The sequence below is a fragment of the Butyrivibrio sp. TB genome (genome assembly GCF_900110805.1).
Classification (GTDB): Bacteria; Bacillota; Clostridia; order Lachnospirales; family Lachnospiraceae; genus Butyrivibrio; species Butyrivibrio fibrisolvens_C.
Genome location: NZ_FOER01000033.1, coordinates 1 through 46,218, shown reverse-complemented (window position 1 = coordinate 46,218; position 46,218 = coordinate 1). Strand labels below are relative to the sequence as shown.

General features: G+C 40.6%; 31 protein-coding genes, 1 pseudogene and 1 riboswitch. Of the genes and pseudogenes, 8 read left to right on the top strand and 24 right to left on the bottom strand.

The features are described from left to right. Positions 1-255: 255 nt before the first annotated feature. The 6 genes from BMX21_RS17285 to BMX21_RS17260 form a co-directional block, all read right to left on the bottom strand. Complete coding sequence (locus BMX21_RS17285) at positions 256-1,185, bottom strand: DUF3137 domain-containing protein (protein ID WP_092046283.1); 930 nt, start codon at positions 1,183-1,185, stop codon at positions 256-258. 174 nt (positions 1,186-1,359) lie between these two features. Further along, on the bottom strand, positions 1,360-3,447 hold the full coding sequence (locus BMX21_RS17280; RefSeq protein ID WP_022757993.1) for a glutamine synthetase III family protein: 2,088 nt from the start codon (positions 3,445-3,447) through the stop codon (positions 1,360-1,362). A gap of 76 nt (positions 3,448-3,523) precedes the next feature. After that, positions 3,524-5,371, bottom strand: a complete 1,848-nt coding sequence (locus BMX21_RS17275; RefSeq protein WP_092046281.1) for an ABC transporter ATP-binding protein — start codon at positions 5,369-5,371, stop codon at positions 3,524-3,526. Between the two features lie 30 nt (positions 5,372-5,401). Further along, positions 5,402-7,372: an ABC transporter ATP-binding protein gene (locus BMX21_RS19785; RefSeq protein ID WP_242952955.1), complete on the bottom strand. Its 1,971-nt coding sequence runs from the start codon at positions 7,370-7,372 to the stop codon at positions 5,402-5,404. A gap of 182 nt (positions 7,373-7,554) precedes the next feature. Next, on the bottom strand, positions 7,555-8,535 hold the full coding sequence (locus BMX21_RS17265; protein ID WP_022757990.1) for a diaminopimelate dehydrogenase: 981 nt from the start codon (positions 8,533-8,535) through the stop codon (positions 7,555-7,557). Between the two features lie 139 nt (positions 8,536-8,674). Next, complete coding sequence (locus BMX21_RS17260; RefSeq protein WP_177174099.1) at positions 8,675-9,304, bottom strand: HAD family hydrolase; 630 nt, start codon at positions 9,302-9,304, stop codon at positions 8,675-8,677. A 260-nt stretch (positions 9,305-9,564) separates the two neighbouring features. On the opposite strand from BMX21_RS17260, the gene BMX21_RS17255 reads away from it, so the two are divergent. Continuing rightward, complete coding sequence (locus BMX21_RS17255) at positions 9,565-9,819, top strand: hypothetical protein (RefSeq protein WP_022753429.1); 255 nt, start codon at positions 9,565-9,567, stop codon at positions 9,817-9,819. Positions 9,820-10,104: 285 nt separating this feature from the next. Here BMX21_RS17255 and BMX21_RS17250 read toward each other — a convergent pair whose 3' ends face one another. Both BMX21_RS17250 and BMX21_RS17245 read right to left on the bottom strand, forming a co-directional pair. After that, on the bottom strand, positions 10,105-10,665 hold the full coding sequence (locus BMX21_RS17250) for a hypothetical protein (RefSeq protein WP_022756054.1): 561 nt from the start codon (positions 10,663-10,665) through the stop codon (positions 10,105-10,107). Between the two features lie 26 nt (positions 10,666-10,691). Further along, positions 10,692-10,976, bottom strand: coding sequence for a hypothetical protein (locus tag BMX21_RS17245; RefSeq protein ID WP_092046273.1), 285 nt, complete (start codon positions 10,974-10,976; stop codon positions 10,692-10,694). 473 nt (positions 10,977-11,449) lie between these two features. Here BMX21_RS17245 and BMX21_RS17240 point away from each other — a divergent pair, with 473 nt between their 5' ends. Further along, positions 11,450-12,325, top strand: coding sequence for a phosphoribosylaminoimidazolesuccinocarboxamide synthase (locus BMX21_RS17240; RefSeq protein WP_022756057.1), 876 nt, complete (start codon positions 11,450-11,452; stop codon positions 12,323-12,325). A 44-nt stretch (positions 12,326-12,369) separates the two neighbouring features. Here BMX21_RS17240 and BMX21_RS17235 read toward each other — a convergent pair whose 3' ends face one another. Together BMX21_RS17235 and BMX21_RS17230 are read right to left on the bottom strand one after the other, a co-directional pair. Next, positions 12,370-15,456: an FtsX-like permease family protein gene (locus BMX21_RS17235; RefSeq protein ID WP_092046270.1), complete on the bottom strand. Its 3,087-nt coding sequence runs from the start codon at positions 15,454-15,456 to the stop codon at positions 12,370-12,372. Beyond that, entirely contained in the window at positions 15,450-16,157 is a 708-nt protein-coding gene (locus BMX21_RS17230; protein ID WP_022756059.1) for an ABC transporter ATP-binding protein, read from the bottom strand. The genes BMX21_RS17235 and BMX21_RS17230 overlap by 7 nt, the downstream gene beginning before the upstream one ends. 368 nt (positions 16,158-16,525) lie before the next feature. Between BMX21_RS17230 and BMX21_RS17225 the strand changes: the two genes are divergently transcribed. Next, a complete protein-coding gene (locus BMX21_RS17225; RefSeq protein ID WP_092046267.1) occupies positions 16,526-17,950 on the top strand; it encodes an amidophosphoribosyltransferase in 1,425 nt (474 codons plus the stop codon). 225 nt (positions 17,951-18,175) lie between these two features. Here BMX21_RS17225 and BMX21_RS17220 read toward each other — a convergent pair whose 3' ends face one another. Then, a complete protein-coding gene (locus tag BMX21_RS17220; RefSeq protein WP_022757742.1) occupies positions 18,176-19,837 on the bottom strand; it encodes an EAL domain-containing protein in 1,662 nt (553 codons plus the stop codon). 465 nt (positions 19,838-20,302) lie between these two features. Here BMX21_RS17220 and BMX21_RS17215 point away from each other — a divergent pair, with 465 nt between their 5' ends. After that, positions 20,303-20,791, top strand: coding sequence for a PH domain-containing protein (locus tag BMX21_RS17215; RefSeq protein ID WP_080656181.1), 489 nt, complete (start codon positions 20,303-20,305; stop codon positions 20,789-20,791). A 228-nt stretch (positions 20,792-21,019) separates the two neighbouring features. On the opposite strand, the gene BMX21_RS17210 is transcribed toward BMX21_RS17215, so the two are convergent. The 9 genes from BMX21_RS17210 to BMX21_RS17175 form a co-directional block, all read right to left on the bottom strand. After that, positions 21,020-22,099 (bottom strand): tetratricopeptide repeat protein, encoded by a 1,080-nt coding sequence (locus tag BMX21_RS17210; protein ID WP_177174098.1) that lies wholly within the window; start codon positions 22,097-22,099, stop codon positions 21,020-21,022. 45 nt (positions 22,100-22,144) lie between these two features. Further along, a complete protein-coding gene (locus BMX21_RS17205; RefSeq protein WP_092046261.1) occupies positions 22,145-22,519 on the bottom strand; it encodes a RidA family protein in 375 nt (124 codons plus the stop codon). 88 nt (positions 22,520-22,607) lie between these two features. Further along, positions 22,608-22,862, bottom strand: coding sequence for a hypothetical protein (locus BMX21_RS17200; RefSeq protein ID WP_022754589.1), 255 nt, complete (start codon positions 22,860-22,862; stop codon positions 22,608-22,610). A gap of 9 nt (positions 22,863-22,871) precedes the next feature. Further along, a complete protein-coding gene (locus tag BMX21_RS17195; protein WP_022754590.1) occupies positions 22,872-24,287 on the bottom strand; it encodes a tetratricopeptide repeat protein in 1,416 nt (471 codons plus the stop codon). Next, the gene (locus BMX21_RS19465) at positions 24,284-24,457 is read right to left on the bottom strand and encodes a hypothetical protein (protein WP_022754591.1); all 174 of its coding nucleotides are present in this window, start codon (positions 24,455-24,457) and stop codon (positions 24,284-24,286) included. Before BMX21_RS19465 ends, BMX21_RS17195 begins: the two co-directional genes overlap by 4 nt. Next, complete coding sequence (locus tag BMX21_RS17190; RefSeq protein ID WP_177174097.1) at positions 24,450-25,871, bottom strand: bifunctional folylpolyglutamate synthase/dihydrofolate synthase; 1,422 nt, start codon at positions 25,869-25,871, stop codon at positions 24,450-24,452. The genes BMX21_RS19465 and BMX21_RS17190 overlap by 8 nt, the downstream gene beginning before the upstream one ends. A 181-nt stretch (positions 25,872-26,052) precedes the next feature. Further along, positions 26,053-28,725, bottom strand: coding sequence for a valine--tRNA ligase (locus tag BMX21_RS17185; protein WP_092046255.1), 2,673 nt, complete (start codon positions 28,723-28,725; stop codon positions 26,053-26,055). Between the two features lie 883 nt (positions 28,726-29,608). Beyond that, a complete protein-coding gene (locus BMX21_RS17180) occupies positions 29,609-32,014 on the bottom strand; it encodes an ATP-dependent DNA helicase (protein WP_092046252.1) in 2,406 nt (801 codons plus the stop codon). A 123-nt stretch (positions 32,015-32,137) separates the two neighbouring features. Beyond that, on the bottom strand, positions 32,138-32,371 hold the full coding sequence (locus BMX21_RS17175; protein ID WP_022754595.1) for an HPr family phosphocarrier protein: 234 nt from the start codon (positions 32,369-32,371) through the stop codon (positions 32,138-32,140). A 502-nt stretch (positions 32,372-32,873) separates the two neighbouring features. On the opposite strand from BMX21_RS17175, the gene asnA reads away from it, so the two are divergent. Both asnA and hflX read left to right on the top strand, forming a co-directional pair. After that, a complete protein-coding gene (gene asnA / locus BMX21_RS17170) occupies positions 32,874-33,884 on the top strand; it encodes an aspartate--ammonia ligase (RefSeq protein ID WP_092046246.1) in 1,011 nt (336 codons plus the stop codon). Next, on the top strand, positions 33,884-35,197 hold the full coding sequence (gene hflX, locus BMX21_RS17165) for a GTPase HflX (protein WP_022754597.1): 1,314 nt from the start codon (positions 33,884-33,886) through the stop codon (positions 35,195-35,197). The genes asnA and hflX overlap by 1 nt, the downstream gene beginning before the upstream one ends. Here hflX and BMX21_RS17160 read toward each other — a convergent pair. Further along, positions 35,181-35,852: an HAD hydrolase-like protein gene (locus BMX21_RS17160; protein ID WP_092046244.1), complete on the bottom strand. Its 672-nt coding sequence runs from the start codon at positions 35,850-35,852 to the stop codon at positions 35,181-35,183. The genes hflX and BMX21_RS17160 overlap by 17 nt on opposite strands. A gap of 230 nt (positions 35,853-36,082) precedes the next feature. Further along, positions 36,083-36,197: riboswitch (TPP riboswitch) on the top strand. A gap of 110 nt (positions 36,198-36,307) precedes the next feature. On the opposite strand from BMX21_RS17160, the gene thiT reads away from it, so the two are divergent. After that, positions 36,308-37,015 carry an energy-coupled thiamine transporter ThiT gene (thiT, locus tag BMX21_RS17155; RefSeq protein WP_092046241.1) on the top strand — a complete coding sequence of 236 codons (708 nt, stop codon included), beginning with the start codon at positions 36,308-36,310 and terminating at the stop codon, positions 37,013-37,015. A gap of 199 nt (positions 37,016-37,214) precedes the next feature. Here thiT and addA read toward each other — a convergent pair whose 3' ends face one another. Then, positions 37,215-41,186, bottom strand: a complete 3,972-nt coding sequence (addA, locus tag BMX21_RS17150) for a helicase-exonuclease AddAB subunit AddA (protein WP_177174096.1) — start codon at positions 41,184-41,186, stop codon at positions 37,215-37,217. Further along, positions 41,173-44,724, bottom strand: a complete 3,552-nt coding sequence (locus BMX21_RS17145) for a PD-(D/E)XK nuclease family protein (RefSeq protein ID WP_092046235.1) — start codon at positions 44,722-44,724, stop codon at positions 41,173-41,175. Before BMX21_RS17145 ends, addA begins: the two co-directional genes overlap by 14 nt. A gap of 144 nt (positions 44,725-44,868) precedes the next feature. Between BMX21_RS17145 and BMX21_RS17140 the strand changes: the two genes are divergently transcribed. Continuing rightward, positions 44,869-45,873: a DUF3048 domain-containing protein gene (locus BMX21_RS17140; protein ID WP_022754602.1), complete on the top strand. Its 1,005-nt coding sequence runs from the start codon at positions 44,869-44,871 to the stop codon at positions 45,871-45,873. A gap of 95 nt (positions 45,874-45,968) precedes the next feature. Here BMX21_RS17140 and BMX21_RS19575 read toward each other — a convergent pair. Further along, positions 45,969-46,218: pseudogene (locus BMX21_RS19575) on the bottom strand (group II intron reverse transcriptase/maturase); the annotation flags it as partial.

Sequence of the window (46,218 nt, the reverse complement as noted above, 5' to 3'; positions counted from 1 at the left end):
GCCGCACTCAAAATGAGAAGACTCTGCATGCTGATCTGATACTTGCAGGAATCACTCAGCTTATATCTGTAGTACTTGCTGACAAAATTCATCACCATGAATACATCAGAAGCCTCAAGCCCCTCATAGCATAGGGCTTACCAACTTAATAAGGCATCAGCCTTATTCAAGTGCGCCTAAGATAAGATTTATCAGCCCAGTTCACGTCTTTGCCCTCAACAAAAGCGTTCCAGAATGCTTTTGTTAAGGTTACATCTAAACTTTTAATGAGTTTCGCAAATACCTAATAATCTTTTCTCTTTGAGTACTCTTAGATATAGCAAAAGAAATATCGTTAAGGCTTTCAATCAGCTCGTTTAGATCTCTCTTTGCATCTTCAAAAGGATTTTCACCAATACTTGAAATTGTTTCCGGAACACTGATGAACTTATCAATATGATCAAATGCAGCATACAGATAATCAGAAGTTATGGTAAGTGCAAAAGTACCATATTTTGCTCTAAATGCCTGGAGCTTTTCTATAACATAGGCATTAAGAACGTAGTATCCTAAATGCTGATCGCTGGCATATACTTCAAAGTTATCATCAAAGGCGACAGACCCGGTCTCGATCTTCCAAGGAGCAATTGGCGCTTTGCCTCTTACAAAGGTCGTTTCTTTTTTGATAAAAAGAATTTTAAACTGCCCGGAAGCTATAACTCTTACAACCCCCTGTATTCCAGTCGGAGTCTTATAGCTCACAACCGTACCGCTGTAGGTCGTAACCGTTCTGGAATCTCCGTCCGAATCAGATTCAGTATGCTCGCACAAAAGAGAAAAGTTCTCAAGTTCATGCTCATCATTCGAAACAAGGTGATTAGTCACTTTTTCATATTTATCTCTGGTAATAAGTCCTAAATTATGGAATCTATCGAGATCCAGATGCTTCTCTATGTAAGTAAACTCAGCACCCGGAAACACTTGCCTTGCCATCGGCAATACAAACGATTGGCCGTACTGGTTCATTGCGCTATTTCTGATATGCAGCCCCCATAAAAGAAGGAAAATAGAAATCGCAATACCAAGAATTATCAAGAGAAATTCATGCGATATCAATGCGTAGACACCTACTGCAAAAGGCTCAATCACGCCTATTATTCTAATAAATTTAGCAAAAGCCAGCTTTCCCTTTATTGCCCCGAGCATCCTCTTACCCCCAAAACTTCATATTACTTTTTAACAAGCAAAAAATATTTTATCATATCTGCCATGAATCCTCTAAAATAAAATGAGCAATTCCTAAAATAGGATCTGCTCATTTTATTAACTCGAACTTCCCACTTGGGCAGCGGGAAGTTTGAGTAAGCCACATTTTTTTATTTATTCTGAGAACAACATCTCTGAGTATACAGGGAATGGCCAGAAGTCACGATCTGTAAGCTCTTCGAGCTGATCTGCGATTTCTCTTGCCTTGTTCATATCCTTAAGGATAGTATCTCTGCTATACTTCATGCACTTTGTTGCATCTGCAGGTTTCTTCTTAAGATCGTTGTCGATCTTCTCCTGAGCCAGCTGGAGCTTGTCAGAGAGAGTAGAGATCTTGGCTCCGACTTTAGCTTCGTATCCTGCTGAGAATCCTGCATCCTTCTTGACTGCTATACGATCTGCAAGTGTTGTTGCATACTCGGATACTGCAGGAAGGATCTGACGTCTTATCATATCGCTCATAGTGCGGGCTTCGATAGAGATCTGCGCATTGTAGATCTCTTCGTGGATAGCGCGTCTTGCATGCATCTCTTCTTCTGTATAGATGTCATTGTTAACATATAAAGCGATATTCTCAGGATCATCATAGTGAGGGATTGCTTCTGCTGTAGATGGATAGTTCTTAAGTCCTCTCTTTTCAGCTTCTACAAGCCATGCATCGTCATATCCGTCTCCTTCGAAGATGATACGCTGATGATCTGTAAGTGTCTTCTTGATGAGCTTCTGAAGATCTGCCTGGAAGTTCTTGCTCTTCTCAAGCTTGTCTGCGAACTCTTTAAGCTCCTCTGCCATGATAGTATTGAGCGCTATGTTAGGACCGGATACAGACTGAGCACTTCCCAGCATACGGAACTCGAACTTGTTACCTGTAAATGCCATAGGTGAAGTACGGTTTCTATCAGTAGTATCCTGACGGATCTGAGGAAGTGAATCGATACCGATCTTAAGTGTCTTCCTGCTGCCATCCTTATAAGGAGTGCCATTGATGATAGCCTTGATAACATGCTCAAGCTCACTTCCAAGGAAGATAGACAGTACAGCCGGAGGTGCTTCCTGAGCTCCAAGACGATGATCATTGCCTGCGCTTGCAACAGTACATCTAAGAGTTGTCTGATACTCATCTATACCTTTTATGAATGCTGCAAGGAACAGAAGGAACTGAGCGTTCTGGCTTGGTGTTGATCCGGGCTTAAAGAGATTCTTGCCTGTATCTGTACCAAGAGACCAGTTATCATGCTTACCAGATCCGTTAACACCTGCAAATGGCTTCTCATGGATAAGGCATACGAGGTTATGACGAAGGGCTACCTTCTTCATAAGCTCCATTGCAAGCTGGTTCTGGTCACAGGATGCGTTACAGTCTGTGTATATAGGAGCCATCTCATGCTGACCGGGAGCAACTTCATTGTGCTTGGTCTTGGACAGAACTCCAACTTTCCAAAGTTCATTGTCAAGGTCTCTCATGTACTCAGATACACGAGGTTTAAGCTGACCGAAATAGTGGTCAGAAAGTTCCTGACCTCTTGGTGGCATATTTCCAAAAAGAGTACGACCTGTAAGTCTAAGATCTTCTCTCTTGTCATATACATCCTTGTCGATAAGGAAGTATTCCTGCTCAGCGCCTACCTGAGGGATAACTCTCTTTGTCTCAGTATCGCCGAAGAGACGCAGGATCCTTAATGCCTGCTGGTTTACTTTTTCTATAGAACGAAGAAGAGGTGTCTTCTTATCAAGAGCCTGTCCACCGTAGGAAAGGAATACTGTAGGGATATAGAGTGAATTGTCCTTGATGAAAGCAAAGGAATTGGGATCCCACGCTGTGTATCCTCTTGCTTCAAATGTTGATCTAATGCCGCCGTTAGGGAAGCTTGATGCATCAGGCTCGCCTTTTACAAGCTCTTTGCCAGAAAATTCCATAACGATCTTGCCGCCTTCTGCAGGCTCAATAAAAGAGTCATGCTTTTCTGCGGTAACACCTGTCATAGGCTGGAACCAGTGTGTAAAATGTGTTGCACCCTTTTCTACAGCCCACTGCTTCATAGCTTCCGCAATTTCATTGGCTGTTGACAGCTCAAGTGGTGTTCCGTCAGTAACAGATTTTTTCCATGCTTCATATGATGCGCTGGAAAGACGTTCTTTCATGGTTTCTTCGTTGAAAACCATGCTTCCGAATAGCTCAGGTAACTTAGCAGATGTTTCCATATGACTCCTTTTTCTTTAAATCAAAAAGATTTTTTGACCAAACGTTTCAACTTTTCTTATAGTAAATACTTTCTTGTCAATGTGCAAGTGCTTTTTCTATAGATTTGTTAACAACGAGGTCATTAAACTGTCTTGTGAAGAGTTCGAAGTACCTTCCGCCGGCTATCATAAGCTCTTCATGGGTGCCGCTTTCAACGATCCTGCCATCATCTACAACAAGGATCACATCATAGTCTGTGATTGTTGAAAGTCTGTGTGCTATAGCAAAAGTTGTACGGCCCTTGGTCATGACTTTAATGGCATTTTGTATCTTCTTCTCTGTAACAGTATCAATAGATGCTGTAGCTTCGTCAAGGATCAGGATCCTTGGATCTGAAAGAATTGCTCTTGCAAATGACAATAGCTGCTTCTCACCTGTAGACAGGAGGTTTCCGCCTTCTCCTACATCACTGTCCAAGCCTTTCTCCATCCTTCTGACTACATCTCCTGCTGCCACAAGGTCAAGTGCAGTCCAGATCTCTTCGTCGGTTGCATCTTCTTTGCCATATTTAAGGTTCTCTCTTACAGAGCCCGAGAACAGATGAGGCGTCTGCAGCACATATCCTATAGAATTGTGAAGCCAGCCTATAGACCTGTCAGCAGCATCGTGGCCATCGATCAGAATCTGTCCCTTGGTAGGCTTATAGAACCTGCAGACGAGGTTGACAAGTGTAGATTTGCCTGCGCCAGTCTCTCCTACTATGGCTACTCTCTTACCCTGAGGGACTTTAAGATTGAAGTTCTCAAGGACGTTCTCTTCACCGTCAGGATAACGGAAGGTTATATCTTTAAATTCAATATCACCTTTAAGTTCTTCCCAGTTCTCTTTTTTGGGATTAAAAGTGTCACCGTATTTCTCTATAACATCAGGTCTGTCTGATACGTCAGACTCTGTCTCCATAAGCCTTGTGAATCTCTCTATATTGACCTGAATAGCTATAATCTCAGATATAGTAACTACTATGTTCTGTATAGGCTCCATGATACCAAGAGCATAGGATGCAAATACAGAGATGGTTCCTATAGTCATAAGTCCTTCTACAGAAAGGGATCCGCCATACCACAAGACTATTGCAAGAGCAAGTGATGATACAAGAGTTACTATTGCGGTAAAAAATGCTGAGTAGCGCACAGATCTTACAGCTGTACTTCTCATCTTGACTGTATCTTTCTCAAAGTCTTCCTGGATCTTGTCTTCTACTACCAGAGTCTTAATAGATGAAGCGCCTGTTATACCTTCGTTGAAGTTACCTGTGATCTTGGAATTGATCTCTCTTATCTTCCTGTTGATAACAAGGAGCTTCTTCTGAAATACAGCAACAAGTATTACAACAATAGGTATCAGCATGAAGATTATAAGTGCCAGCTTTAAGTTTATAGTCAGCATCATTATAAGTACGAAGATTATATACGAAAGCTGCCATACTATATCCATGAATCTCCAGGCTATCATCTCACCTATTTTGCCGGAATCACTCATAACCCTTGCATGAATATAACCTACATTATTGGTATTGAAGTAAAAAAGTGACAGCTCCTGCAAATGAGAGAACGATGCATTTCTAAGGTCTCTGTTAACGCTCATCTCCACCTTGCCGCACATAGCTACAGTTATGTAGTTGTCTATAGTCTGAAGGGTTAAGACTATGACATAAAGTGCTATAAATACAGGGAGTCCTTTTAAAGTCCCCTGTCCTATGAAATTGTTGATGGCATACTGGTTAAAAAGAGGATATGCAGAGTCAGCAAGCGAGCTTAGCATTCCAAGCGTTACCATCTGTACTATGATCTTCTTGTAAGGCCTGACATATGGAAGGAGCTTTGGAATGCCAAGCCATGGAAGAGTCTTTATTTTATTCTCATTATCTTTAATATTGTTATTCATATTATTCCTTCATGAATTCTATGTCAGTTGTCACACTGCATCTACGTCAAGGCCCTGCAGCCTTGCACATGTATAATATATGCCTTTCCTTTCAAGAAGCTCTTTATGTGTTCCCTGTTCTACGATCCTTCCCTTATCAAGGACTATGATATTGTCAGCATGCATAAGGGTCATGATCCTGTGGGATATCAGTATGACTGTAGCATCATCTATGTTTTCAGACAGTGCTTTCCTGATACGGGCATCTGTCTGAGTATCAACTGCCGAAAGTGAATCATCAAATATCATTACAGGCGGCTCTTCTATGAGCATCTGAGCGATGGCTGTTCTTTGCTTCTGACCACCTGATAAGGTCACGCCCCTTTCGCCTACGAAGGTATCATAACCTGACGGGAACTTCTCAACAGACTCATCAAGAGCTGCAATCTTGGATGCATGCCTTATTCTGTCCATGCTGACGCTTCCCTTGTCATCAGCATCTGCAGCTATTCCTATATTCTCAGACAGAGTCCTTGAGAACAGGTACGGCTCCTGAAGTACAAATCCCAGATTCTTGCGAAGCCATGACCTTTTGATCTTCCTGATATCAACGCCGCCTATTGAGATGGTTCCGTTTTCCTTAGGCAGGTCATAAAGTCTGTCAAGAAGATACATAAGAGTGGACTTTCCTGATCCCGTACCGCCCAGGATTCCAAGGGTTGAGCCCTTCTTTATGGTGAAGCTTACATTCTTTAATATTTCATTGTCGCATACTTCATTAGCTGATCTGTTATCCTTAACAGACATTTCTTTATCAGATTTTTCTTTATCAGATTTTTCTTTATCAGATTTTTCTTTATCAGAATCTGTTTCTTTTATCTGCTCACCATCATTCCTATCTGTGTCAGATTCATTGTCCTTATGTTCAAAAGAATAGGATACATTATCAAACACGATATCCCTGTCTATAGGACACTCCAGAGCGCCCTCTTCGTCCTGTTCTTCTTCGCTGTTCATGATATATCTGACCCTGTCGATTGATATGCCGGCTTTACTCATCTCGGAGATGATCCTTCCCAGCATTCTCACAGGCCAGATGAGCATTGAGTTATAGGATACGAAAGCTATAAACTCTCCGGCAGTTATATGTCCCCTTACGCTGAATACAGCGCCCATAACAGTTACGATCATGACCTGAAGACCTGATATAAGGTCATTGGAAGCCCAGAATGCAGACAGAAGCTTCATAAGATTGGTCCACATCCTGGTATATTCTTCGTTATAGGATACGAACTTGTCCTTCTCGTACTGCTCTCTTCCAAAGGCTCTTACTATACGCACACCTGTAAGGTTCTCCTGCGCTATGGCAGAAAGCTTACCCTCCTGCTCATCAGCCTTTTCAAATGTGGCACCTATCCTCCTATGGAAAAAGAATGAATAGAGTATCAGTACCGGGAAAAGGAGCATTGCGATAAGCGAAAGCTTCACGTTAATAGAGAACATAAAATAAAGGGCCAGAGATATCATGATCACAACTCTGAAAAAAGATACAAGCTGTCCTGAAAGGAAGTTCTTGATAGTCTCTACATCAGAGGTGCACCTCTGTATGATATCACCTGTATGATTGGCACTGTGCCAGGAATAGGGAAGCTTTAAGATATGCTCAAATAAAGTATTACGCATTGTCTCAACAAGCTTCTCAGCACCCTTAGTGTTATATACTTTAGAAAAATATCTGAATACCGCTGCTATAAAAGCTATACAAATGATAACAATAGCGATATAGATAAGGTTATGTCTTATTACTTCCCTTCCACCGAGCCTGTTCATGATAAAGCTCATATAAAAGGGGAGCTTGGACTTGGAATCCCCAATACAATAGTCAACTGTATACTGTATGATCTTGGGGTTTATCATATCTAGAAAAGCAACGACAAGAGATGCTGCTATTCCGCCAAAAAAGAAATGCAGACTCCCTCTTAGAAAGAACATAACCATGCTGCTTCTGGTTTTAAATCTCATAAATGCAAACCTCCATGCATAAAAATCCCGGTGCATATCACAATTAAACGGTACCATAAGTACTCGTATGTAACAACACCGGGATATAGATATAAAGCCTTAATAAATCCTTGAAATATTTTCAAGAAGTCATGTTTAAGTGTAATAAGTCTATGCTGCTATACTCAGCCAAAACGATAGAATCAAAGAAGGTGATTTCTAAGCTCTTCGTCGCTCTTTTCAGAAAGATATGTAGGAGGAACATCAAGAACAGTCTTGCATCCGCGCTGTCCCTCGTCATACATTCTCTTTACTGCTCTAGCATAAGCTACCAGTACACTTGTAGTAAATTCCGGATTGGAATCAAGCTTTAAGCTATACTCGATGATGTGATTGTTCTCTTTATTAACGCCTGTTCTGCCACTTCTAAATACAAAACCGCCGTGAGCCATACCTGAGTGGTTCTTGTTGAACTCATCCTCATCTATGAAATGTACAGTTGTATTGTATTCATCGAAGTAGTTAGGCATCTCTTTGATCTGCTTCTCAATAAGAGCCTTGTCAGCACCTTCCTTAGCTACAACGAAGACTTCTCTAGTATGCTTGTCACGTGTAGTAAGCTCCGGATTCTCGCCATTTCTGACAGCTTCAAGAGCAGCTTCTACAGGAATAGTATACTGCTTTGCATTCTTAACACCCTCGATACGGCGTACTGCATCTGAGTGACCCTGGCTTACGCCCTTGCCCCAGAATGTATAATCCTTACCATCAGGAAGGATAGCATTGGCATATACTCTGTTAAGAGAGAAAAGACCCGGATCCCATCCGCAAGAGATAAGTCCAACATGTCCTGACTCCTTAGCTGCCTTGTCAACATTGGCAAAATGCTCAGGAATACGTGCATGTGTATCGAAGCTGTCAATTACATTAAAGAGCTTAGCATACTCAGGTGTCTGAACAGGAAGATCTGTTGCAGAACCTCCGCAGATGACCATAACATCGATCTTGTCTTTCCAGTCAGCAACTTCACTTACATTTACAACAGGCACATCCTTAGAGATGATAGATACGCTCTTTGGATCTCTTCTTGTAAATACTGCTGCAAGCTCCATATCAGGAGCAGCATTAACAGCTATCTCAACGCCTCGGCCCAGATTGCCGTAACCAATAATACCGATCTTCATATTGTTTCTTCCTCCTAAATTATAAAAAAACATTTATGTCACAAAATCAAATTGCGTTCTGTAAGTCGCACCTAACAATTATATTATAGGCTTATAATTTATGAAATATGTTATTTGCATATTTTTGCATTATCTATGATTAATTTTTTATAAACTGCTGCGCATATTCAGGAAACTCCTTAAGGCTTCCAAGCACTGTATCAGCAAGTTCATTCATCTCATCATCGGCAGGAATGATATCAGGTACCATTACTGTGAGCATATCAGCAGCCTTGCCTGCTCTTACTCCGTTGAAACTATCCTCTACAACCATGCACTGATCTGTATCTACACAAAGCTCCTTTGCTGCATAAATAAAGATATCAGGAGCAGGCTTGCCGTTTTCAAGCTGATTGCCGCTTATAACCTTGTCAAAATACTCTTCCATACCAGTTTCTTTTATATATCTAAGCGCAACCTGCTTGGCAGAAGATGTTGCTATAGCTGTAAGAAGTCCGTTTTCTTTGCACCATTTAAGTGTTTCAAGTGTGCCTTCCTTAACAGGAATACCCTTACTTATCTCTTCTTCGGTATATTTATTCTTGAGCTCATATATCTTGTCTGAGTCGTATCCATTATCTTCAAGCATCTTCACTATGCTCACATGACTTCTTCCTATAAGCTTAAGATAGAACTCGTCAGGGATTCCTGCCTTGATCCAGGCCTTCCTATACACAGCCTCTGTATCATATAATGTTCCATCCATGTCAAAAATTACTGCTTTGATCATCCTATATCCTTTCATTTGCGGATAACTATCAACCGCTTCAAAAAACTTATCTATTACTATATCTTTTTTTGACCAAAAGAAAAAGCCCTTACGGAAAATGATCAGATACTGCACCGTCCAAGTGAAAATTTAATATTAACAAACCTATCTTTCTCTCCGATATAGCTAATGGACTGATTCATTATCATCAATTGGATATAAACGTATCGGCATATTTATATTTCTTTTAAGAATACCAATTTTTACTCAAGGAGGTATATATGAGAGTTCTATTTGCACCCGGAGTTGTAAAGGAAGTTATATCAGCAGAAGTAGTCCCTATGGATATCGGAGATGGCAAGATCATCGGCACTCAGGTCAACTTCAAACTTGCACCTTCCGGCGATATGCTTGAATATATCTACAGCCAGTCAGTTCCGATAGAAGAATCCGGCCAGCGTGCTATTGATTTTGTAAACGGACTCTATGAAAAGGGATATGGCGATTTCTCATCAGAGCCTACAGAAGTATTGTGATATGCACACCTTCCCACTTGGACGCATCCGTATCTCCAAGTGGGATTTTCAGGTATGATCTTGTATCGAGTAGGCTGACTCCTACTCGATTTCGCACACGAACATTCCGCACTTAGTGCTCCATGTTCTTACGACCGGCAAATGAATTTGTATGCAAGCATCCATTCGCTTGCCGGTCTTGTGCAACAAAAAAGGAGACTCCCCGCTGTGTGGGACGCCTCCTTTTATTTATCTGATCCAATTATTTCTGCTGCGATGTTTTTAATATATCTATTTATTAAAGCATTACGTTTCGTCATATCCGGTTGTCTGTTTATCAACAACCATGTCTTTGAGCTGCGGAAGTGCCTTCTCGGGGTCTTCTCGAAGTGATACCATAAACAGGTATGCGCCTATCAGCGTCATCTGTGTTATATCCATGAGCTTTCTGGCTGTAAATCCTGCTGCCTTGACGCTTCTTATGCCGGGACTTTCTTCCACTATCATGTTGTACATCTCCTGCACCAGATCTTCGTGCCTGCTAAGCTTTGACCATATCTTGGATGCCTGCGTCATGGGCATATCACCGCTATATAATAAGCAGTCTATTATAGTTGACTGCACATAAGATGTCTCTGTCCAGTCCCCCTTTTGCCTGAAAGCATTCACTATCTTGATCATCTCAGACGGCTTGTCTGTTATAAGCTTTACAACATTTTTGCCCGTAGGAATCTCAGAAACCGGAAGTTCTGCAATAAATCCGCTTTCAAGTTCAAATCGTATATAGTAACGGTCCTGATATCGCCTTATAAGCTGATACTTAACAGTATCATCCAAAAAGTCTTTGCAGCTTGCGATAACTTCCACGGATAGCTCCTTTCCGGCGGCGTCTTTTATACCTGCTGTTCTTCCTCCTGCAATAATTTAATTGCACACATGGCTATTTTGTAATAAGTATCTCTTCCGGTATTCTGATCCTTCTCTATAGATTCTCGAAGGTATTTCTCAGCTCCCTGAATCTGGTCAAGGGTATACTTTACTTCACTATTGTCCGCACGACAGTACAGCGTTCCGGTAGATTTATCGTATCTTTCCAGAATATCGCCATATTTACTGTATTCCTTACCAAACGTCTTCTTATAAAGCTCATTTATAAGTTCAACACGATCTTCTGCCATACGTCTTCCTCCTTTATGTACGTAAAAAAGTGTGCGCATTATTATTTTATCATGTATCAGTTTAGTTTCAAAGAGGAAAAGACATTCCCTTTATACATCACAAAAAAACCGATGAGCTGATCTCATCGGGGATTTTAGGGAGGAGGGCCATCTGATGGGGAGTCAGACAGCCCATTATGAAAAAGTTAAGTTATTGGTTGCTTCGGATCATTTATCTTCTTCCGATGATTTAATATTACATTGATAATATGACGAAATTATGAACACCACGTTAATGTTGTGTGCCGGAAGAAATTGAAATCGATTTCGAGCAAAAAATATTTTCAAAAAACATGCACAATTTTTTGACTGAATGTTCAATTTATTTTTTACATCTAGAATGTTTACTTTTGAAAAGGGTGTGTAATATACTTGTACCGGAACATAAAAAGGCTATATGCCACTATATAAAGCATATTAAGAGAGGTCATGAAATGAAGGAGTTTACACCTATTAAGGAAGGCAAGGTTCGTGAGATCTACGATACAGGAGACAATCTTATTATGGTTGCTACAGACCGTATCTCCGCTTTCGACGTTATTCTCAAAAACAAGGTTGTTAAAAAGGGTGCTGTTCTGACTCAGATGTCCAAGTTCTGGTTCGACTATACATCTGATATAGTTGCCAATCATATGATAAGTACTGATGTTAAGGATATGCCTGAATTTTTCAACCAGCCTCAGTTTACAGGCAACAGCATGCTTTGCAAAAAGCTTACAATGATCCCTGTAGAGTGTATCGTTCGTGGTTACATCACAGGAAGCGGCTGGGAAAGCTATAAGACAAACGGCACAGTATGCGGCATAAAGCTCCCTGAAGGACTTAAGGAATGCGACAAGCTCCCTGAGCCTATCTACACTCCTTCCACCAAAGCCGAGATCGGTGATCATGACGAGAATATAGATTTCGAAAGAAGCGTAGAAGTTCTTGAAAGAGACTTTCCGGGACATGGCAGAGACTACGCCGAGAAGATCCGCGATTATACAATAGCTCTTTATAAGAAGTGCGCTGACTATGCACTTACAAGGGGCATAATCATCGCTGATACCAAGTTCGAATTCGGTCTTGATGAAAATGGCGAAGTAGTTCTTGCAGATGAGATGCTCACTCCTGATTCAAGCCGTTTCTGGCCTTTAGAGGGATATGAAGCAGGTCATTCACAGCCTTCATTTGACAAGCAGTTCGTACGTGACTGGCTCAAGGCCAATCCTGACAGCGACTACAATCTCCCTCAGGATGTTATAGACAAAACTATCGAGAAATACAAAGAAGCATATAAGCTCCTTACAGGCAAGGATCTCGAGGCATAATAATACAAGCGGGAAGCAGCACAATAGCATAGCTTCCCGCTTTTTTATTCTACCGATTTGAGGCTTTCTACCATATTTATCTTCTGTATAGAAAAATGCGCAATGATATTTACAAACAGTGAAAAGCCTGCGGTCAATGCTGCTGCCAGAATATAACTTCTAACAGATACATCTCTTCCGAACATCATATAATTATTCTCAACCGTACTCATAAGCCACACGAGAAGGTATTTTCCAAGGAATAGACCGATAACAATTCCTACCAAAGTCATGACAGTGTTCTCCCTGTATATATAATTGGTAGTCTCTTTGTCAGTAAATCCCAGAACTTTAAGAGTTGCAAGTTCTCTTACTCTTTCTGTTATATTGATATTGGTCAGGTTATAAAGAACTATAAAAGCAAGAGCTGCCGCAGCTACTATTATGATACATACAGCTACATTGACTGCTGCCAGAGATTTACTGAATCTGTCTACTACAGAATTGATCCTGGTATATGAGGATGCACCGTCCATAGCTACAAGCTTAGAAGACAGATCATCAATCTGCTCATCAGTGGCATTCTCATTATATTTGAGCATAAATCTGTTATCAGAAAGTTCCTCATCTGTAATGGCATTCAGATCATCAAAATCAACATATATATAGTTGTATACGTAGTTCTCAACGATGTCAGCCACAATGAGTTTTACAACACTGTCATCTGACATTACAACTTCGACTTCATCTCCAATCTTCGCATCATAGGTATCTGCCAGCTTCTCTGTAAATAAAGCTTTGGCAGTGCCTTTTTGAATATCAGCCGATCCTTTGGTCATGACAACTTCTTTATTGTCAGTTCTATGCGCTATGGAGATAAAGTTCTTAAAGGCATCATAATCTCTTACTGCAATGATATATGTTCCAAGTATGCTGTCATCTCCAAATACTGATGCCGGCATGTCGGTATATACAGCCATATGATCAGCTACTAAAGCTGCGTTTTCTATCTCATTGTCTATAGCACTACGCTCATCTTCTGTCACATCTTCTGATATATCAAGATATGCATCATAATGGGTGACTTCTACAAACTGCTTGTCTATTACTGTATATAAAGAGTCATATAATCCAAGGCCTACTACCAGAAGCGATGTACAGCCTGCTATGCCTATTACTGTCATCCAGAATCTCTGCTTATATCTAAACAGATTTCTGCAAGATACTTTGGAAGAGAACTTAAGTCGGTTCCATATAAAGCCTATTTTTTCAAGAAATACTCTCTTCCCGGCCTTGGGCGCGCGAGGTCTCATAAGCTTGGCAGGACGTGCCTGTAGCTCTACGCGGCTTGCAAGATAGGCAGTACCAGTGACAGCTACTACAGCTATACCTACAGACATGATATAGATATCGGGCTGTGCTATGAGCTTTAGATCAGGAAGTGTATACTGCCCCTTCCATGCAGTAAAGCATAGCACAGGAAGAAGGGTACATCCCCAGATAAGTCCTATAATTCCGCCTGTAAAACTTGCAAGGAAAGCATAGCCTATATATTTGATAGAGATCATGCTATAGCCATATCCAAGTGCCTTAAGTGTTCCTATCTCGCCTCTGTGATCTTCTACCATTCTGGTCATGGACGTAAGACATGACAGGGCTGCTACAAGATAAAATATAACAGGGAATACCTTGGCAAGATCCCCCATCTTCTCAGCATCCTGTTTGAAGTTCATATATCCTGTGTTACCGCTTCTTGAAAGGACATAGGATTTACCTGTGTCCATGTCATCTATGTCTTTTTGAGCATCGTCTATCCTGGTCTGTCCATCTTCTATTTCTGATCTGGCATCTGTAATCTTTGCTTTGGCATCATCTACCTCTTCCTGAGCATCTGCCAACTCTTTATACGATTCATCAAGCTGTTCCTGTACATCCGGCATCTCATAGGGCGATTCATCGATCATCTTCTGAGTGGCATCAAGTTCTTTTAGTCCGTCATCTATTTTACTCTGTGCATCGTCAATCTGAGCCTGGGCTTCATCAAGCCTTACTCTTCCATCATCAATTTTGGCCTGGCTGTCATCAAGTATACTCTGGCTCTTATCATGCAGGTATTCATACCTGGACTCTACAAGGCCATCCGCAAAGCTTTCCATCTTCTTGGCAAAATCTTTGGTATAGTCTTCATATTTGGAAGTATAAGCTTCCATATCAGCTGTCTTATCCAGCATCAGATATATAGCTGTATAGTAATCCCAGTCATATTCTGTCTCCGGTACATATATGAAAGCTGCAATAGTACCTGTACCGATGTTGGATGTACCTCTGTCAACAGATACAAATAAAGGGCTGTCCGCTATACCTACTATAGTATAGGTATAATCATTAAGCCTGGTAGAAGCCACCTCAATATCTGTATCTACCTGTGAATCAACTTCTGTATCAAAATCCGTGTTTATAGTATTATCATCTTCTGTATCAGCAGTATTATCATTTATATCTGCATTATTATCATTTTCTGAATCTGCAGTTTTTGCTTCATCCTTGTTTGTATCTTCGCTTTCGTCTGTCTCTATGGATTCTGTATTGCTATTTTCTGATACACTATCATTTTTATCTTTTTCACCAGTTGATATTTCAGGATCGTCTTTTGCAGTATCTGCATTATCATTCACAGATTCTGTGACTTCATCATCCTCATCATCCTTATCAGGATCAGTCAGCGTGATGACATCTCCAACCTTAAGGCCCATTTCATCTACAAGTAAACTGTCTATTACGCACTCGCCATTCTTGGTTGCATACCTTCCTTCTTTTAGATACAGGAGGTTGATATCACTGGGATTTGAAAAAACAGATACTACAAGATTCCCAAGCAGAAGGTCTACCTGTCTTGAGCCTTCTGCATATGCAACACCTTCATACGAAGACACCTTTAAAAGGTCTTCTTCCATAAAGCCGAGGGTAGAAAGCATACGGATATCCATAAGCTTCCTGTCCTTATAATATCTTGACGCAGTATACTTCATGTCAGGTGATGTAGTACGAAGACCTGACAGGAAAGCTGCCGCCAGCATTACCAGAAGGAGCAGTGATAAGAACCTTTTTATTGACTTTCTAATCTCTCTAAATGCATCAGTTATAATTACCATTCAATATCCTCTATATCTGTAGGATGCAGATTATCATCGATTCTGTCAGCCTTACCGTTTCTAATGTGTATGACACGATCAGCCATAGGGCATATAGCAAGGTTGTGCGTTATGACAACTACAGTGATTCCCTGCTTTCTTGCCATATCCTGAAGGATCTTAAGTACCTGCTTGCCGGTCACATAGTCAAGGGCACCTGTTGGCTCATCGCATAGAAGTATCTTAGGATTCTTAGCAAGAGCTCTGGCTATGGCAACTCTTTGCTGTTCACCACCTGATAGCTGCGCCGGGAAGTTGTTGACGCGGTGTGAAAGCCCCACTCTTTCGAGAGCTTCAAGGGCGTCCATAGGCTCTTTACAGATCTGGGAAGCAAGCTCAACATTCTCTTTGGCTGTCAGATTCTGTATCAGGTTATAGAACTGGAATACAAATCCTATATCATATCGTCTGTACATAGTAAGCTGACGCCTGTTAAAGCCGCTGACAAGGACATCATCCACGATGATGGTCCCTGATGTACATACATCCATTCCTCCTAGCATATTTAGAACTGTAGTCTTGCCGGCTCCGGAAGGTCCCACTATGATAGTGAACTTACCCTTATCTATGGTAAAAGATGCTCCGTCTACTGCTTTGATCGGCACTTCACCCATGTTGTACTGCTTTACAACATTGTCAAATGTGATATAACTACTATCCATATCTCATAACCTCTTTTATACTTAGCAAGTTATCTGTTGTACAATTATCCTTATCATTTTTCGGCTTATTTGAAGGATTTTATAAGAGTCTGTCAGGAATATCCTCTGCTTCTGACAATGAATCGTTCCCTCCCTTTTTGCATATAAATCTACCGACTCATTAAGCGGTTTTTTAGACTATATAAATTTTGATATAAATTTCCTTTATAATGGACTGTTTTTATGCAACTATACAAAATATTAATTTTGTAGTTATTAATGACTTATTTCATGGTATTATTGTCGTGGCAAAAAGTTTGACTGAACGTTCAAACTACAATTTTAAACATGGCAATAAAATCCCTATTTTATTACAGAAAGAGGCATGCATGGGTGGTTTTTTCGGATTAGCATCTCACGAGGATGCAGTTTTTGATCTATTCTATGGAACTGATTATCATTCACATTTGGGAACAAGACGCGCAGGTCTGGCGGTATACGACAGTGAAAAGGGTTTTGACCGCGCTATCCACAACATTGAATCTTCAAACTTCCGTCCTAAATTCGACAAAGATATCCTTCACATGAAAGGAAATATCGGAATAGGCTGTATTTCAGACTTTGAGCCTCAGCCTCTTATCGTTCGCTCTCATCATGGCACATATGCTATCACTACAGTCGGCAGGATCAATAATGTTGACGAGCTTACAGATAAACTCTTTGAGAATAACCGTTCTCACTTCCTTGAGATGAGCGGCGGAGATGTAAATCCAACTGAGCTTGTAGCTTCTCTTATCAATCAGCAGGATACCATAGTAGACGGTATCCGTTTTGCTCAGGATCATATCAAGGGTTCTATGACACTTCTTGTTATGACCAAAGACGGAATCTATGCAGCCCGCGACAAGTTCGGCCGTACTCCTGTAGAAATCGGCCATAAAGAAGGCGCATACTGTGCTTGTTTTGAAAGCTTCTCATATCTTAACCTTGGATATGAACCTTATAAAGAACTAGGCCCCGGAGAGATCGTATTCCTTACTGCTGACGGAGTAGAGACACTCTCAGCTCCCCGCAAAGAGATGAAGATCTGCACATTCCTCTGGATCTATTACGGATTCCCTGCAGCATCCTATGAAGGGCTCAACGTAGAGCAGGCAAGATATAACTGCGGTTTCAAACTTGCTGACAGAGATATCCAGCGAAGGAACGTATATCCTGATCTTATCGCCGGCGTTCCGGATTCCGGAGTTGCACATGCGATCGGATACTCTAACAGATCAGGTATCCCATATGCAAGACCATTTGTTAAGTACACACCTACATGGCCCAGATCCTTTATGCCTACTATCCAGTCAAGGCGTAATCTTATTGCCAAGATGAAGCTGATCCCTATAGAGGACCTTATCAAAGATAAAAAACTCCTCCTTATCGATGATTCTATCGTTAGAGGAACGCAGCTACGAGAGACTACAGAATATCTGTATGACAAGGGAGCTAAAGAAGTACACATCCGTCCCGCATGCCCTCCGCTTGTATTCGGATGTCCTTATATAAGCTTCTCCAGATCCAACTCAGACAGAGAGCTTATCACAAGACGAGTTATCGAACAACTTGAAGGCAATTCTAATCCTTCAAGAGAAACTCTTGATAAATATACAGATCCGGATTCAGAGCAGTACGCAGCAATGCTTGAAGAGATCAGAAAGCAGCTCAACTTCACTTCTCTTCACTATCACAGACTTGACGATATGATCGAAGGTATCGGTATAGAGTCCTGCAAGCTCTGCACATACTGCTGGAACGGCAAAGGCTAAATAATAACTAACTTCCCACTTGGATGGTGCAGTATCACCAAATGGGAAGCTTGAGATAATAATAATAATAAAAAGCTTTCTTACTATTTTGATCATCAGTAAGAAAGCTTTTTTATATTCATTTTGTTAAACATATCGTATATATCATCCTGATATAAATTATAAAAATAATATATACGATATTCTTTTATTTTTTTATCTAACTTCTTATCAATTCAGCGTCTGTCAAGTCGCATGATACAAAGGAAGCTTCTTGAGCTCTTCGATACTTACAGGCTTGGAATAGTAATAACCCTGGAAAGAATCTGCAGGGAACTTATCTCTTACAAAGCCAAGCATCTCAGCATTCTCGATACCTGTAAGTGCAACATGTACATTCATGTTGTGTGCAAAGCCTGACATAGCTTCTACTATGTACTGGTTTACAAGGTTCTTGTCTATATCTCTAAGGAATCTTCTGTCAACCTTGATAAGGTCTATAGGAAGAAGTCTTAGAAGATCAAGTGAGCTAAAGTCTTCCACATCAAGAGCTATCTGGCTTCCAAGTGACTTCATAAAGTCTACCTGACTCTTAAGATGCTCTCTACTCATGTCACGGCAACGCTTAGTAAGTTCAAGCGTAAGATTCTTAACCGGGAATCTGGTACGTCGCAGCAGTTCCATAAGAGAAGTTCTGAACTCGCTTCGCTCAAGCTGCATGAATGTAAGATTTATATTGAGCATGAAATCAGGGAATACTGCTACTATTCCACGAGTTTCATTAAATGCCTGCTCCAGGATCCAGTTACCAAGCTCAAAGAATACACTGTCATTCTCTAAAAGAGGTATAAATGTATCAGGCATTACCTCGCCATATTTCTCACTCTTCCATCTAATAAGAACCTCTGCACCTATCATATGATTATCTTTGGAAGATACTATAGGCTGGTACACAAGATAGAAGCCTTCACATCTGTTCATGATATCTGCACGTATTGCATCAAGGAGCTCTATACGTCTTGCATTCTGTTCCTGATGTTCATTGTGATATACTACAAGTCCGCCATGATTCATATCCTTGGATACATCCAAAGCATACTTGGCACTTGTATATATAGTATGCTCATCAAGAGCAAAGTTCTCAACAACGACTATACCACCTGCAATACTTACAGGAACTCTTGTGCCGGCAACGTAGAACGCAGTCTTAAGCTGCTCACGCATCCTCGAATACAGACGCCTTACTTCATCAAGAGACAGCGAACCTGTTATAGCTACAAGGCTCGTTCCATCACCTCTGTATATCTTGCCATCACTCTTAACAAGATTAGAAAAAAGATCTGCCTGTGCTCTCAGAAGCTGATTACCAAAAGAATAACCGTATGTACGGTTAATATCATCAAATCTTATTGTATCAATTACAAGAACAACAGATTTCTGCTTGCGATCACGTCTTTGACGAAGTTCATTGAACAGCTGATACAGATTGTCTGTATCTGTGATCGGATCTCTGTTTGAAACTATTCCGTGATTGGTAATAAAGAATGCAAGATAAGCAGGTCTACCCGAATAATCCTTTATGATAGTTCCTTTGCTGGAGCAGGCTACGTACTCACCATTCTTGTCCATAGCTCTATACTCCATAGGAGCTTCCTGATTGATACCTGCTATCATGGCGGTTATACGCTGTTCATAATTCTTACGGTCATCAGGATGGATACGTTTGTGCCAGTCATCGTCGGCATTCTCTATATATTCTCCTGACAGTCCGAAAAATTCTACTGCATTGGTTGACCATCTTGCATAGTGATTAAAGATATCATACACAACTGCATATCGGCTCTTAGATACAACTACAAAAGTATCAAATATCCTACTTATTGTGTCATTAAGTCCGGTCCTAGGCATATTTCCTCCCTATACGGCTAATATCACTCTCCCCAGCCGTACAAAAAACTAGATAATATTTTGAATCTGATATAAAAAATAGTATCGCATTTATATTTTATGTCATTACTGACAAAAATGCCATTATTTTAGATGATTTCGTTAAATTTCTACATTTTGCCCTATATTATATACAAGATTCCGTCACCGTTCCCATATTATGAGGTAGGTGTCAAAAGTTCCTTTTGACACCATATGACTAACGGATTGTTCCGTTTCTTCGAAACTCTCACAATCCTAAAACATTCGCAAATCCGCACTACGTGCTACTTTGCTCATGTTTTGCGGGTCATAAATTCATATTCGATTTCGAGCAAGCTCGAATCGAAATGACTTTTGACCCTTACGTCATATTATAGTAATCTTTACTTTTACTATGTTTTCGCTTATTATAAGAAAAAACCACAAAATAACAGGAGGTGTACAATGGCAGATCCAATCATGGAATCAGGTCCATCTCTTACAGCCAAAGGCAATCTAGTTTTCAAGGAGACTACACGTCTGCGCTTTTTTGGAATTCCGTGGCCTTTCACACATTATCAGATCTATGAGAATGACCTTGTAGTCATTAAGGGACTTCTCAATCTCGACGAAGATGACTGCTATCTTTACAAGATAGCTGATGTTAATATCAAACGTACTCTAGGTCAGAGGATTTTCGGTCTTTCTACTATAACCTGCTTTGTAGCTTCAGATGCTTCAGGTGACAAGATCGAGCTTAAGAATATCAAGCATGGCAAAGAGATCAAGGACTTCCTTCTATCTCAGTCAGAAGCATGCAGACTTCGCAGAAGAACTGTAGCAACCCAGAACTTAAGTTACCATGATGGTCATCATCATATGGATGAATATCCCGGAATGGATCAAGGCGTTGATCTAAACCATGACGGAATCCCTGATGATCTCCAGCACTGATGTTTTTTATAAAATAATGTAGGTGTAAAAAGTTCCTTTTTACACCTACATTATTTTAGTTTTGTTTCAAGATCCATTTTAGGAAACATTTTCATGCTTATACACTAACTTAGATTTACTGACATAAATCTACTGTCATAGACTTACTATGTTAGACCTTGTAATCTGCCAAGCATACACGTATCATATGCTAAGTCTTCGAAGATACTGTACTTACAGAGACAATATCTATATCCTTGTTGCTATAAATACAGCTTCTCTTTGAGCTTCTTCATCATCCGGATACAATGACAGATAGGTACTCATAAGAGAATTGGCTGTTTCAAAATCTCCGGTATACTCATATGCTGTTATCTCATTTCGAAGAAGCGCCTTGTTCTCATTGGGATCATTAAGTGCAAGACCTGTTTCAAAATCATTAATAGCCATGCTGTAATAACTTATATCATTGTAAGATACAGCCATCTGCATCTCACACAGTCCCAACCTGTTGTATATCTCAGCATGCTCGTCATTTTCCTCAAGGTATGATTTATATACACTTATTGCATAATTATAATCACCTTGTTTTTCACCGGTCTGACCAAGGAGCAGAATGATAGGTGATTTGTCCATATCATTCTTTTCATTCCTGGCAAGCTCCAGATAGTTCTGAGCCTCAGCGTTATTGCCAAGATAGAAAGCTATCTGTCCCAGTTCATAGTTGGTCATATGGTTCTGATCCCTTACGCCTTCAAGGATTTCTATGCCCTCATCTTCATACCCGTTGTCTGCAAGGAGCTGATAGATCTCTATGATCCTGTCATATCCCTTAGGATCCAGCTTCATAACAGTCTGGAAGTCCGTCATTGCAAGATCATGATCTCCCTGTTCCAGATAGCAGACGCCTCGCATGTATATAGCATTCTTATCATTCTTTCGAAGATTCAGTATCGCATTATATACACTAATAGCATCACTGTAATCATCATTAAGATAATATGCCTTGGCAAGATAGAAGTTGGTATCAAAGTCTACATCATGAATTATGCCATTGCCTGAGGATAGAGCTGTTTTGAAGTACTCTATAGCACTATCATAATCGCCCTGCTCCAAAGAGCATATGCCAAGAACCCTACAGCAGTCATGCTTGCTTGCACCCTGTGAAAGAGCCTTTTCAAGCGTCTCTTTAGCTTTCTGATACTCATGATCCTGAATATATTTGATTCCGGAATCAAGAAGATTATCTGTTTGTGATGATGAGCATCCACTTAGCATCATCACCATTGTAAGAGCCATAGCAATAAGCGCTTTATCTCGTCCCCTCATTCTGAGTATCCCCCGGTTCTTAATTGACATATATCATAGAATAATTTATTTAAGATGAGCAATTATCTCAACTTCGCACAGTACATTCTTAGGAAGCTGCTTGACAGCAACACAGCTTCTTGCAGGCTTACCTGTAAAGTATTTCTCATATACTCCGTTGAACTTGGCAAAGTCGCCCATATCTGCAAGGAAGCATGTTGTCTTAACTACATGCTCATAGTCTGTTCCTGCTGCCTTTAATATCTCTCCGATATTGCGGCATACTAGATCAGTCTGCTCTTCGATATCAGCTCCTTCAATCTCACCTGTTGCAGGATTGATCGGAATCTGACCTGATGCATAAAGAAAATCACCCGCGATTATACCCTGTGAATATGGTCCGATAGCTGCCGGAGCCTTGTCTGTAGATACTTTTTTCATAATAACTTCCTCCTTAGATATAGATTTAAAAAATACTTATAGTACAAATAATAATACTTATACTAAATACACATGATCCAAAGCGTTTTTAAAAAACAGATTTGTTTTCCTGTTCTTCAAATACCGCTGTAACGTAGAAGCCTCTGGCATTCTCTTCCACTTTAATGACCTTACCTTCTCTTGCAAGCATCCTTTGATTAAAAGGATAATTGCCACTCATAGCAAGAGACGGATCAATTGTATAATAATAATTACTCGGAAGGACTCCCTCTGTGACCGTGATGGTATCGCCTTCTTTCAAAAGGCCGGGGCGCTCCATCTTAAATTCCATAACTCGTTCCATAATCTATAATCACTCTTCTAAGTTATTGATCTCTGCAATCTTGGTCTCTGCATTATTAGCATACTTGGTATCCGGGAACAGTGACATGACTTCATTATATGCTTTCTTGGCCTTGTCATAATCGCCGTTTTCATAATATGCACTTCCAAGGAAGTACAGAGCAGGCTCATTGGTATTGTCATAGCCGTAAGATTTGGCAAGATCTGTTATCGCGCTGTCATAGTCCTGTGAAGTATATGCTTTATAACCAAGCTTATAATAATAATCGCTAAGTGTAGGTCCTACCAGTTCCATCATAGTGCCATACAAAGCAGAAAACTCTTCAGATGCTGATTCACTTATCTTGTCCATATTAACAAGATCCATATGTTGAGCTATACTCTTTGTATCATTTGGCGTCTGAATGTATACATCAACTGCTGCCATCAGCTCATTCATAGCTTCAACTGTAACATCGTTCTCTGAATAAGACTCTATTGTCGCCTGAAGGTCTGCTATCTGGTCATTCAGATCATTTACAGTATTCTGATTCTCCTGAAGAAGCGATGACTTAAGGTCACCTTCTTCGCTTATAGCAGCAATCCTTGCGCTTGCCTCATCATTGATATCCTGTATCTTGGCAGGAAGTACGAGGAATATTGCTGCAAGAAGTCCCAGTACTATACCTATAAACACACTTATAAGAGATACTGTTCCTTTGGGCTGCATACTATGTACAGGCTGGATGATAGTATCATTACCGCTTCTATACTCGATAACATCACCTGTTTCGGATCTCTCCTTGACAGTCTTATCATCGTCATCATCAGGAGACAGCATCTTCTCCGCTTCCTGAAGATAAAACCTGGTCTTAGTGCTTCCGTTATCTATTCGAAGAGCTCTTGTAAGCTCTTTTTTGGCCTTGGAATATGAACCGTTGTTAAGATACAAAAGTCCAAGGAGCTGATGAGCTGCAAGGAAATTAGGATTGGACTGCAGTATCTTTTTGAGCTGGATAACTGCAACATCAAGGCTTCCTTCTTCGCAGTACCTGAGTGCTACATTATATTTTCTTACAGACTGGTTTACAACATCCAGATGAGTAGGATTGTTGCGAAGCTCTTCCATATAGTCATCTGCATGATTGTCTGATGTCTGAAGGTTCTTACTTATGACCCATTCACACAGAGCCGGAACGACTTCGCCAACTTCATAATAGACAAGGCCCAGAAGGTTTCTGGCCTCGATATTATTCTTATTAAGTTTTATACTGTGCTGAAGAGAGTTAATAGCACCGGAAAGATTTCTGACTGTAGCCTTCTGAAGGCCGTCATTATAATATACATTGGAAAGGCTTATAACCTTTTTGTACAAGGCTACATTTTCACCACATTCCGGGCAGAACTCGCTCTCAGTTAGAGTACTTCCGCATCTGTAGCAAATCATATATTGCCTCGCCCATTCTTGGATTTTTTGGGAGCATTTTCAGCTTCTTTCATCATCCTTACAAGAATATCCGCCATATCATCAAGATCCTGATTATGTATCAGTTCTTCAGCATCTTCTATTTCAAGGCTTGGGCGGAATTTTTTGAGTTCTTCTTCGAAATTAATCATATGTCTCCCTGAGCTGACCGGCCAAATATAATGAACCGGCCGCAAAGATCAAATCGTCTTGTGTTCTAATTGAATCTATATATGCGGTAGCTTCTGATACGCTATCATAAAATGATACATTGTCATAACCTTTAAATGCATCTGTAAGTCTGTCCATGTCCAAAGATCTTGAAGTCTTAAGACAAGTCACCGCGATAATGTCAAATATCCTGCTATCACCGATCATGGAAGCCATCAGCTTGTACTGTTTGTCTGAAACAGCTCCAAACAGTAGAATCTTGCGACCTTTCGTGCCTATATCCCTTACACTTGCAAGAAAAGCTTCCATTCCATCTGTATTATGCGCTCCATCTACTATAAATCCCGGTCTTATCTCTTCCATGCGGCATGGCCACATAGCACCAGATAATCCCATCCTTATATCATCATAAGATACCAAAGCCCCTGTATTCTTGAGTTCTTCGATACAACTTATGGCAAGTGCACTGTTCTGAGTCTGATATATTGCACTTGTATGAAGGCATAATCCAACATAATTATAATACTCAGAATCATAGCAAAAATCAACGTACTTATTGCCCTCATCATCCCTGCAAAGCTTGACGTTTTTTATGCTTTCTTCTGAAATCATATGGGTTCTGGCACCTTTTTGCATGGCAATTTCACGGATTACTTGTGTGCTCTCAGGTCTTTTGTCAAAAAAGATAACCGGTACGTCTGTTTTGATAATCCCGGCCTTGTGAGCTGCTATCTTCTCATAAGTATCTCCAAGATACTGCATATGATCCATGCCGATCTCAGTAATCACACATACTACAGGCTTATCTATAGTATTTGTAACATCCAAAAGCCCGCCAAGGCCTGTTTCAAGTACCAGATAGTCTACCGGATGATCCGTATATACTATCATCGCCATAAAGAAAAGATATTCAAAGTATGATGGAAAAAAGAAACCAGCACCATCTTCATCTATTTTATCTGTCTTATTTATTGAATACGTGTGATCTTTTTGCTTATTGTATTCCTCTATAATTTCAAGGATTTTGCAAAAAGCATCTCTAAATACATCTTCGGATATATCTGATCCATCTATTTTGAACCTCTCCGTAATATCTACAAGATGAGGAGAAGTGAACATTCCTATATGATAACCACTATGCAGCAGTATCGATGATACATAATTGCATACGGAGCCCTTACCGTTGGTTCCTGCAACATGGATGATCTTCATATCCTTGTCAGGGCTTTTCATATATTCAAGAAAAGCTTTGTTTTCAGAAATAGTATGCTTGACTGTGCAGTAAGGCAGGCTATTTAGAAACTCCTCACACGCTGCAAGAGTCAGTTTGTTTTGTTTTTGTATGTTTTTTATATTAATAATATTCTGTTTGAGATCATTTGTATTGTAAGTCATATATTCCATTGCCTGCTTTAATATGATGTGCTGACTCATTCATCTTTAAGCTTATGCCGTGAGCAAGCGAGTCCTCTATAAATATATATCCGCAGGCACTATATTTTTACCTGCGGATATACCGTTTTTTCTGTAATGATGTAAGACCGTATTGTTATTATGATCTCACATTTTAATACTATTATTTCTCAAGCTGAGCAAGTCTTTCAACAATCTGATCATACTGCTGTTTATATTTTGCCTGCTTTTCTTTTTCCTCAGCAATCTTAGCTTCAGGAGCCTTAGAAAGGAACTTCTCGTTAGAGAGCATAGCCTGTGATCTCTTAAGCTCACCTTCAAGCTTGCCCTTCTCCTTATTAAGACGCTCTATCTCCGCCTTTATATCTACAAGTTCTGCAAAAGGAATGTAGATATTGCATCCTGGGATAACTACAGAAACTGCATCATCTGCAATTCCTTCCTTGTCCTTCTGGCATACTGATTCGTTAGCATATGCAAGAGACTCAAAGAAAAGCTTACCTGTTCTGAAGATATCAAGCATCTCATCGCTATCAGATACTACGAATACCTTAGCTTTACGGCTTGGTGCAACATTCATCTGAGTTCTAACGTTACGAATACCGCGAACAGCTTCCTTGATAGTCTCAATACTCTTCTCATCATCAGCGAAGTTCCATTCATCCTTGTATACAGGCCATGAAGAGATCATGATAGACTCCTCTTCGTCCTGAATAGTGCAGAAGATCTCCTCTGTAATGAAAGGCATGAACGGATGAAGGAGCTTGAGACCGCCTATAAGAACAGTCTGAAGTGTCCACATAGCAGCATATCTTGATACCTTATTGTCTGAGTTGTAGAGTCTAGGCTTAACCATTTCGATGTACCAGTCACAGAACTCTTCCCAGATAAAGTCATAAACCTTCTGAACAGCGATACCCATCTCAAACTTGTCCATGTTGTCAGTAACTTCTTTTACAGTGTTATTGAACTTGGACAGTATCCAGTGGTCAACAGGTTCAAGTCCCTCTGGTGCAGGCTTATTGATAGCACTCTCTTCATCATCACCCATATTCATCATGATGAAACGTGAAGCATTCCATACCTTATTGGCAAAGTTACGGCTGTTCTCAACACGCTCGATGTAGAAACGCATATCGTTACCAGGTGCATTACCTGTAATAAGTGTAAGACGAAGTGCATCAGCGCCATACTGATCGATGATCTCAAGAGGATCGATACCGTTACCAAGTGACTTACTCATCTTACGACCCTGAGAGTCTCTTACAAGGCCATGGAACAGAACTGTCTTGAAAGGTTTCTCTCCCATCTGTTCAAATCCTGAGAATATCATTCTGATAACCCAGAAGAAGATGATATCGTATCCTGTTACAAGAACATCTGTAGGATAGAAATATTTAAGATCCTCTGTGATCTCAGGCCATCCAAGTGTCTCAAAAGGCCAAAGGGCTGATGAGAACCATGTATCAAGTGTATCAGGATCCTGTGTCAGATGCTTGCATCCGCACTTAGGACATACTGTAGGTGCCTCTTTGGCAACAACGATCTCACCGCACTCATCACAGTACCATGCAGGGATTCTGTGTCCCCACCAGAGCTGACGTGATATACACCAGTCTTTGATGTTATTGGTCCAGTTATAATATGTCTTTTCCATAGACTTGGGAATAAGCTGGATCTCGCCATCTTCAATAGCCTTAACTGCAGGCTTGATGAGCTCGTCCATCTTAACGAACCACTGATCTTTAACCATAGGCTCAACTGTCTCACCGCATCTGTCGTGAGTTCCTACGTTGTGAGTCATATCTTCTATGGATACTAAAAGTCCCATATTATCAAGTTCTTCTACGATAAGCTTTCTTGCTTCATAGCGGTCCATACCTTCGAACTTGCCACCATTTTCATTGATAGTAGCATCGTCGTTGAGTATGTTGATAACTTCAAGGTTATGACGCTTACCAACTTCAAAGTCGTTAGGGTCATGACCGGGAGTGATCTTAACAACACCTGTACCGAATTCCATATCAGCGTGTTCATCGCCAACTACAGGAATAGGACGGTTGATTATAGGAAGCATTACATTCTTGCCGATGTAATCCTTGTATCTTGGATCTTCAGGGTTTACAGCTACTGCTGTATCACCAAGCATAGTCTCAGGACGTGTTGTTGCAAACTCCAGGAACTTAGTTGTAGAAACAGTTCCATCGTCCTCGATAAGAGGATACTTAATGTGCCAGAAATGGCTTGCCTGCTCTTTGTATTCTACTTCTGCATCTGAGATAGAAGTCTTACATATAGGGCACCAGTTAACCATTCTCTTGCCCTTGTAAATATATCCTTTTTCATGCATCTTAACGAATACTTCGGTAACGGCCTTGTTACAGCCTTCATCCATTGTAAAACGTTCTCTGTCCCAATCACATGAAGAACCGAGTTTTTTGAGCTGCTTAACGATACGTCCGCCATACTCTTTTCTCCAGTCCCAGCACTTCTCAAGGAAGCCTTCACGACCAAGATCAGCCTTGGTGATGCCCTGCTTCTTGAGCTCATTTATAACCTTAACCTCTGTTGCTATGGAAGCATGGTCTGTTCCTGGCTGCCAGAGTGCATTATATCCTTCCATTCTCTTATATCTAATGAGAATATCCTGCATTGTGTTATCAAGGGCATGTCCCATATGGAGCTGTCCTGTGATATTTGGGGGCGGGATCACAATAGTGAATGGTTTCTTAGTTTCATCAACTTCTGCATGGAAATACTTTTTTTCTTCCCACTTGCTGTAAAGACGATTCTCAATACCCTGAGGATCATAATTCTTTGCCAGTTCTTTTTTCATGGTTTCTTCCTTTCTTATGACTATGATCTGGTTTCGTCCACTGCCTGGCTATTTATTGCAATAAAAAAAGCCCTCGGCCGGACATTATCGGCCAAGGGCGTCATAAACGCGGTACCACCTTGATTCCATGGACCAGTACAAAAGATCCATGCTCATTTAGCCTGTAACGGAGAGCACCCGGGACTGCCTTTGTATTCACACAAATACTTTCTGAGCAATCCGGCTAGTACATAATACGTTTTTAGGAATACAGGGATGCATTTCTATGTACAATGTACAGAAGCTACCTTCAGGATACGACAACACGCATTTTTCCACCCTATCAAATGCTCTCTGTTGAGTGTCTGTAACCTTACTCCTCTTCCTTATCGCCTAAGCGAAGGCATCTATAAAACTACCTACGCCATATTAAAATTATTTTTATCTTATCACTTGCATAAGACTTGTCAAGTTTTATTCAAAATATATTAAGTTCATGATCTCATAACAAGAATATAACTTTTATATATCCAAATATGATTTTATCAGAAAAATGACACCTGTGTCATACATTTTATGGTTTACATAATTCTATTGACTACACCAGTTCTTGTTCCAAAATCCATTACGCGTTTAACGGTATTTCATAAGTTTGTCAAAATAGCGTTCTTATGCGATTCTTGAAACTCGTTTTTTAAATAATCCCCAGTTTCCACGGAGTTATCCACATAGACATTAGTGTCAGTTTCATGATCTTTTAACTACTTTTGTACCTTCACAGATGCTTTTTTTGCAAAAATTCGAACAATTTTATGCAATTGTTCGGTTAACATATATCTTGATCAAAAAAGTTTATGTTAACCTATTTGCTGATTTTTATGATTTATTATATCAGGGCCTCAAACTAGTCCTGAGTTTGGCTTAACCGAGCCCAAAACTCACTTATCGCATTATTGACCGTCTGAGTCGTAACTGTTTCAACATCATTCCATTCTCTTGGAAATAGCGATCTATAGCTACTTTGAAGGAATCTGTTATCAAGAAGTGCTACTACACCTGTATCTTCTTCTGTCCTGATGACGCGTCCCGCTGCCTGAAGCACCTTGTTCATTCCAGGATACCTGTAAGCAAAGTCATATCCATCTCTTCCGTTTTCATCAAAGAAGTGTCTTAAAACTTCCCTTTCATTGCAGACAAGAGGGATACCACATCCCACAATTATGGACCCTATCAGTGAATCTTTCCTTAAATCTATACTCTCAGAAAATATTCCTCCTGTAACACAGAATCCTATAACGATCCTGTCATCCTCAATATCTACTTCCATATTGATAAGGTCACTTAGATTCACATTATTGCCTTCAGAGAACATATCGAGGAACATCTCACGCTCTTCTTCTGACATATTGCTCCCCTGAGCAAGGACCTGCGCTCCATCAATTTCTGCATATTTGGATAGATATACATCATATACCTCTTCAAGAAATGCATGAGATGGGAAAAATACCATATAGTTGCCACGTCTTTTTTGTACGATTCTGTGAATATATTCCGATATTCTCTCATACTGCTCCGGTCCTCTCATAGCATAGCGGCTTGTAACATCTTTGGCTATTACAATGCATCTTTTGTTAGGATCAAAGCTTGAACTTGAATACATCTCGAAGTCTTCATCATCTCCGCCCAAAAGCTCTTTATAATACTGTATAGGAAGAAATGTAGCCGAAAACAGTATCGTAGATACGGCTCTTGACATACATGTACCCAGATTTAGTGACGGATCCACGCACAAAAGTCTTATCCTGAAACCTTCTTTATCATCCCATTCCTGATATATCCTGTAATGGTCATCAAGCTTATCATAGATTGTAAGAAATCTTGAAAGCTCAAAATAATAATTAACTATCTCATCATGGAAAGGACCTTCCGAATTATCATCAAGATATGATGACATAGACGAAGAAAGTCTGTCTATCATCTCCACAAGAGGTTCTATAGTCTCTAGCATCATAGGTCTGTCAGAAGAATTCGCCATAGACACAATCTGGTTATAAAGGGCTGTCATATGAGATTTAAAAGGTACATAGGCCCCCGAAAGCATCTCTTTAAGATCAGCCAAAGGGGATAGCATAAGGTCTGCGCTATACATACTCCTGCCTCTGTCTACAAGGTTGTGAGCCTCATCTATGAGGAATATATATTCTCCTGAATTGTTCTCAGCAAAGTATCTTTTAAGATACACAAAAGGATCAAAAACATAATTATAATCACAGATTATTCCATCAGCAAAAAGGCTTATATCAAGTGACAGCTCGAAGGGACATACCATATGCTTCCTTGCATAATACAAAATAGTATCTCTGCTGTAATTGTCTTCGCTCCTCATCATATCCAGCATAGCTTCATTGACCCTGTCATAATGTCCCTTGGCATATGGACATTTCTCAGGATTGCAGTCACATTCTTTAGAAAGACATATCTTGTCCTTAGCTGTTATGGTTACTGTTTTAAACCTAAGTTTGCCGGTTCTTCTAAGAAGCTGGAAAGTATCTGATGCCGCAGCTGCTGTAAGAGTTTTGGCTGTCATATAGAAAAGTTTCTCTGCCTTGCCCTGCCCTATAGCTGCTATTGCAGGAAAAACAGTCGTAAGAGTCTTACCTGTACCTGTAGGAGCTTCAAGAAAGAGCTTTTTACCATGAACTATAGTCCTGTATACTCCTGCGGCAAGTTCCTTCTGGCCTTTCCTATAAGGAAAAGGAAATGGGCAATTCTTAATTGAGTTTGTACATATACTGTTCCATTCTGCTTTGAAATCAGCAAATACTCTATACTTACTGACAACGTCTTCAAACCAGCTCACGATCTGTGAAGCAGAATAGGTATAGTCAAATTTTTTGATCTCTTCTGTCTCAAGACTGCAATAGGTCATCCTGACCCCAATCTGTTCCAGCGAATTCTGAATCAGATATATGGCCGCATAAACCTTAGCCTGCGATAGGTGTACAGGCACAGGTTCATCCATGTGATCAAGATTTTTGTATGTTCCTTTTATCTCATCTATGATAACAGGATCTTCTTCTATGATTCCGTCTGCACGTCCTTCGATGATAAGGTCATACTTGGACGAATGTATATTATAAGAAAGAGGATACTCAGCATGGTAACTGGCTCCCTGCTGTTTCTGGATCTTACGATGGATCCTGCCGCCTTCAAGCATGGCATTTTCAGCTGATGTATGTATTCGATTGTCTATATCACCCTGTCGTAATATGAACTCGACAAGGCCTCTGACAGAGATTCTGATCTGCATTAATAAACCTCATGTTGATCTATGATTATTTTTATGTAAAAAGGCATAGAAAAAAGCCCCTCATGGATTATACCACGAAGAGCTTTATAATCATAAAAGATCTAATTAACTTAATATAAGAAATTATACTGCAACACCTGCAAGATATGATTCGAAATCTTCATTCTGTCCAAAGAAGCTTACTGTAAGCTTTCTAGTAAGATCAAGTCCGAGGATACCAAGGATAGATTTGGCATCTACTACAACATGACCGTAAGAAATATCAATATCAAAATCGCACTTCTCTGCAGCTCTTACAAAATCCTTGACCTGTGAAGGTGATAACTTTATAACGTGCTGTATTCTCTCTTTTACCATTATCAAACATCCTTTCTTATATACGGCATTGCCGAAACCGTATATCAATAACCCATGACTCCATCATGATACTAATAGCATCAATGTCTTACAAGATGAAGTTCATACCAAAAACCGAATCGAACTTATACATTTCCTCGTTCAATTTCAATTTATTATAAATCATGCATGATGATTGTAAAGGCTTTACAGGGCTAAATATTGCACAAACTTTAACATCAAATATACTCAAAGGAGCTTAATAATGCTCAATAATTATCATATTTGTATGTATTATTATCATTTTTACGTGTATTTGTTATATATTTTCGTGACTTTTTCTGGTCCGTTTCATAAAATGATCACTTACTCATCTGCGCATTTTTGCGCACCAGTTTTATCACTTCTATCCTTGTATAAAAATCAGCTCACATTTATTCAAACTTCTCTTGAAATGAATAAAAAAAAGAGTTTTAATAAGAAAGTAGTTTTTTTATACAAAATTCGAAAGGTATATACCATTATGGAGAAACTTAAACTTCCAAAAGAGTATCATTCCGAGCTTAGTCTCCATGATACACAGGTTGCTATCAAAACAGTCAAAGACTTTTTCCAGAGCATGCTCTCAGCACGCCTTAATCTTCAGCGTGTATCAGCTCCTCTGTTTGTAGATCCTACATCAGGTCTTAATGATAACCTCAATGGTGTTGAACGTCCTGTAGCATTCGATATCCTCAATGATAAGGATCATACAGGTGAGATAGTTCAGTCACTTGCCAAGTGGAAGAGATTCGCTCTTAAGAAATACGGATTTAATATAGAAGAAGGTCTCTATACAGATATGAATGCTATCCGCCGCGATGAAGAGACTGACAACATTCATTCTATATTCGTAGATCAGTGGGACTGGGAGAAGGTTATCCGCAAGGAAGACCGTAATCTTGACTATCTCAAGGAGACAGTACGCCAGGTTTACAAGATCCTTAGAAAGACTGAAAAGTTCCTTTCTATCCAGTACGACTATATCGAAGAGATCCTGCCTCATGATATCTTCTTTATAACAACTCAGGAACTTGAAGATATGTTCCCTGAATACACTCCCAAGGAACGTGAATACTACATCACCAAGGCCAAAGGTGCTGTATGCATCATGAAGATCGGCGATAAGCTTGCATCAGGCGAGCCTCACGATGGACGCGCTCCTGACTATGATGACTGGGAACTTAATGCAGATATCCTTGTATACTATCCTGTACTTGATATCGCACTTGAGCTTTCATCCATGGGTATCCGTGTAGATGAGAACTCACTTAAATCTCAGCTTGAGAAGGCAGGCTGCACAGATCGTGCTAAGCTTCCTTTCCAGAAAGCAATCCTTAATAAGGAACTTCCTTATACTATCGGTGGTGGTATCGGACAGTCACGTATATGTATGTTCTTCCTGCGCAAGGCACATATAGGTGAAGTTCAGAGCTCTCTATGGCCACTTGAGACCGAGAAAGCCTGCGCAGAGAACGGAATTCAGCTCTTATAATGATAGATATCATAAAAGAAGAAAAGAAACCGGTCGTAATACTGGTCGGACTTAATACAGATCGCGACGAAGACCTCTTTGCAAGTTCCATGCAGGAACTCAGAGGTCTATCTGAAGCGGCAGGAATGAAGGTCTGCGCTGTTGTGACTCAGAATGCTGAGTCACCTGTGCAGGCCACTTTTGTTGGAAGCGGCAAGGTTGACGAGATAAAAGCAAGGATCGAATATGACGATGCTGATGCTGTTATCTTCAATCAGACACTGTCACCTATGCAGATACGAAATCTTGAGAAGATCCTCGACAGAGAAGTTATCGACAGGACAGCTCTTATCCTTTTAATATTTGCAGATAGAGCAAGAACAAGAGAAGCCAGACTCCAGGTAGAGGTTGCAAGACTTCAGTATCTCCTGCCAAGACTTTCCCATATGAGGAAAGGTCTTACAAGGCAAGGAGGAGCTTCCGGTTCTAAGTCAAGCAAAGGTGCCGGTGAGAAACAACTAGAGCTTGACAAGCGTCGTATCGAACACCGCCTTGCAGAACTCAGAAGAGAACTTGAAGCAGTAAGTAAGGAACGATCTACTCAGCGAAACAGACGACTATCATCTTCTGTTCCCAAGGTAGCACTTGTAGGATATACCAATGCCGGCAAATCAACCATCATGAATCATCTCCTCACAGACTATGCGGATGGTAATACTGATGACAAGAAAGTTCTGGAACAGGATATGCTCTTTGCTACCCTTGATACTACTGTAAGAAAGATATCTCCTGCAGGTCACAGGTCATTTCTTCTATCAGATACAGTAGGATTCATAGACGATCTTCCAACAACACTTGTCAAAGCTTTCAGGTCAACTCTCGAAGAGATCAAATATGCTGATATTCTACTGGAAGTTATAGACTTCTCTGATCCTGACTATAACAGGCATATGGAAGTCACTGATAAGACACTGTCTGAAATCGGCGCCGGGGATATACCTAAAATATATGTCTTCAACAAATCAGATATAGCTGATGAACAGGGATCTACAATGGTTCAGCTTCCATATGTTCGTGATCACAGAATATATATGGCTGCAAAAAAGGATATCGGAACAGAAGAACTACTGTCCCTTATAGACAAAGTCCTTCTGGAAGGCAGTCAGGAATGCGAACTTATAATTCCATATTCTCAAGGAGCAGTTGTTGCTGCTATCCTCGATGGAAGTGAAGTCCTTACTACTGAATATCTTCCGGAAGGAACCAAAATAAGAGCTAAGCTCAAAAAACAGGATATAAACAAATACGCTGAATATATCAGCAGCACTTCTTAAGTGCACCACATGCCGCCAGCAGGTAATTCTTAAGATCTTCTACAGTATCAAAAGTCTTGTCTGCTCCGGCATTTTTTAATTCAAGATATGTTCCGTAACCATAGGTTACGCCAAGAGCCATAAGGTCATGATTGACTGCTCCAACCATGTCATAGCATCTGTCACCAACCATTGCTGTCTCATCAGCATTGGCCATAAGCTTTCTAAGAGCCTCTTCTACTACTTCGTTCTTGTCAGTACGGCGACCGTCAAGCTCACTTCCTACAATAACATCAAAATATGATGTAAGCTTAAAGTGATTGAGCACCTTATAAACCATAATTTCAGGCTTACTGGATGCGATAGCTATCTTAAGACCTGCCTCGTGACAAGCTTTGAGCATTTCTTCAACACCTTCATAAGGTTTATTTTCAAATACCCCGATAGGATTATAATATTCTCGAAACTTGGCTACAGCATTAAGCATATGCTGCTCATCCATACCATATCGCTCCATAAATGTTACATTGAGCGGAGGTCCTACGAAGAACCCAAGTTTAGAAAGATCGGGTTCATCTATTCCCTGGTCTTTAAGCGCATACTGCGCAGCCTTGGTAATGCCAAGACCGGAATCTGTTAATGTGCCATCAAGATCAAATAGTACGTACTTCAGCATGTTTTCGTCTCCCTTTGGATATATGGATTATCATACGTGCGCATTATTAAATGTACGATATAATGACACATTCACGCAATAGCCATTATATTCAAAATGCATAAATAGTTACGGAACTTTTTGTGCATTATTTCGTTTCTTATCAATATGACGTTTGAGGGGAAGTTATGTTCAAAGGATATCTTGCGTAAATCCTCTTACTGTGCTAGATTTAATAAGGTTAAGAATTGAATACCTGCTAGGGGAGCTTTGCTGAGAAGAGCCTTTTGTTATACTGATAACATGGCTTAACCCTTATTACTTGAACCGGGTAATACCGGCGTAAGGAAGCATTTCATTATCAACTTTCTGTAAGTGTGACGCACTAATTCTAACAGATCGTTTCCCTTGGGCATATTCAAAAAACTAATATTTTATTACATTTTTTCAGCTAATGCTGCAAGGAGGGATATTCAATGTCATTATTCTTCAATGCTGTCACAAGTGATGGCGAAACCACTTATTCATTCACTACCGCAGGCTACGCAGCCCTTATTATCGTGCTGATCGCTGCAGTTGTAGCCGCATGTTTTTTTAAGAACACCAAAGACCAGCACAAATTCAGCACACGCCAGCTTGTAGTATCAGGCATGTGCATAGCACTTGCATTTGTACTTTCTAATGTCAAGATCTTCAAAATGCCACAGGGCGGATCTATAACCCTTCTATCCATGTTCTTTGTATGCTTTGTTGGATATCTGTATGGTCTTAGAAGCGGACTTATGGCAGGACTTGCATACGGTCTTCTGCAGATGATCGTAGACCCTTATATCATAAGCTTCCCTCAGATGCTGTTCGACTATATATTCTCATTCACAGCGCTGGGACTTTCAGGTCTTACAAGCACCAAAAAATACGGATTGTATTCCGGATATTTAATCGGTATACTCGGTCGTATGGCATTTGCAGTTCTGTCAGGTGTTATCTTCTTCGGAATGTATGCTCCTGAAGGTCAGAATGTATGGGTATATTCATTTGGATATAACGGACTGTATATCATCACAGAAGCAGTTATCACAGTCATCGTCCTCCTTATCCCCGGTGTCAGAAACGGCCTAAATCAAGTACGTGTATCTGTCAACGAATCCGACTCAAAGAGAATCGCAATGAACAAGATCGCATAAAAACTTAAACACTAAGCCTACTCACTTGGACGGACCGGCATCCCAAAAGTCTTTACAGGGGGCAGGCAGTCCAAGTGGGTAGGTTTAGTCAAAAATAATAATCCCACATACGTAGCTATCCTCCTTCAGGACAGCAGCGCATGTGGGATTTTGTGATCATATAAAAACATGATGCAAAGGATAAAGGATTTTTTAACACCTAGATCGCAACGCTCTCTCCAAGCGTAAAGGAGTACAGATATCTCTCTTTGACCTTCATGTGAGTCATGCGCTCTAGAGCTCTCTGGTAATAGTCAATCTGGACTTTGTACCTCGATATAAGCTCCTGACCTGTATGTACACGGTCGGTTTTATAATCTACGAGTACTATCTCACCATCTTCAACGAACCATGCGTCGATAACACCCTGGATCAGCATGATCTCGCCATCAGGCAGATCTTTAGAAGCTTCCGTGGCAGGGATTCCCATCATGAACTGACGTTCTCTATACAGATTTCCTTTCGCATAAGCTTCCTTGTATCTCTTGCCAAGATCTGTCTCTAAAAAGGCTGTGATATCCTTAGCATAGATACTCTTAATAGATGCCCTGTCCATTCTTCCTTTTGATTCCTGGCTTTCCAGAAATTCGAGAATATCCTTAACACCTATCTTGTCTTTACCTAGTATCTCATCATCAAGAAGTTCCATAACTCTATGATAAGCTGTTCCTCTTCCTGCTCCCGACAGCTTATCTTCGTCATCGAAACCTTTGATGAATCTTGGGACATATTCTTCTTCATCTGATCTTATGATCCTGGTATCAGGCTCTAGAGCTTCGGTATAAGCAGCTCTTTTTAGTTCAGATACTGTTGTCTTGGTATATAGCGAAGCATATTCCTTGTGACCATATTCAAAAGCAAAGTTATCTGCAAGTGCCTTGCCAAGATCCTGATCTATATCAAGAGGTGTTATGCCACCTTCAAGTTTCTCCCTACGTATCACACTATCAACCTGGTCTTTGAGCACCATAGAGTTTAGATCACCGGAATACACAAGTTTTATCTTGGCAGGAGGAGTTATGCCTGCTGCCTCAATTGCGGTATTGCAGTTCTCTGAGTCCGTAACAGCTATCTTGTCATATCCTATAAGGCTTACGTCTACGCCAAGAGCATCTGCGACTTCCTTCATCGCAGGATGTCCTATCATAGAGCGAAGGATAAGGGTCAGATAATCTCCGGCTTTATTCCTTGCAGAATAGGGAAGGAGCTGTTCCTGATCTTTAGGTCCTTTACTAAAAGCCAGATACTGCTCATTTTGTATGAACGTATCCATTTTATTTATCTGGCCTGTTATTATAAGCTTCTCCTTGGCTCTTGTAAGTGCTACATACAAAACTCTTAACTCTTCGCCAAGGCTGTCTTTTTTCATCCTGTCAGCTATCATGATACGCCTTGGAGTTACGGACTTGACTCTTAGATCCAGATCTACTGCATTAAGGCCTATACCTACGTCCTCTTCAAGAAGTACAGGCGCATTGGTATCCTGTTTATTAAAGCCTTTGGAAGTACCTGATACGAATACTACAGGGAATTCCAGACCTTTACTCTTATGAATACTCATAATGCGCACTACATCGGCATTTTCATCTATGACATTGGCTTCGCCAAAATCCACCTCATACTTCTCGAGTTCCTCTATATAACGTATAAAGTTAAAAAGGCCCTTGAAGCTGGTATTTTCAAAAGAGGTTGCTCTTGTAAGCAGCATCTCGATATTGGCACGCCTTCTGATACCTCCCGGCATAGCTGTAACATAGTTAAGATACCCGGTAGAATCTATTATAAATTCAAGAAGTTCATGAACAGGCATATATACAGCCCTGCGCCTTAGGTCTCTTAGAGCATCAAGAAATGCATGAACTCTTATCGCCAGTTCTTTGATCTCATCCGGTACTGTATTTTCTGATCCTGTGTCCTGTCTTTTTTCAGTATCATCTTCACATCCGTCATCTTCGCTAAGCCCTGTATCACATATAAGTCCTGAAAACTTCTCTATATACACAAGATGCTCATAGAACTTATCAGGGATCTCTTCTTCCTTTTTTCTAAGGTCGCCGCATACAAAGGCTTTGATACGGGCAAGATCTTCATCAGTGAATCTTCCGATCGCAGAATGCATCACAGATGCAAGAGGTATATCCTGAAGAGGATTGTCAATAATGCGCAGGTAGTTCAGCAGTGTCGCAACTTCTATCGCTGCAAAATATCCTGTTCTTGACTCAACATATGCAGGTATACCTTCTGACTCTAAAATCTTTCTAAAAGTATCATCCCATCCAAGGGTTGCTCTTAATAGGATCACTATATCGCTATAATGAATACTTCTAAAGCCGCCGTTTCCATCAGATACATAGCCGTCTTTGATCAGTTCTTTGATCCTTCCGGCTATTACCATAGCTTCCTTTTGTCTTGGATTAAGCTTCTGTCCGGGCCTTATAGGTTCATCTTCAAGTCCCCAGATATCAGGCCCATCCTCATCTTCCGGTGCGCTATCTTCACCTGACTCGCTATCAGAGCCAGTACTAGCATCATCATCCTGAAGCAGTATTATCTCCGGGGCAAAAAAATCTTCCTCGCTAGGATCATCAGGATACGAAGCACCTGTTATGAGCATAGCATCCTCGTCATAAGAAACCTTGCCAAGGTCAGCCCCCATTATCCTTCTGAATATATAATTGACAAAATCAAGGACCCTACGCCTACTTCTAAAATTCCTGTGAAGATCTATACGCCTAAGAGACGCTGTATCTGACTTATCGTAAGTCCTGAGCTTATCCATAAAGATCTCAGGTCTTGCAAGACGGAACTTGTAGATACTCTGCTTGACATCACCTACCATAAATCTGTCATAGGTATCTTCGGTACTTCCTGCTATAGCTGATAGTATCAGTTCCTGAACAGAGTTACTGTCCTGGTACTCATCTATCAGAATCTCCCTGTAGAACTCAGCATACTGCATTGCCACATCTGTAGGCTTATTCTTCCTGGTCTCGGGATCATGGTCTATAAGGATATTCAGAGCAAAATGCTCCATATCGCCAAAGTCGATGATATTTTGTTCACGCTTTTTGTCATCAAGAGCCTGTTTAAAATCTATCGCAAGTTCAGATAAGCCTTTAAGAGCGCGTGATGCCAGCATACTTGCAGCGATTATCGTCTCTTTGTCCTGAGCAAAATATTTTTCTTTAAAAGCCTTAATGCTTTTTTTGACATCTTCTCTTATCTTTTTGACCATATCTCTTTTATCAGGAGATACGCTGTCATCCTTTTTGCGAGGAAGGGTTGCAAAGGACATAGTATTCAGAGCATTTCGAAGTGATTCATAATCCATACACTGCGCAGCATTCTGTATCATATCCTTCTCAGATTCAAGAAGCTCTTCATACATATACGGGCCATCCGGCTGATTGCAGATAATTATGCCTCTTTGGATACTAGCAGCAAGCTCGTATAGATCTGTCCTTACAGATTCTATGTACTCTGTGACCCAGTCCTTGGTATCGAAAGTCTCTTCATCTATATCATAGTCATGACTCCTGTCTCTAAGCCAGTCAACCGGCCATGGCATACTAATAGAATAGTGATACAGGCGCAGCAGCTGCTGCTCAAGACCTTTATCCCCTGATCCTTCTGAAAAATACTCAGCTGTATACATAAAATCTTCGTCAGCTTCTTCGTATTTGGCTTCAAGCAGGTTCTTCATAACACTCTCTTCGAGGAGTTTGATCTCACCTTCATCTGCAACCCTGTAGGATGGATCTATACCAATATCATTAAAATTATTCCTTATAATATACTGGCAAAAAGAGTCTATCGTAGTGATCTGCGCATTATGAATAAGAGTCTCCTGCTTCTGAAGATGGGCATCGTCAGGACTATCAAGGAGCCTTTTGGCTATAGCTGCAGTTATCTTATCCTTCATAGAAGCTGCCGCAGCTCTAGTGAATGTAACCACCAGAAGATGATCTATATCAAGGGGTTCTTTGCCATCCTCCCCATTCGTTATTAGTTGTATTATTCTCTCAACAAGAACAGCTGTCTTACCTGATCCTGCCGCAGCAGATACCAGAATATTACAATTCCTTGCGTCTATGACCGACTGCTGTTCACTTGTAAACTTAACTTCTGCCATGTTGTCCCTCATCTTTGATAAGTGTCATAACTTCATCCTCAGATAACTTAGATAGCTCCCTGAGCTGATATCCGGGCGTTGATACATCAAAACCGCATATAGACCTGAAATTGCAATAGGTGCATGCATTCTTATTGCCAAGACTATAAGGATTGACCTCTATATCTCCGTCCAGGATCCTGCGGCCATACTCCCTTATCTTGTGCCTTACATAGGACGATACCGCCATGTATGAATCATTTTCCATTACCTGCGATGATGCATAGAAAGATCCGTCTTTTTTGAGCTTTACATGCAGGATATCTGATTCTGTAGCGCCTTGTGCTATAGACTTATCAAGAAGATCTATGACCTTCTTGTCAGCATTGATAACACCTGATGCTTTGAGCTCTTTGATGATCTTCTGATTGATCCTCTCAGGATCATTGTCTGTATCCTTGGCATCCACCAGAGGATCTGCCACATGATAGTACAATATCGCAGCAGGTACGACTTCCTTGTCAGGGTTATCGTGACGCTCCATAGCCATAGCCACGTTCATGTAGACTACAAGCTGTAACTGCAGTCCATAATACACAGAAGCTACGTCAAAAGACTTATTGCCTGATTTAAAATCTATGATCTTGATATATATATTGTCATCTTCATCAGTTGCAATATCCATACGGTCTATGCGGCCATGCAGCTGCATCTTCTGCCTGATCCTGGTCTCTTCTTCAGGAGTCAGAGCTATATTGATCTCGTCTATATTACCGGCTTCCTTGAAATCCAGCTCGAACTTCTCAGGCTTAAAGTCTCCTTTTTGCAGCTGATAGCGAAGTGTCTTGACGCTTCTAAGCAGGATACGATACATACGATCAATAGCAGCAACATTACGAGCAGATGAATACAGGACATTCTCGCCATACTCGCCTGTAACTTCCCGTATGACCTCCGACAGGATCTCCTGCCCCTGCTCATCTGTAAACTTGGTCCATTCTATGCCCTTTTCTTCAAGCCTCAAGGAAAAAAGTTCCAGAACGCTGTGGAAGACATTACCAAGGTCTGCATTGTCAAAATCATATTCACTTCTTTCATCAAGCATAAGTCCGTACTTAACAAAATGCTCGTAGCAGCAGGATGCAAATACTTCAAGTCTGCTGACAGAATTCTCAAGATAATTGCCATAAAGAGCAGATGCAAGTGCCTTGGGCAGAGGTGAATTGGTATATCTTAAAAAGGCCGCTTCATGAACCCTCTTAGCAGCGGCGGGATCATCTTTATTCAAAATATCATAGAGTGTCAGGAACTTCTTCTCCTCATCCTCCTTCATATTGCCATCTGCATACTCTCTGGCCTTCATACAGATATAGGTCCTGGCATCATTCATATTAAGGAGCTGTCTCTCTATAGGATCCGTGCCCGGCATTCTGACTTTAAGATCTGGGAACAAAGCCCTGATCTTGCCTATGATATATGCAGGATTAAGGCTCTTACCATCTGCAGATATCCCTGCATATGACATATACAGAAGCTTTGAAGGCTTAGTCAGATTCATATACAGATAAAGCCTCTGGATATACATCTGCTGCCTTGGAGACGGCGCAAGCTCTATATCCGGAACGCTTGTCATAAGGAACTGCCTATCTATATCCGACAATATACCGCCTTCTGATGCATGCTTAGGAATATTGGTATCATTGACTCCCAGAAAAAGTAGATACTTGATATTAGAAAGTCGGCTTCTTTCGATATCACCAACCCTTACAGTATCAACATTCTGCGGGATAGTACCAACCTCGATCTCGCCAAATCCCGCATCCAGGATCTCCATATATTCTTTTAAAGATATCTTCTCATCTCCAAGAAGAAGGGCAACCTGATCCAGAAGTTCCATGATCTTGCCATAGATCTGACTGTACTCATCAGCTTTGACGCCATCGCCTTCTTCTTCAAAACGCTCTGCATATCTTAAAAGCTTGGCACCTGCATTACCTTTTTGTATAAATTCATATAGACCCTTAGACAGTTCCAGCACAGTCTTTTTATGATTGTCCATGATAGGTCTTATCATATCTACAAGTTCCTGTCTCATGCGATTCATCTCATCCAGGAACAAGACCATCCTCTCATCGTCCTTAGCATCAGCCTTCCTGCGGCTTCTAGGGCGCCTTGTGAATATATCTTCCCAGGCTTTATGCCCCCTTATGCCAAGAGATCTGACATAGTTCTCAAGAAGGTCTATCTTGTCATCATCAAAATCCATCATACCGCTTCGCATGAAATGAAAGACCGTCTCATAGCTGTAATCGGTCCTGACTATATCAAGGGCGCTGCGGATGTATTCTATAAAGGGATTGAGCTTAATACCTCTGGTCTCATCAATATAGACAGGTATACCAAAAGTATCAGCATCTCTTTTGATCTTCTCACCATAAGTAGACAGATCACCACAGACTATCGCAAAATCGCGGTAGAACAGCTCAGGATCCTTCCTGATCATGCGGCTTATGAAGATAAGAGCCTGTCGCACCTCTTCAGAAGGACTGTCACACTGAGCTATAACTATACTATCTGAAACATCAGCATTATCACCATCATAAGAAGATGCTCTGTATCTGAACAGATTCTGCTCAAGAAATGCCATAGGCGCATTGCCTTTGAGCCTGTAATTAGTCCCCTTAAGGACTATATCGTCGTTGTGAAGATCCCTGTATCCCTTCCACCTGTTATAATCAGGCGTTCCCATAGGATCAAGTCTTTGAAGACATCTCCACTCACACTTAAGAAGACTCTGGACAGTTTTCTTACTCAGGTAAAAGAGCTCCTGCTCGCTTATATTATCTTTGTAAGGATCTGACTCATCATCCATCTCAAGTGATACGATAACTTCGCCGGCGCAGGCCAGAAGCTCTTCTATAACTCTGTACTGAATAGGGGTAAATCCCGTGAATCCGTCAAATACTATAACACTGTCTCTTACAAGCCTAGATATAGCTAGCCTTTTACATAGAAAAGAAAGTGTCTCTTCCGGAGTTACGTATTTACCTTCTGTATATTCCTGAAACTTTTGATATAGCAGCTGTAGATCAGAGAGTTTACTCTTAAGAGCTCTTCTTGACTGGCAATTGTCAATCAATATCTTCATCTGATCAGGCCCTACATCATACTGCATCAGCTCTGATATTGTAGACTTGACTTCGTCTATATATCCTGCTCTGTGCATATGAGAACCAATAACAGGAAGATCGTCCTTATTAAGATCAGCTACGTGCCTTAGGATAAGGGACTTACCTACATCATCAAGGACAGCTTCTGTGCGCTTTCCTGTCTCTTCAAATATTCTGTGAGAAAGTCGTCCGAAAGATAAAACGTCAATATTCATGATGCCCTGATCGGGATGCATCCTGACTATGTCCATCTGAGTCTGCATGGTGAACTGGTCAGGTACTATGATAAGGTAGTTCCTGTCAGTATCTTTAGTACTACGTTCTATTATTTCTTCGTATAATTTATGGCTCTTACCTGAGCCTGAAGCTCCAAAGCAAAATCTAAGCATGTGTCCCTCCGGGATGTAAAAAATTTTGTAACATCCCTCAAAATCCAATATCTCTATTCATTAATACTTTTACTATAGCACACTTTTAGCTATAATTATTTTATCCAAATACTAAAAAAGGGGTATCAAGGAGGAATATAATTAATGATTTCTAAAAAGAAGTTATTGCAGGCAGTGTCTGTCTCTGCTCTTAGTGCTGTTCTTGCAATAGGAGCACTTACTAATGCTGCTACTGTTAATGCTCAGGCCGGCATCAATGAACTTACAGGACTTGCTACAACAGCGCCTGAAAATCAGCGTCCTATAGCTGTCATGATCGACAATGACAAGAGGGCAAATCCTCATTATGGTCTGTCAGAAGCTGATGTTGTATACGAGATGATCAACTCAACTCACAACAACCGTGTAACACGTCTTATGGCTGTCTATAAGGATTACAACTCTGTATCAAGGATCGGTAACATCCGCTCTACAAGACCTACCAATATCATGCTGGCTGCTGAGTACAATGCTGTCCTTATTCATGATGGCGGTCCATTCTATATCTATCCATATTTTGATGCAACAGGTCTTAACCACTTATCAGGCGGATTTTCAAGAATACCTAACGGTAAGCCAAGAGAATTCACAGAATACTGCACAGCCGGAGAAGCAGCTTCCAGAATGGCCAAGGCAGGATATCCATCAGCTTATACCGCATATGAAGGACAGCACTATACATTTGGTGCCAACTCACTTGCAGATGATGCAGGAGTAGCTGTTGCTACGAATGTATCTGTACCATTTCCACACAATTCAACACAGTTCGTATACAACGCTGCAACAGGCACATATGACTATTATGAATTCGGAAGTCCTGTAGTAGACGGTGATGACAAGCAGCAGGTTACATTCACCAATGTATTCCTTCAGGACTGCGACTTCACACTTCTTGATAAGAACGGATATATGGTATATAACTGCATCGGAACTAATGTAGGCTACTACCTCACAGGTGGTATGGTTATCCCTGTAACATGGCTTAAGACATCTTATACAGGAGCTACAAAATTCTACACATTAGATGGTGCTGAGCTTGTAGTTAATCCAGGAAAGACTTATATAGCACTTGTTCCATCTGATGCTTGGGGTCAGGTTGGAATCAAATAATTATATATATTAATCGAGTAGGAGGGAGATTTAATCAATCTCCCGACCTCTCACACCACCGTACGTACGGTTCCGTATACGGCGGTTCAATCAACTTAACAAGTAACGCACCTATCGGTGTAGTAATCTAACATTGAGACTAATCCAAATGAGGTTAGTCTCTTTGTGCTTATAGCTTTCTGTACCCAGCCATTGTGTGCAAGTCTAGCATATCTGTCGCCATTGTAAGCGATTTTAAAAGCCGCCCATCTTGGCACATTAAGCTTCATCAAGTTCTTTGCCCTGTTCTTTGGAGTTTTCCAGTGCTTCCAAATACACATGCGAAGCCTGAATCTTATATTTCCA

What these genes read in the sequence shown, in the direction of transcription:
- BMX21_RS17265 (WP_022757990.1), bottom strand. Translation starts at nt 8,535, where the DNA reads ATGAAGATCGGTATTATTGGTTACGGCAATCTGGGCCGAGGCGTTGAG.
- BMX21_RS17210 (WP_177174098.1), bottom strand. Translation starts at nt 22,099, where the DNA reads ATGAGGGGACGAGATAAAGCGCTTATTGCTATGGCTCTTACAATGGTG.
- BMX21_RS17200 (WP_022754589.1), bottom strand. Translation starts at nt 22,862, where the DNA reads ATGGAACGAGTTATGGAATTTAAGATGGAGCGCCCCGGCCTTTTGAAA.
- BMX21_RS17285 (WP_092046283.1), bottom strand. Translation starts at nt 1,185, where the DNA reads ATGCTCGGGGCAATAAAGGGAAAGCTGGCTTTTGCTAAATTTATTAGA.
- asnA (WP_092046246.1), top strand. Translation starts at nt 32,874, where the DNA reads ATGGAGAAACTTAAACTTCCAAAAGAGTATCATTCCGAGCTTAGTCTC.
- BMX21_RS17280 (WP_022757993.1), bottom strand. Translation starts at nt 3,447, where the DNA reads ATGGAAACATCTGCTAAGTTACCTGAGCTATTCGGAAGCATGGTTTTC.
- hflX (WP_022754597.1), top strand. Translation starts at nt 33,884, where the DNA reads ATGATAGATATCATAAAAGAAGAAAAGAAACCGGTCGTAATACTGGTC.
- BMX21_RS17255 (WP_022753429.1), top strand. Translation starts at nt 9,565, where the DNA reads ATGAGAGTTCTATTTGCACCCGGAGTTGTAAAGGAAGTTATATCAGCA.
- BMX21_RS19785 (WP_242952955.1), bottom strand. Translation starts at nt 7,372, where the DNA reads ATGAGATTTAAAACCAGAAGCAGCATGGTTATGTTCTTTCTAAGAGGG.
- BMX21_RS17245 (WP_092046273.1), bottom strand. Translation starts at nt 10,976, where the DNA reads ATGGCAGAAGATCGTGTTGAACTTATAAATGAGCTTTATAAGAAGACG.
- BMX21_RS17140 (WP_022754602.1), top strand. Translation starts at nt 44,869, where the DNA reads ATGATTTCTAAAAAGAAGTTATTGCAGGCAGTGTCTGTCTCTGCTCTT.
- BMX21_RS17260 (WP_177174099.1), bottom strand. Translation starts at nt 9,304, where the DNA reads ATGATCAAAGCAGTAATTTTTGACATGGATGGAACATTATATGATACA.
- BMX21_RS17195 (WP_022754590.1), bottom strand. Translation starts at nt 24,287, where the DNA reads ATGATTTGCTACAGATGCGGAAGTACTCTAACTGAGAGCGAGTTCTGC.
- BMX21_RS17240 (WP_022756057.1), top strand. Translation starts at nt 11,450, where the DNA reads ATGAAGGAGTTTACACCTATTAAGGAAGGCAAGGTTCGTGAGATCTAC.
- BMX21_RS19465 (WP_022754591.1), bottom strand. Translation starts at nt 24,457, where the DNA reads ATGATTAATTTCGAAGAAGAACTCAAAAAATTCCGCCCAAGCCTTGAA.
- addA (WP_177174096.1), bottom strand. Translation starts at nt 41,186, where the DNA reads ATGGCAGAAGTTAAGTTTACAAGTGAACAGCAGTCGGTCATAGACGCA.
- BMX21_RS17160 (WP_092046244.1), bottom strand. Translation starts at nt 35,852, where the DNA reads ATGCTGAAGTACGTACTATTTGATCTTGATGGCACATTAACAGATTCC.
- BMX21_RS17190 (WP_177174097.1), bottom strand. Translation starts at nt 25,871, where the DNA reads ATGACTTACAATACAAATGATCTCAAACAGAATATTATTAATATAAAA.
- thiT (WP_092046241.1), top strand. Translation starts at nt 36,308, where the DNA reads ATGTCATTATTCTTCAATGCTGTCACAAGTGATGGCGAAACCACTTAT.
- BMX21_RS17205 (WP_092046261.1), bottom strand. Translation starts at nt 22,519, where the DNA reads ATGAAAAAAGTATCTACAGACAAGGCTCCGGCAGCTATCGGACCATAT.
- BMX21_RS17220 (WP_022757742.1), bottom strand. Translation starts at nt 19,837, where the DNA reads ATGCCTAGGACCGGACTTAATGACACAATAAGTAGGATATTTGATACT.
- BMX21_RS17235 (WP_092046270.1), bottom strand. Translation starts at nt 15,456, where the DNA reads ATGGTAATTATAACTGATGCATTTAGAGAGATTAGAAAGTCAATAAAA.
- BMX21_RS17230 (WP_022756059.1), bottom strand. Translation starts at nt 16,157, where the DNA reads ATGGATAGTAGTTATATCACATTTGACAATGTTGTAAAGCAGTACAAC.
- BMX21_RS17180 (WP_092046252.1), bottom strand. Translation starts at nt 32,014, where the DNA reads ATGCAGATCAGAATCTCTGTCAGAGGCCTTGTCGAGTTCATATTACGA.
- BMX21_RS17175 (WP_022754595.1), bottom strand. Translation starts at nt 32,371, where the DNA reads ATGGTAAAAGAGAGAATACAGCACGTTATAAAGTTATCACCTTCACAG.
- BMX21_RS17275 (WP_092046281.1), bottom strand. Translation starts at nt 5,371, where the DNA reads ATGAATAACAATATTAAAGATAATGAGAATAAAATAAAGACTCTTCCA.
- BMX21_RS17215 (WP_080656181.1), top strand. Translation starts at nt 20,303, where the DNA reads ATGGCAGATCCAATCATGGAATCAGGTCCATCTCTTACAGCCAAAGGC.
- BMX21_RS17225 (WP_092046267.1), top strand. Translation starts at nt 16,526, where the DNA reads ATGGGTGGTTTTTTCGGATTAGCATCTCACGAGGATGCAGTTTTTGAT.
- BMX21_RS17145 (WP_092046235.1), bottom strand. Translation starts at nt 44,724, where the DNA reads ATGCTTAGATTTTGCTTTGGAGCTTCAGGCTCAGGTAAGAGCCATAAA.
- BMX21_RS17185 (WP_092046255.1), bottom strand. Translation starts at nt 28,725, where the DNA reads ATGAAAAAAGAACTGGCAAAGAATTATGATCCTCAGGGTATTGAGAAT.